Below are 52956 nucleotides of genomic sequence, written 5' to 3' on the forward strand. Positions count from 1 at the left end.
TAAAACGGCAACACCGTACAGCCGCGACAGCAGCTAGAAGCGCCAAAACACGTCCAGCCCATCAACCATCAAAATCGGCCAGCCGCGACAGCAGCTAGAGGCATCAAAACCCCGCCCTAAAGAGACACCCCCGCGTCAGCGGGCTAGTGTCCCGTTCCGCCGATTCGCTCACAAAATCTACTGAGCTTGGCAGGGAGCGAATCAGCGGAGGCAGCATGTTGGCATCTCCCGTTCGTCGATACCAACATCCTACAAAAATATAGATCCGTTAACAACGGAATGGGACACTAGGCGGGCCGGGCAGGGGTCTCGGAAGCGTTCTCCGTGCGCAAGGCCGCCTTGTGGATCTTGCCGGCCGGCGTCAGCGGCAGCGCGTCGCGCAGCACCACCTGGCGCGGCACCTTGTAATCGGCCAGGCGCGTCCCGCAGTACGCGCGGATCTCCTGCTCGGTGACCTGGCACCCGGGCTTGGGCACGATATAGTAGCGGCCGATCTCGCCCAGCACGGGGTCGGGCACGCCGATGCCGGCCACCATCATCACCGCCGGGTGGCGCGCAATCACCCCTTCGATCTCGGCCGGATAGACGTTGAAGCCGCCTTGGATATACATATCCTTCTTGCGCCCCTTCAGGTGGATATAGCCGCGTTCGTCCACATAGCCCAGGTCGCCCGAGTGCAGCCAGCCCTGGGCATCGAAGCCATCCGCCTTCGCCGCGCCACCCACATAGCCCGGGCAAACCCCCGCGCCACGAAAGCACAGCTCGCCGATCTCGCCCGCGGCTGCGCCCTCGCCGGCAAACGAAACCACGCGCACCTCGGCGGTATCGAACACGCGGCCGATCGATTGCATCAGGTCCTGCCGCTGCGCGTCCCAGGGCGTCATGACAATCGCGCCGGAGGATTCCGAGAGGCCATACAGGTTCATTACCGTTGCCTGCGGCATGCGGGCCTGCAGTTGCTCCAGCAAGGCAGCGTCCACGGTGGCGCCGCCCACGATCACGAGCCGCACGGAGGAGAAATCCACCTTGGCCGAGTCCGGATGCATCAGCAGCAGCGTGGCCATGGTCGGCACGCCCGAGAAGATGGTGGGCGGGTGCTGGCGCATCCTGGCGAGCACCAGGTCCGCCTTGAAGACCGGTACGAGCTCGCAGGTGCCGCCGCCCACCAGGAAGTTCAGCACCCCGCAGGTGATGCCGCCCACGTGGTTGAAGGGCAGGGCCAGCTGGATATGGTCGGCCTCGGTCGTGCGCACATGGCGCGCTTGCGCCAGGGCCGCCGCCAGCATGCTGCGATGGGACAGTCCTGCGCCCTTCGGCCGCCCGGTGGTGCCCGAGGTGTAGATCACCATGGCCAGGTCCTGCGGCACGACCTGCGCCTCGGCGGCGTCCAGCACGGCAGGGGCCGGCTCGGTTGCCAGCAGCGTGGAAAGCCGCAAGGATCCGGCGTCCGCGTGGGTCGCTGCATCGATCAGCACCACATGCTGCAAGCGCGGCATGCGCGGAGCCAGCCGGGCCAGCATGGCGGGAAAATCAAAGCCCTCGCACTCCGGCACCGTGAAGACCGCCTTGACCGCGCTGTCGTTGACCATATGCTCGATCTCGTTGTCGCGGTAGCGCACGCTCAGGCCCACCACCGCCACCCCGATGCGGGTCGCGGCAAAGAACAGCTGCAGCCACTCGATCTGGTTCAGGCCGATCACGCCGATGCGCTCGCCACGCTTGATGCCCATGCCGAGCAGCCCGCAGGCAAGCCGCGCGGAGGTGGCCTCCACCTCGGCAAAGCCGTGGGCCTGCTGCTCGCAGAGGTAGGCAGTGCGCTGGCCCCATCGCTGGCTAGCCTGGCGAAGGGCGGCACCAATGGTGGCGGGCGGCGGGTTGGCAATCATGCGGACTCTCCTGGCGTTGGATGCCGCAAACTGGATGCGGCAAAGACCCGGGGCAGGTCAGAGCGGCAAGCGTAGCCAAGTAGCGCGGGGCAAGGCTTGCGGAAAGTGGCTGGGAAGCTGCGTATCTGCGTATTTGCGTATCTGCGTCTCTGCGTATAGCTGCAGCGCCGTCTCGGCGGGCATGGGTTACGCATTACATGGGTAATCGCAGAATACCCATTTAATTTGTATTTGCAATTTACCCATATTCTTTGTAAAGTGAGATTACGCATCTCATGGGTAATCCCGGCTCACCAAGATGAAACCCCTATGAAACAGTTGCTCACCACCGCCAGCCAGCTAGGGCAAGTGCTGCAATCCGCACGGCGCGCCGCCAAGCTGTCCCAGACGGACCTCGCCGCGCGGCTGGACGTCAGCCAAAGCCGTATCTCCCACATGGAGCTCAACCCGGGCAGCATCAGCGCCGGCCAGTTGCTGGCGCTGATCAGCGTCCTCGGCCTGGAACTCGTCGTGCAGGATAAACGCGCGGCCGGCGCCGAAGCCTCGCCGGTGGAGTGGTAGCCATGGGCCGCAGATCGCATGCGCGCGCGTTGTCGGTATGGGCCAATGGCGAGCGGGTAGGAACGTGGCGCGTCCCCACGCGGGGCGACATGGAACTGCAGTACGACCCTGCCTGGCTGGCCTCGCCCGCCGGACGCCCGCTTTCCCTCTCGCTTCCCTTCGGCGTCGATACCTCCCCGCTAAAAGGGGACCGGGTGCGTCATTATTTCGACAACCTGCTGCCCGACAGCGACGCCATCCGCAAGCGCCTCGCCACGCGTTTCAAGGCGGCAACCACGGAACCCTTCGACCTGCTGGAAGCCATCGGCCGCGATTGCGTCGGCGCCGTGCAATTGCTTGGCGAGCACGAGCAACCGGCGGGCTATGACCGCATCGACGGCACGCCGCAATCCGATGCCGATATTGAAAGACTGCTGCGGCAGACGGTCAGCCCCGCCGGCATGGGCGCGCAGGACGACGATGACGACTTCCGCATCTCCCTGGCCGGCGCGCAGGAAAAGACGGCGCTGCTGTGGCAGGAGAACCAGTGGATGAAGCCCCACGGCGCCACGCCCACCACCCACATCCTCAAGCTGCCGCTCGGGCTGGTGGGCAACAAGCGCGCCGACCTCAGCACCTCGGTCGAGAACGAATGGCTCTGCCTGGCCATCCTCGCCGCCTACGGCCTGCCCGTGGCGCATAGCGAGATCAAGACGTTCGCCAGCCAGAAGGTGCTGAGCGTGCAGCGCTTCGACCGGCAGATGCATTCTTCCGGCGGCTGGATCCTGCGCCTGCCGCAGGAGGACTTCTGCCAGGCGCTCGGCGTTGCCCCGCACCTGAAGTACGAAGCGGACGGCGGCCCGGGCATGCGCGACATCGCGCAGATCCTGCGGCAATCCACCCATGCCGACGAAGACCTGGAGACCTTCCTCACCACGCAGATCCTGTTCTGGATGCTGGCGGCGCCCGATGGGCATGCCAAGAATTTCAGCATCCGCCTGCTGCCGGGCGGGCGTTACCGGATGACGCCGCTTTATGACGTGATGTCGATCTGGCCGGTGGTCGGCAACGGCGCAAACCAGTGGTCATGGCACAAGGCCAAGCTGGCCATGGCCGTGACCGGCAAGAACCGGCACTACCTGTTCAAGGACGTGCAACGCCGGCATTTCAATGCGATGGCGCCCAAGTGTTTCCATGGGCCCGATGCGGAGGGCATCATCCAGCGGCTCATCGCGCAAACGCCGGCGGTCATTGCCACGGTCAGCGCCGCCTTGCCGGAAGGCTTCCCGCAAAAGGTGGCGGACAGCATCCTGCAAGGGCTGGATGCGTCCGCCAGGCAGCTGGATCGCATGCCGCCTGGATGAAGGCTGGGTTGGCCGGGACCAACCACTTAGCGCAAGACGAAGTGCACGGCGCGGCCTATGGTCGAGGGATGCCGGCTTGCATGCCGCACGCCATCCCCGACCCGAAAGCCCCACTGACAGGACCCACGATGAGCCTCCTGACCCTGCCGCCCCTTGCCCACTATTTCACCGCCGAGCACGAACAGTTCCGCAGCACGCTGCGCGACTTTGTCGCCCGCGAGATCACCCCCTACGTGAACGACTGGGACGAAGCGGGGACCTTTCCCCGTGCACTCTACCGCCGCGCAGCGGAAGTCGGCCTGCTCGGGCTGGGTTACCCGGAACACTTCGGCGGCACGCCCGGCGACATCTTCTATCACCTGATCCAGGCCGAAGAGTTCGCCCGCTGCGGCTCGGGCGGCGTCAACGCATCGCTGCATTCCCACTCCATCGGCGTGCCGCCCATTGTCGCGGCCGGCAGCCAGGCGCTGCAGGAGCGCGTGCTGCCCGCTGTCATCGCCGGCGACAAGATCGCCGCCCTGGCCATTACCGAGCCGGGCGGCGGCTCCGACGTGGCCAGCCTCAAGACCACCGCCGTGCGCGACGGCGACCACTACATCGTCAACGGCGAGAAGACCTTCATCACCTCCGGCATGCGCGCCGACTTCATCACCACCGCGGTGCGCACCGATCCCGCCAACAAGGGCGCGGGCGGCATCTCGCTGCTGCTGATCGAAGGCAACCCGCCCGGCTTGACCCGCACCGAACTCAGGAAAATGGGCTGGCTCGCCTCCGACACCGCCCACCTGCATTTCGACAACTGCCGCATCCCGGCCGCCAACCTGATCGGCGAGGAGAACCGCGGCTTCCAGATCATCATGCGCAACTTCAACGCCGAGCGGCTGGGGATGAGCGCCAGCGCCTATGGCTACGCCGAAGCCTGTCTGCAGGAGGCACTGGACTGGGCGCGCCAGCGCAGCACCTTTGGCCACCCGCTGGTAGAGCGCCAGGTGATCCGCCACAAGCTGGTCGACATGGCCCTGCGCATCGAAGCCGCCCGCAACCTGGTCTATGACCTAGCTTACCGTGTGCAGCACCAGGCCGGCGACCCCGCGCAACTGGTGGCGCGCACCTGCATGGCCAAGATCCAGGCCACCCAGGCCATGCAGTTCTGCGCCGATCAGGCCGTGCAGATCCTGGGCGGCATGGGCTTCATGCGCGGCACGCTGAGCGAGCGTGTGTACCGCGAGGTCAAGGTCATGATGATCGGCGGCGGGTCGGAGGAGATCATGAAAGACCTGGCCGCGCGGCAGTTGGGGTTTTGAGGGGAGGAGGGGTTTGGCCGGAAGATCGGTTAACGTATTCGAATGTCCGAACCGCTCCAGCGGCCCGTGCGAGGCGCGACGGCGTAGCTGGCGTCGCGGCAGGGCATTTGGCTCGGGATGGGCGTCTGCCTTGATGTCAGGCGGATCCGCCCCGCCGCGCCGCTTTATAATCCGACCAGAGAATCCACCGCTGGCGCTGCCGGCGGGCGCGCGTCCTGGAACCGGCCGAATGCCTTCGTACCCCCTCATCCTCTGTCTCACCTTTGCGGTCGTGGGCAGCCTCACGGTTGCCGTTGCAGCCTGGACAAGGCGGGACGATCCAACTGTCAAGGCTTTCCTGGTTCTCGCCTGCGGAAGCGCCTTGTGGAGCGGCGGCCGCCTGCTGGAGTTGAGCTCCGTCGACCTGGAAACGCGGGTGCTGTGGGCCAAGCTGCAGTATTTCGGCATTGTCGCGGTGCCGATCGGCTGGCTCTGCGCCATGATCCAGCTGAGCCGCCCCAAGTTCGTCATCCCCTGGTCCTTGTTGTCGATGCCCATCGTGATCAACCTGGTGACGCTTGGCCTCGTCTTCACCAACGAGCGGCACCACCTGATATGGACATCGATCACGCTGGTGCCAGGCGGCGCGCCGCCTGGCGCCGTCTTTACCCACGGCCCGGCGTACGCCGCGGCGGCGGCCTATTCCTACCTGCTGTTGCTGATCAGCCTGTACTTCCTGCTGACGGCCCGCGTGCCGAGCAGCAGCCTGACGCGCAGCGGCCGGGCGGTGCTGGCAGGCGGGCTGGCGTTGCCGCTGATGGCCAACATTGCGTACCTGCGGGGATGGACCGGGCCGCTGGGCGGCGACCTCACGCCGGCCACCTTGTCGGTGATGACAGTACTGGTGTGGGTATGCGCGCTGCGTGGGCACCTGGATGATGTGGGCCACTACGCCAGGCTCAGGGTCTTCGATGCCTTGCAAGAGGGCTGCGTGATCGTGAATGCCAACGACATCATCGTCGACTTCAATCGCGCCGCGCGGCGCCTGCTGGTGGATGTGGAGCGGGGCAGCCCGTTTCCGCCGGCCTGGCGGGACGCGATTGCTGCGAGCCGCTCCGGCGCGCCCGGCAGCGGCGGCTCGCACCTGATTTCGGAGGAGCGCGTCGACTACGAGCTCACCGTGGATTCGGTGCGCAACCTGAACCGGCAGCCGGTCGGGATCATTGTGTTCCTGCGCGACGTCACGCGCTTCCGCTCCCGCGAACAAGCGTTGACGGTAGAAAACTCCAGCCTGGCGGTGCGGCTGGGCGAGACCGAGGAAAAGCTCTCGCGCATCGAGGCGGACTTGTACCGCGATGCGCTCACGGGCGCCCTCAACCGGCGCTTCTTCCAGCGCGAGGCCGCCGCCGCGGTAGCCGACGCGTTTGAGCGGGGCATTCCCGTCGGCCTGCTGATCATCGACGTCGACTACTTCAAGCAGTACAACGATCTCCACGGGCATGTGCACGGCGACGAATGCCTGCGCCGCGTGGCCGCCGCCATCGGCGAAGCCATGCGCAACGGCCCGGGCGACTTCTGCGCCCGCGTTGGCGGCGAGGAGTTCGCCATCGTGCTGCCCGCGATCACGCCAGCCGAGACGCGGGAAATCGGCTTGCGCCTGCTCAATGCCGTGCGCTCGCTGGCGCTGCCGCACGGCGGTTGGCCAGAGCACCCGTGCGTCACCATCAGCGTCGGTGCGGCTTGTGAAATCCCGGCGTCGCCGTCGCTGGAGCAATTGCTCGAAAAGGCCGACGCGGCCATGTACGAAGCCAAGCGCAACGGCCGTGATCGTTTCATGATGAGCGACCCGGTAGCGTCGCCCGCGTATCTCGGCTGACTGTCGTTCATTGGCCTCGCGAACACGCGCGGTCGCCTGCAAGCAGAGCCACCGAGGCCCGCCCTCAATTCCACTGTGTGGAAATGCGGGGCTGTATTTGACCGTTTTTGCGCTTAATCTGGGTTCATCGATAAGCGACGGGCAGGGCTTAAAACAGGCGCCTGTCCCGTCAATAAACCCAGACGGAGACGCAAGTGCTTAACGCATTCCCCCTCTTCAACAAGGCGCTGGCCGCATTGGCCGTTTCCCTTGCCGCCATGGGCACGCTGGTGCCATCCGCCAACGCCGCAGCCTTCCCGGAAAAGCCCATTCGCCTGGTCGTGCCCTTCGCCCCGGGCGGTGGCACCGACCTGATCGCCAGGACCATGGGCGTGACGATGTCGCAGGATCTCGGCCAGCCCGTGATCATCGACAACAAGCCGGGCGGCGGCACCATCATCGGTTCCGACACCGTGGCCAAGAGCGCGCCGGATGGCTACACCATGGTGATGGCCACGTTTGCGCACGCGGTCAACCCAAGCCTCCACGCCAAGCTGCCGTACGCCACCGACAAGGCATTTGCGCCGGTGATGCTGGTAGGCCAGTCGCCCAACGTGCTGGTGGTTCGCCCGGACAGCCCATACAAGACGGTGCAGGACCTGATCGCTGCCGCCAAGGCCAGGCCGGGGAAGATCTCGTTTGCATCGCAAGGCCCCGGTACCTCCGCGCACCTCGCCGGTGAGCTGTTCAAGTCACTGGCCAAGATCGACCTCAACCACATTCCTTACCGAGGTGCCGGCCCAGCCATCACCGACCTGCTGGGCGGCCAGGTGGATGTGATGTTCGCCACGGCCTCGGCAGTCGGCTCGCTGCTGGAGAACGGCAAGCTGCGCGCGATCGCGGTGACCACGGCCAAGCGCTCGGCAAGCCCGGGCCTGGCCAAGGTGCCCACCATCGCGGAAAGCGGCGTGCCCGGCTACGTGGCCGAAAGCTGGTACGGGCTCTTCGTGCCGGCCGGCACGCCCGCCCCGGTGATTGCCCGCCTGAACGCCGCCGCCAGGAAAGCGGTGCAGACCGATGCGTTCCGCAAGCGCGCCGAAACGGAGGGCCTGGAAGTCGGCGCGGGGACGCCCGAGGACTTCGGCCGCTATGTGCGCGCCGAGGAGGTTCGCTGGAGCCGGGTGGTCAAGGAAGCCAGGATCACCGCCGAGTAGCCGAATAGCCGAATAGTCGAGCGACCCTTGATTCCGCATCGGCACACAAAACACAAAACACGAGATAGAGAGACCCACCATGAGCACCACTTCATTGATCACGCTCGACATCGACGCCGGGATCGCCACCCTGACGCTGAACCGCCCTGAGAAGCGCAACGCCATCACCGACGACATGCGCACCGAGCTGATCGCCGCCCTGGAGCACGTCACCGAGGACAAGGCCATCCGGGCGCTGGTGCTCACCGGCAACGGCAAGGGCTTCTGCGCGGGCGGCGACGTGGCCGGCATGCAGCGGCGCATGGATGCGCCAGCGGGCGAGGTTGCTTTCAACGGCTGGTCACGCCAGCAACGGGTGCACCATACCGTGGCGCTGCTGCACAACATGCCCAAGCCGACCATTGCCGCGGTCAATGGCGCCGCCGCCGGACTGGGCGCGGATATGGCCATGAGCTGCGATTTTGTGATGGCATCGGACAGCGCCAGTTTTGCCTGGTCGTATATCCACCGTGGCCTGATACCGGACGGCGGCGGCATGTATTTCCTGCCGCGCCGCACCGGGCTGTCCAAGGCCAAGGAGCTGATTTTCAGCGGGCGCAGGGTCGATGCCGCCGAGGCCCTCCAGTTGGGCATCGCGGATCGCGTGAGCGAACCGGATACGCTGTTGGCCAATGCCCGCGCCTGGGCGGCAGAGTTGGGCCAGGGCTCCGCAACTGCCCTGGCGCTGGGCAAATCCATCCTGAACCAGAGCTTCGAGATGCCCGCCGAGCAGGTCTTCGCGCAGGGCAGCCAGGCGCAGGGCATCTGCTACACCAGCAGCGAGCACCGGGCATCCGTGCTGGCATTCCTCGCCAGGACGGATGGAAAGGAAAAGGCCTGACACCATGGACGCAGATAACGCACTCTCCGCCATCGCCCGCCTGGTCAAGCCGCGCAGCGTCGCCATCATCGGCGCTTCCGCCGATGCGGCCAAGACCGCCGGGCGCCCGGTTGCCTACCTGAAAAAGCACGGTTTCGCCGGCGCCATCTACCCCGTCAATCCAAAGGTGGGCGAGATCGATGGCATCCGCTGCTTTGCGGATATCGACTCGTTGCCGGAGGTGCCGGATGTAGGCATCGTCCTGCTCGGTGCGCAGCGCGCCCACCTGGCCGTGCGAGAGCTGGCCGCGCTCGGCACCGGCGCCGCCATCGTGCTGGCCAGCGGCTTCTCGGAGACCGGCGCCGAAGGCGCGCGCCGCCAGTCCGAGCTGATCGAGGCAGCCGGCTCCATGCGCCTGCTGGGCCCCAACACCATCGGCCTGGTCAACCTCACCGACAATATCCCGCTCTCAGCCAGCGGGGCGCTGGAAATGGATCATTTCCCCGCCGGCAATATCGGCGTGGTCTCGCAGAGCGGCGGCATTCTTGGCGCGTTGCTGTCCCGCGCCGCCGCGCGCGGCATCGGGCTCTCCAAGCTGGTTTCCACCAGCAACGAAGTGGACCTCGACCTGGCCGATTTCATCGACTACCTGGCGGAAGATGATGCCACCCGCGTGATCGCGCTGTATGTGGAAAGCGTGCGCCATCCCGACCGATTCCGCGCCGCCGCGCTGAAAGCGGCCAGGGCAGGCAAGCCGGTGGTGGCGTTCAAGATTGGCCGCTCCGAGGCCGGGGCACGCGCCGCGGTATCGCACACGGGCGCGCTGGCCGGCGCGGACCGGATGTATGACGCCCTGTTCAGGCAGGTCGGCGTGATCCGCGCGGAAACCTTCGCGGACCTGCTCGACATGCCCGCAGCACTCGCCACCGGCAGGGTGCTGCGCGGCAACCGGGTTGCCATCCTGACCTCGACCGGCGGCGCCGGCACGCTGGTTTCGGACAGCCTCGGGTTGTCGGGTTTCGAGACACCCCCGCCGGACGAAGCCACCGCGCAACGGCTGCGGGCGCTGCAGAAGGGCGATCATGCGGCGCTGGACCGCAACCCCATCGACGTCACCCTGGCGGGCCTGCAGCCGGACCTGCTGCGCGGCGCGATCCAGGCGCTGCTGGATAGCCCGGGCTATGACGCCGTTGCCGTGATCGTCGGGTCGTCCGGCCTGGCCATGCCGGACCTGATGGCAGGCGCGATCCAGGATTGCCTGCCCACCAGCGACAAGCCGGTGGTGGCCTTCGTCAGCCCGCACGCGCCGCAGGTTGCCAGCCTGCTGACCGCGCGCGGCGTGCCCGCATTCACCGCGCCCGAGAGCTGTACTGCCGCGCTAAGCGCAATGCAGCGTGCCGAGCAATGGCGCGAGGCGCCTGAAGTCCCGGCCCAGCCGGCTGCCAGCATCGCCGCGGCGCTGCCGCGCGGCTCGCTGGATGAGGCCGCGGCAAAGCAGCTCTTCGCGCGCTTTGGCATCCCGTCGGTGCGCGAGCGCATCGTGTTCAATGAGCAAGAAGCCAGCGATGCCGCCATGGACCTTGGCGAGCGCGTGGTGCTGAAAATCCTCAGCGCCGAGATCACGCACAAGAGCGATGTGGGCGGCGTCGCCGTCAATTTGCTGCCGCAAGACGTATCGGCCCGCCTCGCGGCGATGTCTGTCGACGTGCAAGCGCATACAGGCGTGGTACCGCAGCGCTTCCTCGTCCAGGAGATGGTCACCGGCGGCGTGGAGATGATTCTTGGCATGCACCGCGACACCCTTGGCACAGCGATCCTGCTGGGCATGGGCGGCGTGACGGCGGAGCTGTTCAAGGACACCACCATGCGCATGCTGGCGCCGGCCGGCGGGCTGTCGCATGCGCAAGCACTTGGCATGATCCAGGAACTGAAAACCTGGCCGCTGCTGGATGGCTTTCGCGGGCGGCCCAAAGCCGACGTTGCGGCGCTGGCCGATGCCATTGTGGCGTTTTCCAGCATGACGGCCGCGCTGGGCGAGCGGTTGGTGGAGGCGGAGATCAACCCGGTCTTCGTGCTGCCGGCGTCGCAAGGCGTGCGGGCGGCGGATGGCGTGGTTGTGCTGGCGGGCTGACTGCATGGGAGCGGGGCAGGGGATGCGCGCCGGCAGAACTATGCCAAACTCCTCTCCGATGCTTTAATTCCGGCTATCGGAAATAAGCCCCACCCAGGAGCATGACCTTGGATCCCGAACAAGCGTTGTCGCGGGCGCGTGGCAGGGCAAGCAGCACGTCGGCCAACCGCTCGCTGGAGCGCGGCATGGAGATACTCCGGGCGTTTCGTCCGGGCTCGGAAGTGCTGGGCAACGGTGAGCTGGCCGAGCGCACCGGCCTGCCGCGCTCGACCGTCAGCCGGCTCACGCAAAGCTTGGTGGAGGCTGGCTTCCTCCAGTACGACGCCACGCTGCGCGCGTACCGGCTCGGCGCGCCGGTCCTGAGCCTGGCGCACGCCATGCGCACCGGGTCTGCCGTGCTGCAGGCGGCAGCCCCGCTGATGCGCGATCTGGCGCAAAGCCAGCACATCAACGTCGGGCTAGCCATGGCCGACCGCGACGAGATGGTCTACCTGGAATCCATCCGCTATAGCCGCAAGGTTTCGCTGCGCAGCGTAGTGACCGGGCAGCGCGTGCCCATGGAACTCACCTCCCTGGGACGCGCCTACCTGGCCGCTGCCCCCGAGCAGGAAACCAAGGCCTTGCTGGAAGGATTCGGCAAGCGCCTGCGCGCTAACTGGCCCGCGCTTGCGCAAGACATCGAGCAAGCCATCGGGCAGGTGCGCAAGCAAGGGTGGTGCATGGCGAGCTGGCAGCCGGAAGTGGTTGCGCTCTCCACGCCGCTGGTGTTCAAGAGCTACGCCATCCATGTGCTGAACGTCAGCACCGCAACGCAGGCAACACCGGCCAGCGCCGCGCGCATCCTCAAGCCCCATCTGATGAAACTGGCCGCGCAGATCCGCAGCGCAGTGGGCGAAGCGGCCGTCTGACGGGCGGCTCACGCCTTCGGCTTCAGCCTATGCTCGTCGAAGCTCAGGCGCAGGCGCCCGGCGTCGATGCGCAAGCGCAGGCCATGATATTTCGCGAGGTAATGGATGCCGACCATCGCAGCGGCAAAGCCCGCGGCGGCGCCAATACCAAGCGCCCAGCGTGGTCCGAACGTATCGGCAACCCAGCCGACGATCGGCGCGCCAAGCGGCGTGCCACCCAAGGCCAGGGCGAGGAGAATGGCCACCACCCGGCCGCGCATGGCAGGTTCGGTCGATAGCTGCACCAGGCTGTTTGTCGATGTCGTCACGGTCTGTGCCGCCACGCCGACCATGATCAGCGCGATGCCAAACAACCCGTAGCTCGGCATGATCGCAGCCAGCGCGCAGCCCACCCCGAAAACCGTTGCGCCAGCGAGCAGAAGCGAGAAACGCGGCTTCGCCCGCCTTGCCGCCAGCAGGGCGCCGGTGACGGACCCGATCGCCATGATCGAGGTCAGGAAACCGAACTGATCCGCACCGGCATGAAAGACGGTAACGGACATCGTCGAGATGAAAATCGGGAAGTTCAGCCCAAACGTGCCGATCAGGAACAGCATGAGCAGGGCGGCTTTCAGGTCGGGGCGCCGCCAGACATAGCGAAAGCCCTCGGCAAAGCTGCCTCGGGTCCGCACCGCCCGGGTCTTCCGATGCAGCTCGCCAAGGCGCAGCCGGCTCAACGCCCCAAGCACGGCGACAAAGGACGCCGCATTGATCAGGAATACCCATCCGGTGCCCACCACGCTGATCAGCACCCCGGCCACCGCAGGGCCGATCATCCGCGCCGCGTTGAACGACGTGGAATTCAGCGCGACGGCGTTCGACAGATCCGCGTCCCCGACCAGTTCGGCGACAAAAGTCTGGCGCGCTGGCGAATCGAACGCCGTGACGCAGCCGAGCAGGAACGCAAACAGATACACGTGCCACAACTGGACGTGCCCCGAGAGGGTCAAGAGCCCTAGCCCGAGCGCCAGCGTGCCCATGGCCGCCTGCGTGGCAAGCAGGAGCTTGCGCCGGTCGAAATGATCCGCCGCAAAACCGGTCAAGGGCAACAAGAGCATCTGCGGCCCGAACTGCAGCGCCATGACCACGCCCACGGACGTCGCGTTCTTGTGCGTCAGATGCGTGAGCACCAGCCAGTCCTGCGCGGTGCGCTGCATCCAGGTTCCCACATTGGATACGATGGCCCCGCCGGCCCAGAGCCGGTAGTTGAAGCTGTTGAGCGATCGGAAGGTACCTTTCACCGGCCGCCGCCCGTTTCGAGCAGATCGATGATTTCGCGGGTCGTCCCTGTCTCACCCAGCCTCGGGAAGATCCGCGCGATGCTATTCGCATGCGCATCCAGGCTCATGTCGGTCATGGCATCGACGGCGAGGGTCACGTTGAACCCAAGCTCATGCGCCTGGCGCGCGGTCGACTCCACCCCGATGCTGGTCGCAACACCGGCAATCACCACCTGCGTGACACCCAGCTTCCTCAGATGCGCCTCCAGGCCGGTCTTGGTGAATGCTCCCCAGGTCCGCTTTGTCACCGTGTGGTCAGCCGGTTGCTGGTTCAACTCGGGGACCAGATCGGCCCATCCGGCGGGAAGATCGCCAAGCCTGCGTCCCTGTTCGGTACGCCCGGGGGCACCGCCGGCAACGTTGACCAGCACAACTGGCAGGCCGTGGCCGCGGAACGCGGCAGAGAGCGCCGCAGAGTGCTTAACGACTTCGTCGACCGGGTGCGCGACGGGAAGCGAGACGATGCCCTGTTGCAGATCGATGACAACGAGAGCGGTTTTCGGATCAAGACCGGTGACTGGCATGATGTCTTTGCTCGGTGGATAGGGACTGCGACAAGCCCGGAGTGGGGCGCTGGGAGGGATTTTGAAAGGGCCCCGTCACGAGTCGACCAGCCGCTTAAGCAGCGCGATCCCGGCCGCCAGCTCCTCTTGCTCCGTCGCCGCGAGTTTTGTCCGGATGGCACGGAACAGCCAGTCTTCCCGCGCTGCCCGGGTAGCCAGGATCATCTGCCTGGCGTCAGCCGTGAGCGACAAGATGGTCTGCCGCCCGTCGGCCGGATCCGGCGCGCCGCTCACGAGCCGGGCCGCTTCCAGGACGGCAACCGTGGCGCCCATGGACTGCGACCGCACCCCCTCGGCCCGCGCCAAGGTCGTCACCGTGGCCGGACCGTCGCGCTCCAGGCGGCCAAGAACCGACATCTGGGACCAGGTGAGATCGCCCGGATGCACCTCTTCACGCAGGCGGCGCTTCAGTTGGCCGAGCACGATACGAAGCTCTGTTGCCAGCCCGGATGCGCGGGCTGTCTCCGGATCATCTTGTTTGCGATTGGAATTCATCTCGCCAATGTAGTCGATACGAAGGAAAACTACAAAGCCTTCCTTCCTATCTTGCTCAGGCGGAGTGCAGTTGGCGGTGGGCGCTCATAGAGATCCGCAACAGCAGGCATCAACAAAGCGCACTGACCGCACGACTGGCGAGCGTCACGAGGCGGGTCTAAATTCGTCTGCCCCTGCCATGACGGTTTTCCATTGCTGACCGGGCTCGGTCTCGTCTGGAACTGCCAGCACCATTTGCCAGAGCGTCAGGATCCGCACCTGCTGGTTGTCGAGGATGCCATGCCCGACCCAGGCCGTGATGGACTCTCCCCAATTCACCGTGAAGCAGATCAGGTCGCCGGCCACGGTTCCCGATAGCAACATCTCCGGCGTTGGTGCACCGATCTCGCTCACCGAGCTGGTGTAAGTGCCGGTGACCGTAGCATCGGCATTGACCTCGATCTGCATGCTGGATCCCAGCTCGTTGACCCAACGGCCATTGAAATCAACGCGCGTGCTGGGCGTCACGGTCTTGGTCGCGAAAAAAGTCTGTTCGGCATTTTTCATGGAGGCACCTCTCGAATCCAGGGTCCATCCCGTCAGTCAGTTTCGCTGCGATGCCTGGCCGATCGACCCTCTGACGCGAAGCAGTGCAGCGTTGGTGTCACATCAAATCCCGCCAGGACCGCCGCAACGCGTTGCCGCCCAGTGTGGCCAGCGTGGATGATGACGCCTAACGGTACACCAGCACGGGAATCTTGCTGTGGGTCAGCACCTTCTGCGTTTCGCTGCCGATCAGCACTCCCTGCACGCCGCGCCTTCCATGGGATGCCATCACGATCAGGTCACAGCCCCTGTCTTCGGCAGTCTTGATGATGGCTTCATACGGGTGATCATCGACCAGAAAGGCCGTGTCGCATGTCACACCGGCGGCGGCTGCCTCTAGCGCGATCCCTTCCAGATACTTCGTCGCCGAATCCGAAATCTCCTCGGCGAACAACTCCCTGGTGTCCGTCAGCATTTCGGTGTGATAAGCGAGAACGTGGTACTTCGGACCGACTCGCAGCGCCGTGACCCGGGCTTTCATTTCCTGCGCCAACGCGAGTGCCTTGTGGAAGGCGGCGTCCGACAAGGGGGAACCGTCGACCGCCAGCAGAAGATGCGTAAACATGCTGCTCTCCTTGTCTGCTCAGTGCGAGGACCCTGGAGCCGGTTACCGTTTCGCGCCAGTCGGCGTGAGATGGCAAGGCGACAATCGGAAGCGCAAGGCCCACCGCTTGCTTCCAGACGCCCATCGCCTGAATTGAGTATAGGTGCCGAAGGCCTCACGTCAATTGACGAAGAGTCAAATCCTCCCTCACGCAATGAGACGGCTGGCGTGGAGGTTCCACATGCTTGCAGGGCGCCTTATTCTGCGCCACAGTTGTCCTACCGGATCAAGCTGGAGCCTATGATGAGAAACCGGCTCGCCACAGAAAACTCGCCTTACCTACGGCAACACGCGGAAAATCCAGTCGACTGGTATCCCTGGAGCGAAGCGGCCTTTTGCCGCGCGCGCGACGACGATAAACCGGTTCTGCTTTCGGTCGGCTACGCCGCGTGCCATTGGTGCCACGTCATGGCGCACGAATCGTTCGAGAATCCCCGCATTGCCGGCCTGATGAACGAGCATTTCATCAGCATCAAAGTGGATCGGCAGGAGCGTCCCGACATCGACGACATCTACCAGAAAGTGCCCCTGATGATGGGGCAGGGTGGCGGCTGGCCGCTCACGGTGTTCCTGACGCCGCAAGGAGAACCGTTCTTCGGTGGCACCTACTTCCCGCCGGATGACCGCTACGGCCGCCCCGGGTTCGTGCGCGTGCTGCTGAGCCTGAGCGAAGCGTGGACGCATCGCCGCGCAGAGCTGCGCGACATGATCGAACAGTTTCGGCTCGGGTTCCGGCAGCTCGACCTGGCGGACCTGGGCCGGGAAGCCGCCGAAGTCGAGGACGTGCCCGCGCAGACAGCCCGCGCCCTGGCACGAGACACCGACCCGATCCATGGCGGCTTGGGCGGCGCGCCCAAATTTCCCAACGCGAGCGGCTACGACCTCGTGCTGCGCATCTGTCAACGAACCGGTGAACCCGCGCTGCTTGAAGCGCTGCAGCGCACGCTCGACTGCATGGCGGCCGGCGGCATCCATGACCAGCTTGGCGGTGGCTTTGCCCGCTATAGCGTCGACGAACGTTGGGCCGTGCCCCACTTCGAAAAGATGCTCTACGACAACGGCCAGCTCGTCACGCTCTATGCGGACGCCTATCGCCTGACCGGCAAGCCGGCCTGGCGCCATGTCTTCGAGGAAGCCATCGCGTACATTCTGCGGGATATGACGCACCCCGACGGTAGCTTTTATGCTGGCGAAGATGCCGACAGCGAAGGCGAGGAAGGCCGGTTTTATGTCTGGACACCGGCCGAGGTGAGGGCTGTCCTGGGTGAATCCGAGGGTGCCCTGGCATGCCGGGCCTACGGCGTGACCGACGGCGGGAACTTCGCGCACGGTACATCGGTGCTCAACCGCGCGCTCACGCTGGACGCATTGAACGAGGCGCGCCTCGAAGACTGGCGCGGGCGGCTGTTTGCAGCGCGCGCGCGACGCGCTCGCCCGGGCCGTGACGACAACATTATCACCGGCTGGAACGGCCTCATGATCCAGGGACTCTGTGCCGCTTACCAGGCAACGGGCATCCCCGCGCACCTCGCCGCGGCGAGGCGTGCCGCCAGCGCTATCCAGGACCAACTCACCATGCCTGACGGCGGCGTGTACCGGGCCTGGAAGGACGGGGCAGCCAAGGTGCCCGGGTTCCTCGAAGACTATGCCTTCCTGGCCAACGCTCTGATCGACCTCTACGAGTCCTGCTTCGACAAGCGCTACCTGGATCGCGCAATCGAACTCGTGGCGCTCATCCTCGACAAATTCCGCGACGACGGCCTGTATTTCACGCCCCGCGATGGCGAGCCATTGGTGCATAGGCCCCGCGCGCCGTACGACAGCGCCTGGCCGTCGGGTATCTCAACCAGCGTGTTCGCCTTCCTGCGCTTGCATGCGCTCACCGGCCGCGATCTCTACCGCGACGTCGCCGAGCACGAGTTCCAGAGATACCGGGCCGCCACCACCGCCGCCCCGGCCGGCTTCGCGCACCTCCTGGCCGCCCGGGATTTCGCGCAGCGAGGCCCATTCGAGATCATTCTTGCTGGCGATAAGGCTGCTGCCGCCCGGCTCGTGGAAAGCGTTCACCGCGCATACCTCCCGGCACGTGTGCTGGCATTTGCCGAGGACGTCCCGATCGGACACGGGCGGCATCCGGTCAGGGGCCGGCCGGCAGCCTACGTGTGCCGGCATCGCACCTGCGCGACACCGGTGACCAGTGGCAAGGCGCTCCTTGAACGCTGCGCGGCCTGGGGCGGGACACCCGTGGCTTCAACACGGCTTGCAGGCGCCAGCTTCCGGAAATAGGATCACTGCAGGGCAAGCAAAGAGGCCATTGTGAAGCCAAGGACGCTTTTCGTGCGCATCTTGATTCCAGCGATCGCGTGGGCGGCGGTGTCTGCAGGCGTGCGCGCCGCCGACGATTTTGCGCCGCTGCGGACCAGGATGGTCAAGGAAGTCGCAGCACTGACGGTTGATACCAGCATCGAAACTGGCAGGCATGCCTTTGATGCCCGTGTGATGGCGGCGATGGAGAAGGTGCCGCGCCACAAGTTTGTTCCGCCCGAGCAGGAGCACAACGCATACGAGAACCGGCCGCTGCCCATTGGCTATGGCCAGACCATCTCGCAGCCTTACATCGTTGCCCTGATGACCGACCTGATGATGGTCAAGCCCACGGATGTCGTGCTCGAAGTCGGCACCGGATCCGGTTACCAGGCAGCGATCCTCGCAGAGTTGGCGCGAGCGGTATATACGATTGAAATCATTGAACCGTTGGGGGCCCAGGCGCAGGAGCGCTTGAAACGTCTCGCATACACCCGGGTGGAAACCAAGGTGGGCGATGGCTACTACGGGTGGGAGGCCCACGCCCCCTATGACGCCATCATCGTCACCGCGGCGGCAAGCCATGTTCCTCCCCCACTCATCCGGCAACTGAGACCTGGCGGCAGGATGGTGATCCCGGTGGGCGCGCAGTTCCTGACCCAGTACTTGCTACTGATCGAAAAAGCGGGGGACGGAACGATTTCCACCAAACAGATCTTGCCCGTCAGGTTCGTGCCGTTGACCGAAGGACGCTGATGCAAGGATGACGGGTGAACCGTGAAGGGGGAAGCGGGCATCCAGCGCATCTGCCTTGGCATTCGTCAAACGCGTCACACCATCATGCCAGCTCCGCCGCTCTTCGCCCTTTCCCTGCTCTCCGCCGCCGCGCTCGGCTACGAAATCCTGCTGATGCGCCTTCTCTCCATCATTCAATGGCACCACTTCGCCTACATGATGATCAGTGTCGCCCTGCTGGGCTACGGCGCGGCCGGTGCAATCGTGGTCCTGGCGCAGCGCGCGATGGCACCCAGGTTCGCGGCGGTGTTCGTTACCGGCGCCATGCTGTTTGGCGTTGCCGCGATCGCCTGTTTCGCGCTGGCCCAGCGCGTCGCATTCAATCCCTTGGAAATTCTGTGGAATCCGCGGCAGACGTTGCGCTTGTTCTTGATTTATCTGCTCCTGTTCGTCCCTTTCTTTTGCGCCGCGACTTGTGTCTGTCTCACCTTCACCCGGTTCCATCATCAGGTCCACCGCATTTACAGTTTTGACGTCGTGGGCGCCGGGGTAGGCAGCGTCGCCATCATCCTTGCGCTCTTTGTCCTGACTCCAGTGGATGCGCTCCGGCTTGTCGGTGGCGCGGGTCTGGCGGCAGCCGCACTGGCAAGCATCGAGTGCAGTTGGCATCGACACTGGATGCCGGTGCTGCTGCTGGGAGCGGCGGCCAGTGTGCCGGCCGGCCTGCCAAACGATTGGATCGCGCTGCGGCCCTCCGAGTACAAGGAATTGAGTCAGACGCTACGCATCAAGGACGCACGGGTGGTCGCTGAAAGCTCGAGCCCGTTGGGTCTCGTCACCGTGGTGGAAAGCCCTTCGATTCCTTTCCGGCACGCCCCCGGGCTGAGCCTCAACGCGACGTTGGAACCACCGCCACAGCTGGGCGTGTTTACCGATGGCGAGGGGCTCTCCGCGCTCAACCGCTATGACGGACAGCACGAGCCGCTCGGCTATCTGGATTACCTTACCTCCGCGCTTCCCTACCACCTGCTGGAACGCCCTCGCGTCCTGGTGCTTGGCAGCGGCGCCGGGGCCGATGTGTTGCAGGCGATTTACCACCAGGCGAGCGCCATCGACGCGGTAGAGTTGAATCCACAGGTGATCGGCCTGGTGCAGGGCCGGTTTGCCGATTTTTCCGGCAAGCCCTACAGCGCGCCCAACGTCCGCGTCTTTGTCGGCGAGGCGCGCGGCTTCATCGCTGGCCGCGGCGAGCGCTACGACCTGATCCAGGTAGCGCTGCTGGATTCGTTCGGCGCCTCGTCGGCCGGCCTTTACGCGCTTTCCGAGAGCTATCTGTACACGGTGGAAGCGTTCCAGGACTACCTCCGCCATCTCAAGCCGGGTGGCCTGCTGGCGATCACGCGCTGGGTCACGCTGCCGCCGCGCGATATCCCCAAATTGTTTGCGACCGCAATGATGGCGATGGAACGCACCGGCGTGCCGCAGCCGTCCCGCCGGCTCGCGCTGATCCGCGGCTGGAAGACCGCGACGCTGGTGGTCAAGAACGGGGAGATCAGCGCTGCGGACATCGCCGCGTTGCGCGAATTCTGCCGTGCCCGTTCGTTCGACCTCGAGTACTACGCCGGAATGCAGGCTGCGGAGGCAAACCGCTACAACGTGCTCGAGAAGCCGTATTTCTTCGACACCGCGCAAGCCTTGCAGGCCACCGATCGCGACAGGTTCTGGGCGCGCTACAAGTTTGATATTCGGCCCGCCACCGACGATAAGCCATACTTCTTTCACTTCTTCAAATGGCGTTCGCTGCCCGAGCTCCTTGCCTTGAAGGAGCAGGGCGGATTGCCATTGCTGGAGTGGGGCTACCCGGTACTGATCGCGACCCTGCTTCAGGGCGCGCTCGCGACCCTGTTATTGATCATCCTTCCGCTCTGGATGATAAGACGCCGCCGTGGCTTGGCTCCCGACGCGTTACCGTCAACGGCATCCCATGTTGGAGGTGGCACTGAAGCAGGGGCCCTGTCAGGCCGGCGAGTCGCCCTCTACTTCCTCGCGGTTGGCGCCGCCTTCATGTTCGTCGAGATCGCGTTTATTCAGAAGTTCATCCTGTTCTTGAGCCACCCGCTCTATGCGGTGGCAGTGGTGTTATGCGCGTTCCTGTCGTTTGCCGGACTGGGAAGCCGATATGCACAGCGCCTGCAAGCGGGCGGCCCGCCTTCACGCAGCCCAGCGCCCGGGGCGCGCTGGAGGAAAGGCCGCTGGTACCCGGTAGGGTGGATTGTTTTCGCGATCTGTCTTATCTCTCTGCTCTACCTGGCCATCCTCTCACCCCTGTTCCGGCTGCTGATATCCCTCCCGGACCCGGCCAAGATCGCAATCTCCGCACTGCTGGTCGCGCCGCTCGCCTTCGTGATGGGAATGCCATTTCCGCTGGGACTCGGGCGCGTTGCCTCCCGCATGGAATCGCTCGTACCTTGGGCGTGGGGCATCAACGCCTGTGCTTCGGTGGTGGCTGCGGTGCTGGCCACCCTGTTGGCAATCCATCTTGGCTTTACCGCCGTGGTGCTTATCGCGCTTTTGCTATATCTCGCGGCGGCATTCAATTGTCCATAGACTCTGGGCATCCCGGTCGGAATGCGATTCGCCTCGCGGATGGCCGTGCCCCACCGCTTCGCCTTGTTCGATGGTGGCAAGTTGACGTGAGGACTTCCGCACCTATACTCCATTCAGACAACGGGCGTGGAGGCGATCGATGGGACCTTGGCGCTTCCGATTGTCCCTGTCACTTCGCGGCAGTTGCAGATGAAGCGCGAAACGCCTGGTGGCTCGCACCTGCAGCAATCGCGCGCGGCCCTGACGCTGGCTGCGCTGGGTATCGTCTACGGTGACATCGGCACCAGCCCCCTTTATGCCGTCAAGGAAACCTTCAATCCCGCCCATGGGATCCCGCTCGCACCCGAAAACATACTTGGCGGCATCTCGGCGATCCTTTGGTCGTTGATGGTGGTCGTTTCGCTCAAGTACGTGATACTCATCATGCGAGCGAACAATCGGGGAGAGGGCGGCATCATGGCGCTGCTCGCGCTGGCTTCATCGTCCGTGAAAAGGTTGGGGCGCCCGCTTACGCCGATCCTGCTGGTGGGCCTGTTCGGCGCGGCGCTCTTCTATGGTGATGCGGTGCTGACGCCTGCCATCTCGGTACTCTCGGCGATCGAGGGGCTCGAGGTGGGCACTACCGCTCTCAAGCCTTACGTCCTGCCCGTATCCGTAGGGGTGTTGATCGCACTGTTCCTGTTCCAGCGCCACGGCACCGCGACCATAGGCGCGCTGTTCGGGCCGGTCATGGTGCTGTGGTTCCTCGCGCTGGCCGCGGCGGGTATTTACGGCATCGTCCGGCATCCTGCTATCCTGGGCGCGCTCAACCCCCTGCACGCGTTCGGTTTCGTGACGAAGCATGGATTCGCCTCGTTTGCCGTGCTGGGTGCCGTGCTGCTCGCGTTCACGGGCGCCGAAGCGCTTTATGCCGACATGGGACATTTCGGCAGTGGTCCGATTCGGCTGGCATGGTTCGGGCTCGTGTTCCCGGCACTGGCGCTCAACTACCTGGGGCAGGGTGCATTGCTTGTAGTCAATGCCAAGGCCATCGAAAACCCCTTCTACCTGCTGTATCCAGCCTGGGCGCTATATCTGATGGTTGCCCTCGCGGCCGCGGCGACGGTGATTGCCTCGCAGGCCACGATATCGGGCGCCTACTCGCTTACCAAGCAGGGTATCCAGCTGGGTTTCCTGCCGCGCATGAACGTGGTCCAGACCTCGGCAAAGGCGATCGGCCAGATCTACCTGCCGGGCGTCAACGGGGTGCTGCTCCTGACGGTCCTGGCTGCCGTGCTTGGTTTCGGCTCCTCCTCGAGACTCGCTTCCGCATATGGCGTCGCGGTGACCGGGACCATGCTGACGACAACCCTCCTCACATTTTTTGTGATCCGCCACGGCTGGGGCTACAACCTGCTGCTAAGTGTGTTCGCAACCGGATTCTTCCTCGCGGTGGACGCGGCGTTTCTTTCCTCGAGCCTGTTGAAGGTCGCCGAGGGCGGATGGTTCCCGCTAATGGTTGGCGCCGGGATGTTTATCGTGATGCAGACATGGCTTCGCGGCAGGCAAGTCCTGCTTGAGCAGCTTCGGCGTTCCGATGTCCAGCTCAAACTGTTCCTCGATTCGCTATTTCGCGAGCCGCCACCGCGAGTGCGCGGCACGGCGGTATTCCTAACCGCGACGCCCGAGGTGGTGCCGCACGCGTTGATGCATAACCTCGACCACAACAGGGTGCTGCACGCGCGCGTCCTGTTCCTCTCCGTGACGATGAAGGAGGTGCCATGGGTGCCGATCAGCGAGCGCATCACCGTCGAGTCGCTCGGACACGACTGCTATCGGGTAGCGCTGCGCTTTGGCTTCATGAACCGGCCTGACGTCCCCCAAGCCCTCACCGGGTTGCCCTGGATATCGAGCCTCGGGTTCGACATGATGGAGACCTCGTTCTTTCTGAGCCGTGAGACCATCATTGCGGTGGCCGACATCCCCAGTGGGATGGCATTTTGGCGCAAACGCCTGTTTGCAACGATGAGCAGGAACGCCGGCAGCCCGGCCGAGTACTTCACCATTCCGCCGAATCGCGTGATTGAGATTGGTACACAGATCCGAATCTAGGAACGCTGTCCGAAGGCACTGCGTCAATCCCGGCCAGCCTCGCGCAGCCCGGGCCTGCTGGCCCGCTCCGGCTTGCGACCCTCAGAATCACTGCGTGGAAAGCAGGTCAGACCGGGGAGTCATCCAACAGCTGATGGCTCTATGGCCCCCTCGCAATTGGACGCCAGTGCATTGGCAAGCGACTTCACTCGAGCTGAATCTCGCCGTCGAACTGGACCTTGACCTGCAAGGCGGCCAGTTCCAGCGTGACCATGACCGGGAAGCGTTCGGTTCCGGTGATGGTGCCGGCGGCGATCGCCCTGGACACCGCCTGCTCGATTTCCCGCTGCGAGCTCACGCCGACGACTTTGAGGAACTTGCGGATGCTGAGGTTGAAGGCTTCTTCGTTCATCGCGCTCTCCTCGCGGCTACCACAAGGAAAGACTAGGCGCTGGGCTGCGTTTTTGCTGCCAAAAGAATCAATTTGCGCCTTGTAAGGCATTTGCGCGGCACCTTAGACTTCCACCTCCACCACCCGAGCCTTCAACCGCGGCGCGGCGAAATCAAGAAAAGCGCGCAACTTCAGCGGCAGGATTCCCTGTCCGGTGTGAACAAGGCTGATCGGCCACGGCGCCGGCTCAAACGGTGCGAGCACGATCTTGAGTGCACCGGCACGCAACGCGCTCGCCATCTGATAGGACACCACGCGAGTGATCCCAACACCGGCCACCGCCGCATCGATTGCGGCTTCGGCAGTGCTGACGGCAAGCCGCGAACGAACGCGCACCGCGATCTCCGACTTGCCCGACATGAAGCTCCAAACCTGCCTGGATGTCATCTGTTCGAACGTAATGCATGCATGCGCGGCGAGCTCAAGGGGGCTCGTCGGCGTGCCGTGTTCAGCGAAGTAGGCCGGGCTTGCGCACACCACCCGACGCACTGTGCCAATCCGTGTGGCGATGAAACTGCTGTCGGGCAGTTCGGCAATCCGCAATGCGACGTCGACGTGCTCTTCAAGAAGAGGCACCACGTGGTCGGTCAGCACCATCCGCACATCGATGTCCGGATAAGTTTTGAGGAAATCCGCGACCACGGGCAAGACGTGCAGGCGTCCGAAGACGATGGGTGCAGTGATGACAAGCTCGCCTTTGGGCGCCGCGTATTCCCCCGACGCCGCACGCTCCGCTTCTCCCACTTCCTCGAGAATGCGCCGGCATGCGGCGACATACGATTGCCCAGCTTCGGTGAGAGAAAGCTGTCGGGTGGAGCGATGCAGGAGTCGGGTTTTCAGGTGCGACTCCAGGTCTCCAACCTTGCGACTCACCGTTGCGAGCGGGATCTTGAGTTGACGCGCCGCAGCAGAAAAACTTCCTGCTTCGACCACAGCCACCAGGATCGACATGGATTCGAAACGATCAGCCACGTTCTCATTTTTTGGGAGGATGATTCCCAATAATGCCGGATTATCTTTACGAGTGGAAGGGGATAAGATCCGCAGCGTCTCCCCGGCAACCGAGGGCGGCGAACGATTTGAGGCTTCTCGACTGGCTGCTTTGGGCCGCCACGCCTCGGGTCCCCAAAAATCTGGAGAATGTGCTGTGTCAACGATTTCGAGTCCCAATCCGCAGTCTTCGCGAAAAACCGCTTCCATCAGAAATCTGCCCGTCAACCTGTTTGCATCGGTAATGGGTATTGCTGGACTTTCTATCGCATGGCGCCAGGCCAGCCAGGAATTTGGGGTAAGTCCGCTGATGTCCGAAGCAGCCGGTATCCTCGCCTTGATCGTATTCCTCGTGCTGAGCGCGGGATATCTCGTCAAGATGGTCAAACATCCTGACGCGGTCGTCGGCGAGTACCGACATCCCGTCGCCGGCAATTTTTTCGGCACGATCACGATCGCTATCCTGCTGCTCTCCTCGGTCGTTGCCCAACTGAGCCAGACACTCGCCGAAGTCATGTGGACAGTAGGCGCGATTTCAACGATCGCGCTCTGTTTCGCGATTGCGAGCCGGCTGCTGCAGGGAAAGATTGACGCTGCGCATGCAGTTCCCGCCTGGTTCATCCCGGGTGTGGCCACGTTGGATATCGCCGTTGCCGGCGGGACCATGCCAATGCCGTGGGCCCATGAAGTCAACCTGTTCGCAATGGCCGTTGGAACGATGATTGCCCTCTTGTTCTTTACGATGATCATGTCGCGAATGATTCACCACGAGCCTCTGCCCGCCGGCATGGTCCCTTCGCTGTTGATCCTGATGGCACCGTTCGAAGTTGGCTTTCTCGCCTACACCAACATGACGCAGCACGTCGACACCTTCTCCGGGTTGCTGTTCTACTTCGGTCTTTTCATATTCCTCACACTGGCGCCCAAGGTTTTCCGTAGGGGGATTCCGTTCGCTACCGGTTGGTGGTCGATCAGCTTTCCGATGGCAGCGCTGGCGAGTGCCTCGCTGAAATACTCGATGTTCGCCCAGGCCTGGCCCGTGAAGGTGATTGCAATCATCCTGCTCGCCATGCTAAGCATCGCGATTGTGGTTCTCTTTGTCAGAACGCTGCACATTCTCCTTAACGGTAAGCTGCTCGCCGGTTGAAACGGCACACAGATGGCTACCTGTGCGCCTGCGTCCGTTGCGCTGGCGTTTTGGGCGCGGAGATGGTTTGGCTCGCAGTTGACGAAATTCCCATGCAGGTCTGTGGTACTTCGTCCTCCACATAATGAAGCGGGCGTTGCCACGCTCGACATTTCGCGTCGCGGCTGGGTATGGGAATGGCGACCGATATGACCGAAGTTCAGGACCCGTGCATGTTTTCTGACCCGACTGGCGGCGCGCCGTCTCCACGACTCCCGGACGTAATATCAGAAGGTTTGGCAGTCGTTTTTTGTGGAATAAATCCCGGCATGAGAGCGGTGGCAACGAACCACCATTTCGAAGGAAATGGCAACCGTTTCTGGCGAGTCTTACAGTTGGCCGGTTTCACGCCAGAGCTAATGCGTCCTGAAAACGACCGGGACCTGCTCGACTATCGATGTGGATTGACAACAGCTGTTGGCCGACCTACGGCGCGGGCCGATCAGCTTTCGCCGCATGAATTCCTTGAGTCGGCTTCGCCATTACTGAAGAAAATCGAACTTCATCGCCCCACATATATCGCCTTCCTGGGAAAGACGGCATACGCAGCCATTTCGGGTCAGCGGCACGTCTTATGGGGACGTCAGAACGCCGTGTTCGGTGGGGCAAAAGTATGGATCCTTCCAAATCCGAGCGGTTTGAACCGCTCGTTCAGCCTCGATGACCTCGTTGGGGCTTATAGAGAGTTGTACCTTGCGATAGATTGACGCTCGCATCTTCTGGAGAGCGGGTGCGCGTGTTGTCCAGGACGAGTTGGGCGGGGTGCGTTGACATCGATGTGACCTGCGCGGTGAACGTAGATCCCGATCTGTAGAGGCCTGCCAGAAGTCAACGCAGCGCTGCTGCACATCCACATCGCACCGGATGCCTCGTCGGCGCCTGCTACAAGCCAACGCCCGAGTGGGTCGAGGCCTATTTCTCCCTGCTTACACACCTTGGAAGGAAATAGCGCTTGAGGAGCGCTTCAAGGCCGCCATCAGCGTAGTGCCGTACTGCGGTCGGCATTTTCTGCCACCGCCCGCGCCGTGCTCATTCGCGCGCGCGCGGTCTGGTGAATCATCTCGCGAAAGCCGCCGAGCAAAGGATCCTCGATGGCCATGCGGTTAAAGGCGAGCATCACCGGGTTCGCCGGAAGTGGCCGCCGTAGCTTGACGATGCGCAGCAGTCCGAATGCCACATGGCTGCGGGCGACGGATTCCGGTGCGATCGAGACCAGGCTGGTGCCTGCGACCAGGGCCAGGTTGGATTCGAAGGAGCGTGTCTCGATCACCGGCCGGATCCTGGGCAGGCCATGCTCGTTCCAGAACGTTTCGAAGGTCACGCGCGAGCTGGTCTCGGCGTCGGGTAGCGCCCAACCCTGGCCCAGCAGGCGGGACAGGTGAATGGGGCCTGCCGGGATGGTAGGGTGACCGGCCGCGCAGACGATCACCGTGCGCTCCTCATACAGACGCTCCACTACAAGGTCGTCGCCGTCGTCGCGCGTGGTGCTGCGCAGGATGGCGAAATCCAGGCTCCCGGTGGCGATCTGGTCGAACAGCATCTTTGAACTGCCTTCGGCCACGCGGAACTGGTAGGGCGTGTCGGCGGCCTGTGCCGACGTATCGGTCGGCACTGCCGGATAGAGCCGGGCGAGCAGGCCGGGCATCAAGGTGTGCATGGCACGCGGAATGCACCCGAGTTGGATCGGCCGGCGCTGCGGATCGGCGATGGCGTCGTTCAGCCGCTCGATCGCGCGCAGGACGAATCGCGCCTGGGACAGCACCGCCTTGCCTTGCGCGGTGGGCATGCTGCCGTGACTGGAGCGTTCGAACAGGCGGGCGCCCAGCAGGTTCTCCGCCTCGGCAAGCAGACGTGACAGAACGGGCTGCGGCACGCCGAGCTCGCGTGCTGCGCGATGCACGGAGTGGTTATCGCCCACGGCGACGAGGGCTTCGATATGGCGCCGCTGCAGCGGCTTGTTCGGCAGAGATGGCATGGCACGGGGAGGGGATACGAAATCAGCATAACTGGATGCGTAATCTATATCATTTACGCTATCGGGGGCGAGGTCTATATTGGGGCCATTCCAATTCACCATGGATAGACAGCCACCATGACACGCATCTCCGTGACGCCGCTCCAATCCAGTCTCGGCGCTGAAGTTAGCGGTATCGATCTGCGCCAGCCGGTCGATGACGAAGTCCTGGCTGCGCTTCGCGAAGCCTGGGCCCGGCACCTCGTGCTGCGTTTTCGCGGTCAGGCACTGTCGGATCCGGAACTGCTGGCTTTCAGCCGGCTGTTCGGAGAACTCGATCCGCCGGGGCCGAACCCGTACGGCAAGCCCTTCCTGAGCGAATTTCCGGAGATCAATGTGATCTCCAATGTCAAGGTCGATGGCGTGCCGATCGGCAACCTGGGCGACGGCGAGGCGGTGTGGCATTGCGATATGACCTATGTCGAGCGACCGCCTCGCGCCGCGTTGCTGCACGCGCTTGAAATTCCGCCCGGCGGTGGCGATACCTTCTGGTCGGATATGTACCTCGCCTATGAAACCCTGCCAGACCATACCAAGGCGTTGATTTCGGGACGCCGCGCCATTCACGACGCCACCTACAACAGCGCCGGCATGATGCGCAAGGGCATGAAGGAAGTGACCGACCCGCGCGAAGCGCCGGGCGCGCATCATCCCCTGGTCATCGCGCATCCCGATACCCGCCGCCCCGCGCTGTTCCTCGGCCGCCGCCGCAACAGCTATGTGCTGGGCATGGACCTTGCCGAAAGCAATGCGCTGCTGGACACGCTATGGGAGCATGCCACCCGGCCCGAGTTCACCTTCCGCCAGGAGTGGCAATTGCACGATCTGATCCTCTGGGACAACCGATGCACGCTGCACCGCCGCGACGCATTTGATCCGAATGCCTCCCGCATCATGCACCGCACCCAGATCAAGGGTCCCGCCATCGAAGCCTTCGACCCGGCCTCGGCTGGCATGGCGCTGGAGTCGTGAACATGGATGGCTTGCACCTTCCCATTCGCCGCGTCGAGGTATTTGGCGTGGCCGTGCCCCTGGTCGGCCCCGGCTTTCGCAATGCTTATGTCACCAAGACCGTGCAGAAGAGCGCGCTAGTACGCCTTACCGCGGAAGACGGTTCGATCGGGCTGGGCAATATCGATCCCTCTCCCGGCTATTCAGTGGAAACCATCGAACAGTCGCTGCTGGCCATCCGCGACGAACTCGCGCCGCTGGTGCAGAACTGCGACGCCGGCAATCCGCATCAGGTGATGCAGCGCATGGACCAGGGTCGCTCAGGTTACCTGGACGCCAAGGCGGCGATTGAGATGGCCTGCGTCGACATGTTGGCGCGCCGGCTCAATATCCCGGTGCACCAGTATCTGGGCGGCGCCGTGGTCGATACAGTGCGCTTCAATGCGTGGATTGGCATTGTTCCGCCCGACGAGGCGGCCGCGGAGGCCCGCAAATGGTTTGACCGCGGCTTCCGCTCGGCCAAGATCAAGGTCGGCGGGGGCATCGAGGCCGACCGCGATCGCCTTGCGGCGGTGCGCGACGCGGTCGGGCCGACCATGACCTTGCGCGCCGATGCGAATGCCGGGTACAGCGTCGAGGAGGCGATCGCGCTGGGCCGCTTCCTGGAACCGATTGGCCTGCAACTGCTGGAACAGCCGGTGGCTGAGGACGACCTTGCCGGCATGGCAAAGGTGCGGCAGGCCATCGGCATCCCGGTGATGGCCGACGAATCGATCACCGATCATGCCAGCCTGATCGCGGTGATCCGCGCCAACTGCGCCGATATCGTCAAGCTCAAGGTGATGAAGCAGGGCGGCTTCCTGACCTGCAGGCGCATGCTGGAAACCGCCAGTGGGGCTGGCATGAAGGTTGTTATCGGACACGGGTTCGGGCTGGGCGTGAACACGGCGGCGGAAATCATGCTGGCATGCACCAGCACCGATGTGCTGGAAGGGCTGGAATGCGTCGGGCCGCTGAAGACTGCAGACGACATCGTGACCCACAAGCTCGATATGAGCAGCGGCGCGGCCGCCGTTCCCGCCGGCTGCGGGCTTGGGGTTGAACTTGACGAGGAGAAGGTGGAGCGCTACCGGTTTGCGTTCTAGCGCTTCTAGCGCATGTGCCATTGCAGCACGGCAGAAATATAACCACGGCAAAAGTGGTACCAGGAGACAAGCATGTCCTTACGGAAGCTCTCTGTTCTTTGCACGGGCTTGTCGCTGCTCGCCGCGATCGCGGCGGCGCCGGCCCGCGCGGCCGACTGGCCCGTCAAGCCGGTCACCATCCTGGCGCCATTCGCCGCGGGCGGCACCGTCGACCTGGTGGCGCGCGTGATGGCGGTGAAACTGGGCCGCGAGCTTGGCCAGCCCTTTGTCGTTGATAACCGGGGCGGCGCCGGTGGCACCATCGCCACGGCCATGCTGGCGCGTGCCGCCCCCGATGGCTACACGCTGATGATCCACCACATGGGCCTGGTCTTCAGCGATTCACTCTATAGCCATCTTCCTTACGACACCAAGCGCGACATCTTGCCGGTCGCCTATATTGGCGCCACGCCAAACGTCCTGGTGGTGACTAAGACCTTGCCGGTCAAGACCATGGACGATTTCCTGGCGCTGGCCAAGGCCAAGCCGGGCTCGATCAACTATGGCTCCGGCGGCATCGGCAGCGCCGGCCACTTGCCCATGGCAGTGCTCGGCATGATGACCGGGACCCATCTCCAGCACGTGCCGTACAAGGGTTCCGGCCCGGCGCTGACGGAGCTCGTGTCCGGCCAGATCCAGTCCATGCTGTTGACGATTCCCGCTGTGATGCCCTTTATCAGTTCCGACATGGTCCGTCCGATCGCCACTTCAGGCAAGAAGCGTTCGCCGGCATTGCCCAACCTGCCGACCATGGAGGAAGCGGGCATCAAGGGTTTCGCATACGCGCCCTGGTATGGCTTTTTCGCGCCCGCCGGCACGCCGCCGGCAGTGGTGCAGAAGCTGCATGATGCTGTCGGCAAGGTCCTGCACGATCCTGAAGTCGTGGCGAGACTCAGCGGCGAGGGGATTGAAGTGGAAGCGATGCCGCGCGAGCGGTTTGCCAGCATCGTCGAGGCCGACATGGCGCGCTGGGGCAAGACCATCAAGCAACTTGGCATCAAGACGCAGTAGGGCGTATCCGCGATGTGTGCAAATCAGCCGGAAGGCGGCGCCGGCCGCCGCGAGCCCCGCTCCCCCGCCGACCTGTTCGTGACCTTCACCCTGCTGGGTCTGCAAGGATTCGGCGGCGTCCTGGCTGTGGTGCAACAGGAACTGGTGGAGCGCAAGCGCTGGCTGACGCGCGAGGAGTTCGTCGAGGACTGGGCGGTGGCGCAGATCATGCCGGGTCCCAACGTGGTCAACATGGCGCTGATGATCGGCGGCCGTTCGTTCGGCCTGGCCGGTGCGATGGCTGCGCTGGCGGGCATCCTTGCACTGCCGCTGGTGGTGGTGGTTTTGCTAGAACTGCTACACGCGCGCTTTGCCGATCATCCCGGCGTGGCGGGCGCGCTGCGCGGCACCGGGGCAGTGGCCGCAGGGCTGTTCGCGGCCACCGGGCTCAAACTGCTGAGCGCGCTGCGTGCCAATCCGCTGGGCCGCCCGCTTGCCATCGCACTGGGCGCCGGTTGCTTCGGCGCGGTTGCGCTGCTGCGCTGGCCGCTCGTCTACGTGCTGCTGGGCCTGGGCACCTTCGCCTGCCTGCTCAGCTACCGGAAGCTCAAACCGTGAGCGGGGCACCGATGCTGACGCTGGGGTGGGGCGACTGGCTGAGCCTGTTCTCCCATTACCTGTCGCTGTCCTTGCTGTCGATCGGCGGCGCCATCACCACCGCGCCCGATATGCACCGCTACCTGGTGGATCAGCAGCACTGGCTCAACGACGGTCAATTCAATGCATCGGTGACGATCGCCCAGGCAGCGCCGGGTCCCAATGTGCTGTTTATCGCGTTGCTTGGATGGAACATCGGCATGAACGCGGGCGGCATCCCCACGGCGCTGCTAGGTGTGGTGCTAACCATGTCCGGCATCCTGCTGCCCAGTTCCACGCTGGCCTACGTCGCTGCCCGGTGGGGCCACCGCAACCGCGGCTTGCGCGGCGTGCAGGCGTTCCGGCAGGGTATGGCACCGATCGTGATCGCGCTGCTGATCGCGACGGCCTGGACGCTGTCCAGCGTTCACGACAACGCGGCGCGGGACTGGCGGCTATGGCTGTTGACGGTGTTCACCGCCCTGATCATCTGGCGTTTCCGGATGCACCTGCTGTGGCTGCTTGCCGCGGGTGCCGTGCTGGGGTGGTTCGGACTGGTTTGAACGCCGGAACCATGACGTGCGGAATGCCCATCGCATCGGGCTTCGGGCTACAAGTTTCCGGCAAAGTCCTTGTCCGAGTTGCTCAGCTATGCCCGTAGCTATCCCAGGAAGATCAAATACGGCTCTTCGGGCGTTGGCGGCTCGTCGATTCCCTGCCGCGCTTCGTGTCGGAACAGATCTCCACTCTTTGGGGACAGCCGATGATTGTAGACAACCGCCGGGGGCGGCCGGCAACATCGGCATGTCCATGTCTACCGGCCGGGCCCGGCATCCGGGTCGAGACGGGCTATGGCCAAGCCAATACGGTCGGCCCATATTACGATCCGCTGATCGCCAAGATCATCGTCCATGCTGCAGATCGCCCCGGCGCGATCGCACTGGCGCAAGAGGCCTTGCAAGCCACGCAGATTGCCGGTGTGAAAACCAATCTTCCCTTTCTGGCAAAGACGTTGGCTCACCAGCCATGGCACGACGGGCGTCTGCACACCGGGCTGGTTGCGGACATTACTATTTGGCCTTTACAGACAGCCGGCATAATCATCATTATGTTAAATGACCTTCCGGAGCGCACTCCCACACCCCGCGCGGCTTTGCGGGACAATTCCCCCTTTGCTCCCCAGCATGTCCCGCCGCCCTGAATACGCCAACCTGGCCGAACTCGAGTACTACACGCGCGGCCTGCCGCTCGATGCCCTGGCGCGCAAGCTGCGCTGCACCCCCGACACCGCCCGCGCCTGGCTCACCGGCGCCCGCCCCGCGCCCTGGTGGACCGTGCCGGTGGTGCGCCTGAACCACCTCGAGAGCGTCGAGCTCGCGCGCCAGATGGGCTACGCCAAGGCACTGCCGCGCCTCGGCCTGGTGCGCGGCCAGGTGATCGAGCTGCACCGGCCCAAGCCAAGCCCCGCACCCGTTACGGAAAACGTAACGGAAATGCCCGCACCGGGCGAACTGCGCGCCTGAGCTCACCACCAGCGCACCACCGCCACCAGCGGCGTCACGCAGAGGCACAGTATCCCCGCGCCAATGCAGAACCGCAGCCAGGGGCTGGCCGGCGCTTCGCACTCGATACCTTGACGGATATCCACTTTTACCTTAACTTTCGATGTCAAGTTCTTCTCTCGGGCCTACCCGTGATTGGAAACAGAGAGCCGCACGGGATACCAGCCCCTGCGGCTTTCGCTTTTCTGGCGGCCTGCGCGCCTTACTTGCGCTTCTTGAAACGGCCGTTGGCCTGGCGCGGCGGGGTGCGTCGCTTCTTTGCCATGGTGCTCTCCTATTGATGGTGTTCTAGGTGCCGGTCTAGCCGGTCGTGCGCAGCCTTGGCCGAATCGGCCGCCGCCTTGATGCTGGCGGCCATGCGGCCCAGGTCCGCGCGGATGCCGCCATAGATGCCGCCCGCCGTGGCCACGGCCCCCAGCAGCGCCTTGAGCATGTCGGGCGTCATCCAGTCCATGCTTAGGCCTTGCGCTCGGGCAGGAACACGGCCAGCGCGGCCAGCACGCCCGCAATGGCCTGCGCCGTGACATTGACCTTATCCGGGTTGGCGCCCAGCGCCATGGCGATGCCACCCAGGCCCGCCCAGGTGGACGGCTCGCGCAATCGATTCAGAAACGACATGTTTTCTCCTAGTGCCTGCGATAAAGGATGGCGGCGCCGCCGCCGGTGTCCGATGCAACGTAGTCGGTGCTCGGGTAATACGTGTCCACGCTTGGCGGGACGATTGGGTAATCGGTAATGGTCGGTGCGTCAGCACTGGTGCCGCTCACCATGTACGACAGGAAGTCCCCCGCGGGGCAGGCAAAGGAGGCATCCCAGGAACGCCCCTCGGCCTTGGCCTGTTCGCACGCCGTCATGTTGGTGCGCGGCAGGCCGATCGCATCGCCAATGCCCAGCACGGTGCCGGTGGCGACGTCACCCGCCAGCCCCACCGCACCCGCCGCTACAGCCGCAGCCGCATCCGTGGTGCTGCCTTTTTTTTTGAGCCAGAAGCCCGCCGCCGCGATCAGCGCGACGCCCAGCACCAGCCCAGCGTAGTGGCCCTTTTCCATGTTCAGCCTCAGTAGTACGACAGCGGCATATCCACCGTCGTGCCGAAGGTGTACGCGCCATTGAGCGAACCCATTTCACCGTTGGTAATGCCCGGCGCCATGGCCTGCTCCATCGGGCCGTTGCCATAGTCGAAATTGGCGACTTGCAGCGCGGAATCGCCCGGTGCAAACACGCCCTGCACCATGCCGCGCGCCGCTGCGCTGCCGCCGTACAGGGTGTTGCCCAGGTCGGCCGCGTTGGTGATCAGGCTCGCCCAGGCCGGCAGCTTGCTCTGCACGCCGGTCAGCGGGCGCAGCGCGGTGTTGGCCGGCGCGGACGCCGCACGCGCGGCGGTCGGCCGCATGAATTGATAGGCCGCGAAGGCGAGGCCCACCAGCGCGATGCCGGTCAGAATGTCATCGTTCTTCATGCGAGTACTCCCCCTGCGTTTTGGTAGGCCGACAGCAGCGAGGACAGCGCGTTTTCACGCTGCCCGTAGCCGGCACCGGGCAGGCTCGCCCATTCCCGGCGGCACTTGTTGATAGCGCCGGCAATGTCGCCCGCGTAGATGCTCGACAGCGCGCCGCGCCGGCGGATTAGCTCGGTGGCGCCCGCGTCCTGCGAGGCCGGCGAGAAGTCCGGCAGGCGCAGCGCGTTGCGCACGCTGTCCCAGGTGGCGGCAATCATCTGGTAGCGCCCGGCCGCCGTGCTGTAGTTGCCAATGGAGGCAATCCACACCTTTTGGCGCGGATGGTCGATGTAGCTGCCAAAGGTAGAGCCGCCCACGAGGATGTTGTAACCATCATCGCCGCGCCCCTTGGTGCCCTCGCTCACCGCGATCATGTCCAGGAAGGCCCGCAAATTCGGGTTGCTCATGTCCGGGGTATCCGTGTTGAAAATCGAAAGGAGATCGAAGCCGCCGCCGCTGTCGGTGGCAATGCCATCGGTGCCCGCGCTCGAGTCCGTCACCGTGGCCGAGGCATTGCCGCTATACGCCACCGCCAGCATGGCAGCGGCGCCAGCAGCGAGCAGCATGAAAGGCGCGGCGCTTGCCATCAGTTGCCCGCACAGAGGAATGTCACGGCATCGCTTCCGGTGCCAACAAACCTCACGCTTGAACCGCTTTGGTTTTGCACCGACACAGGATTGGCCGCCGTCGCATCGTTGGCCGTGCACACATAGCCGTTCGTGCCGCTGTAGACGGCCGACCCTGAAAGCGTCACGGTCGCGCTACCACCTGACAGGCTCACACTGCCCGACACCATGTGCGGCGCGTTGACCGCGGCGCCCGTGGTGCCGTACATGGGCATCGTGCCCGTAGTCGTCGCACTGATCGCGCCCGTTACCTTGGTCGAGCCGTTGACCTGCAATGTGTTGGTGCCGTCATCGGTGGACGTGTTCACCAGTACATGGGTCGATGCCGTATTGGCAATGCGCACGGCGCCGCCGCCCTTGGCATTCAGGTCCAGATTTGCCGCCGCTGCGCCACTGCCCGCCGTGATAGCGGAAATGTTCGAACCGTTCACTCCAAGCAGCAGCGTATTGTCTGAAAGGCTCATGGCCTGCGACTGGATCACCGCGCCAGAAATCGAGAAGCCCGACAGGTCGATACCGCTGGTGATACTGCGCTTCGTGGCCGGATTGTTGACCCACACATAGCCCAATAGTGTCGATCCGCTATACATCGGGTCCACGCCATTGAAGTCGGTAAAGCACATCCCGCACTTCCATCCGGTATGCGGTCCATATGGGCCGTTGGCCGTGCTGCCGCCGATCATCATCGCCGCATCAACCACCGATCCTCGCACCGTGTTAAAGCCGACGATGTTTAATCCGGTCTGGTACTTGAACGATGCCCCCGCTTGGGAGTAGGTGTCGTTTTCCTGCGCGACGATGCCCAGCAGGTTGGTTGCTGCCGGATCTGCATACGCGATACCGTTCAGCCCGAAGAAGCCGCCGCGCGCGTCAGTCGTCAGGTTGGTTCCACCGTCGCTGTTCGCCGCGTGCGACTGTCCTACCACGCCGACATAGTTCCGGTTGGTGTTGCTCGCGCTGGTCGCGCCGCCCGAGTTATAGGTGATTCCATTGACCGCAATCCGGCCGCCCGTGGTGGTCGAGCCGCCGAAATACATGTCGTTCTGCGACGCGATATTAAAGCCGCTGCCGATCGCCGCACTGTCCGGCGTGGTCGCCGTCGCTAGGTTGGTCGTAACCGGCCCGTGCGCGTTGAAATTCTGCACGTCATACGTTTGCGCGAAGGCGCCGCAAGATAACGCAAGCGTAACCAGCGCGCCAAAAAAAATCTTTTTCATACCGGATATCCCGAAGCGTTGACCCACACCATAGGCGAATTTGTTTTGACCGTGACCGGATAGCCTAGCGTCAGGTCCAGATACTGGAAACCGACCGGCGCCGATGCCGGCCGATTGGCCGTTGTGCCCGATGCGATCACGCGCGCGCGGACTAGCGTACTCATGCCTTCACCGTTTGCAGGTTGACCGCTGCGCCCGTGCCGGCCGGCGTAGATGCATACCACGCGGCGCCCGGCGCCTCCGTCTCGTTCCAGAAGTCGCCTGGATTGAGCACAATGGCCGCCTGCGCGTAGGTCGTCGTGTTATCCGGCGTGATCGCCACGGGCCCCGCCGAACTGGCTGGATTGTAGAACCGTACTGCGCGCCGGCCGGCATCGGCCGCCAGCAGCACTGTACCGGCCGTATTCGCTGCTACTGCCACCGGCGCTACAGTGGCCGGCGTCTGGCTCGCCGCGAGCGTCATCGGCACCGGGTTGGCGCCGGTGTTGTTGATTCCTACATTGGTCGCTGTCAGCGTGGCGCCCGACACATTTACCGTGCCGTCTACCGTGACATGGAACGGGCTGGCGCTGTTCGATACCGGCAGGCTTGGATTTGCCACGTTCACACTGGTGGACGTAACTTGCAGGTCAATATCGCCATCTGTGACGATGAATTGCACGTTGGTGTCGACCGTCGCGGTAATGGTCAGGCCATCAAAGCCCAGCACCGGCCGCGCCTTGAAGCCGGACCCCACGGCCATCACGCGATAGGCGAAGGAACCGGCCTGCATAAAATCCACTTCCAGATTGTTGCCCTGGTCGGCCGTCTGGATTACGAAGGCCGCGCCGCGCACGGACACCAACGTGGGGATGCCAGCCTTGAATAGCTGTTTGATGGTCTGCATTTATGCTGCCTTCTTGAGTAGCGGCGCCAGCGCCACGATGCCGACCACCACCAGCGCGCCAATGACGATCACGCGTTGATTCCCGGTCTTGCTGTCTTGGTAGGCCGCCGCCACGCTATTGCTGGCGCTCTGATAGGCCGCCGCTTCGCCGCTGGACGCGCCCCGGTACGCGTCCGCAATGGCTTGCGTGGCGCGGTCCATGGCGGTTTGCGATCCCTGGATTGTGGCAAGCTGGCCCGATAGCGCCATCTCGGCCGTGTGCTGGCTGCCACTGAGCGCGCCGGTGGCGAGGCTGGTAACCGAATCCAGCGCGTGGCTGCCCAGGCCAAACGCGGCTTGGGTGGCGCCGTGGTCCACCTGCTGGGCATTGACGATGACCGTACTGCCACCGGACGCGGACCCGGCCACGGCCCCGTTGTCGGTGTACAGCTTCTGGTCGATGTTGTTGTTGGTGGTGTTCGCCTGGCTGGACGAATCGCCGCCGAAATTACACGGCGTGGGCGGCAAGCCCAGCGCCATCAGCTTGATCTGTTGCGGACTGCGGATCATTGGAGCACCTTGCGCATGATGACGCCGTTGCCGGCCCGGCCCGCCGGCTGATAGCCCAGCGCGCCCGCCTTGCGCATCAGGCCCGGCCGGCGCGTTTGGAATGCGACGGACGCGAAGCCCTGCGCCTGTTGTTCGATGATGGCGAGGCCGGCATCGGTCAGGTCAAAGCCCGCCCGCCCCGCCGCCGCCAGAATGTAAAGCTCGTCGCCGTGCGCCTGCACGCTCCAGGCGAATACCGGCGCCCCGCCCTGCTCCAGCACGAAGCAATGCCCCGCGCGCGCCATTTGCTCCACGGTTTCCCCCGTGGTGGCCCAGCGCGACACCGGCGCGAGCACCGGTAGCGCTTCGGCAGCGGTGACCGGGCGGACTTTCACTTGCGACGCAGCGCCAGGAAGACGATGCCCGCCACGGCCAGCAGCAACATGGTGTTGCTCTTGGCCGTGGTGCTGGCGCCGGTGCCGGCGCTGCTGGTGATCGCCAGCGCCTGCGCGGCCGGCGAGCCGCCCACGACGAAGGCGCCGGTACTGAAACCGGACGCCATCCCGCCATAGGCGCCCGAAGGGCCGCCGCCGCCTGCCGAGAAGTTCAGAGGCATGGGAAACATCGCTTACCCCCGGACCGCGCGCAGCACGATGAAAATCAGCCCGCCGAACACCAGCAGGTTGGACAAGCGCGCTTGATTGAAGGACACCACCGGCCCCTGGCCGTTGGCGTACACCTGCCCGTTGGCGCCCCGGTAATAGCCCTGCGCCGGTCCGGCCCACTGGTGGTTGATGGAGTCCAGCGCCACGGCCGATCCCAGCACGTCTGAGAGCGCGCGATTCCAGTCCAGGCCCGAGCCGCCCGCGTCGAACTGGCTGGCGGTGGTCGCCACCTGCGACGATGGCGACGGCGTTTGCGCATAGGCAAAGCCGTAATCGCCGCCCGGCGCACTGCCGCCGAGCAAGCCATCGTCAATGCTGGTATTGAGGTCCGAGCCGCCGCTGTAGTCGGTCAGTGCCATAAGGCCCCCTTACTTGCGGTTGACCGGATCAATGATGCGGTTGTAGACGTTCAGGTTGACCGGGCCGCCGGTGGTGGTCAGCTTCAGATACGTGTTCTTGCCGGCGACGGTGTTCAGCAACTTGGCGCGCAGCCCTTGCAGGAAGTAATCCAGCACGGTCATGCCGTTCTGCTCGACCTTGCCGTAACGGGCATGGATCAGAGACAGATCGGCCGGGGTGACCTCGGTAATGATCACGCCATTGTTGCGGACCTCGATACCCGAAATCGAACCGGCGGCCGAAACGTATTTCCACGTTACGGTGCCGTCCGTGATGGCCGCGCCGGTGCCGGTCGGGCCGCCCGAGGAGGCCGAGGTGCCGGCGGTGGTCACCTGATACAGGTTGCCGCCATTCACGGCGTAGGCGTTCAGCGCGTAGGCCGTCGAACCCGCCCACGCTGCACCGTAGTTGGACTGCATCAGGAAAATCTGCTTGACCAGCGCGCCATTCGGGCCGGTCGGCAGCGGCAGGTATTGATCGCCCGTGCTCGGGAAGGCGTAGGACGCCTTCTGTTGCTTGATGATGTACGGGTTGCCGGAAGGCTCCGACACCTGCGCCCGCGCCACCATCGTGGAGCCGCCCGGCGCCGACGCATTGAGCGTGAATTCCAGCGTCATCATCTGGAACAGATTGGACGGCAGGCAGGTCAGCAGCATTTCGGCCGCAGCGCTGGTCGGTCCCTTGGGGGTGCCCGAGCTTTTCGCGTTCGGCTGGGTGAAGTCCAGCACAATCTGATTGGTGGCGTTGGGCAGGCCCTCATAGAGATTGTGCGCCAACTGGTCGGCGCCGGTGGTTTCGTACACCACCTTGCCGTCCACCTTGAGTTGGATGCGGTCCATGTGCGTGATGAGCAGGCCGCCGCCCAGGGCGATATAGAACGCCTCGTAGGTCGGGCCCAGCGCCGGCTTCATGATGGCGATTTGGCCGGGTACGATGTTCTGGAAGTCAATGACGCGTTCAACACGCATGGTTTTGTCCTTGGTGGTTGCGGGGTGGTGCTGTCGGGTCGGCTTAGACGCCGCCGGGCAGGTATTGGCCCACGACCGGGACTTGCATCACGTTGCGTTGCACGAATGCGGTAATAGCGAAAACGGCCAGCACCGCGAGGGCGCCGTGAATGTGCTTCTTGTCCATGTCTCAGTTCTCCGATTGAGAGACGCGCCAGACGCTGTTTGCATCCACGAGCGCTTTGGCCTTGGGCACTTTCGAGATGATCCAGGCCGCCACCAGCACGCCCACGGTGGTCGCAATGACCTCCTGCGAGAGACGGTGTTTGGACGGTAGGTAATCGCGAAATGCCACGCTGGCCCCTTGGGTTGTCAGGAGCCTTCACGATGGGCAAAAAAAAACGGACTGTCAAAGTCCGAAAAACGCAGCGTTTTGCAGCATTTCGCTGCGTTTTTTTGAGGGCGTCGCCGAAAATATTTTTAAGTTTTCGGCACTTTCACCACACCCCGCTCGATGCGGCTGTCGTCCGCGAAGCGGTGCAGGTAGTGAAACTTGGGCAGCGCGAGGATTTCATCGGCCTTGATGAACATCACGTTCGCCATGATCTTGGCGTCATTCTGGTAGCCCACGCAGTAGGAGCGGACCTCCGAGCAGTTGCCGAAAAAGTCCTTGTCGACTTGCGCCGGGCGCTGGGCGGTACCGATCAGGGTCAGGCCCTGGTGCCGGCCCGCCGTGCTGAGGTTCTTCCAGGCCGGCGGCGCCCAGCTCGGCGTAGTGACGCGGGAGAGCTCCTCGACCACGATCCACCAGCCCTGCAATTCCCAGGCGATGCGGCAGAAGCGATCGAACGCGGCCTTGATATCGCCGCTCGGCACCAGCACCAGGCGCCGGCGGCCGGCCTTGAGCGCGGCCACGAGCTCGGCAATGGTGCGCACGAGCTGGCCTTTGATGACCTCGGCGTATTTGTCGGTGGCCTCGAGCGGCGACCACACCAGCACCGGGCCGCGGTGCTTGCGCAGCAGGCTCTTGACGAAGATGCCCTTGCCGCTGCCCGAGCGCCCCACCACGCCGATGATGCGCGCGCTGTTGGCGGTGGTGGCCGTCATGCTGCCAGCGGCTCCGCCAGGGCGATATCGCCGGCCTGGTGCTCGGGCGGTACCGGCTGCGCCAGGCCGGCGGGCGGCGCGCCCTTCTCCTGCGCCTTGGCCTTGACGGCCTTGACCGTGTTGAGCGTGCCCAGCGCGAGCGGGAAGGCGGCCACGGCCAGCCCGAGCAGCGGGTGCGAGAACAGCGAACCCGCCCCGCCCCAGCCGTACATTTCGTCACAGCGTGACAGCGCGTCGCCCAGGTTATCCATGCGCTCGCCGGTCCAGACCGGCTTGGCTTCGGGCAGCGCGGAGCAGACGATATCGCCGGCCGCGCGCACCGCCTGGCGCCAGCCCTCGGCGTTGTCCTGCTGTTCCTGCTGCTGCACGGCCTGCGCGGCCGCCTGCTCGGCGCCCTGCTGCTCGGCCAGTTCGGCCGTTTCCTCGGCCGCGATGTTGTCCAGGGTTGCGGTATCCATCAAAGCCCCATGAAGATGCTGTTGCGTTTCGGCTTTTCGCTGCGTTTTTCCGGTGCCGGCGCGGGTGCCGGCGGCTCGGGAATTTGCAGCGAATCGCTGGGTTTTTCCGGTGTTTCGTCGTCGTCGCTATGCGGCGACACGGTTTCCAGGAATTTGCGGCTTTTCGCCTCTTTGGTGTGCTGCACGCGCACGCCGCACGCGTGACAGCGGTAATAGGCCATGCCGCCGACATTGGTCAGCACGTCCACGCCGCGCCCGCAGTTGTGGCACTCGCCCCGCCCGATGAGTTTCGCCATGGCCTACCGTCCTTACTGCGCGGTGGCGGTGGCCGGCGCCGTGGCGGCGGTGTCGCTGGCCGGCGTGGGCGACAGCGGCAGGCCTGCCGGCTCTGTCGGCTTGGCGGCGCCGTCCAGTGCGGCCAGCAGCGCGGACATGTCCGAGTTCTGCGCCAGCACTACGTTTTCCAGCTTGGCGATGCGGTCGGTCAGGTCCGAGTTCTGCGCCAGCACTACGTTTTCCAGCTTGGCGATGCGGTCGGTCAGGTCCGCAATGTGGGTGTTGACCTCGGTGGCAAAGGCGGCGCTTTCCATATGCGTCGGCAGGTTGCCTTGGATGCGGGCCACGAAGTTATCAACGATGGTTTGCAGGTTTTCAAGCATTGGATTTCTCCCGAATTTCCCGAGTGATCAAGGTAAGCAGCCCGCCCAGCTCGGTCAGGGAGGCTGCCAGTTTGGCGCCGGCCCCGAAGGGCAGCGCCTTGACATCGCGGACCGCTTTCTCGGTCCAGGCTTGGACGAGCTGCTCGAGCTCGTCCGGGGTCTGTGTGTTCATGCTGTGGTCCTCACAGGTTTTTTGTTACGCGTAACGGATTTAGCGGGCGGACGGCTCCCCGGGAAACGGCCATTCGCTCTCCGGGATATTTTTCGTCACTACTCGAGGCGTAACGGAATTTGGCTTTGCCTCGAGCTCGCGCTGCATCTCGTTGCACGCCTGGATCGATCCAGAGAGCCCACGCTGCAGCCGCTTAATCAGCGCCTGGTCTTCTTTGGCGGCCTTGCGCAGCTCGATGAGCTCATCGTTGAGCTCATCGATGGTCTCGTGCGCTTCGGCCAGCTCGGCCTTGGCGCTCTCCAGCTCGGCCCGCAACTCTTCGAGCTCGTCGGCGTCGGCGTGGCGGTGCACCAGGTCGGGAACGCCCGGCCGGGCATACGTCGAAATTCCATCGGCTTTGAGGCGCGCGCGATAGGCCGCCTGGCGCTCGGCGTTCGTCATCGCGCCAGCCTTGCGCGGCCGGCCCGGCCGGCGCTTCACCTCGAGCTCGAGCAGCTCGGCGGTCACGTTGTCGGCGGCATCACGCATGACGTACCCCTTTCTGCGCGCTCGAGCGCACCAGGTCGGCCAGGCGCCCCGGCGGTTTGCCCGCGCGGCCCGCCGCAACCTCGGCAGAAAACGCCGCTTCGCGCGTCGCCGCGGCTTCGGCCGCCGCCCTGGCGGCTTCGCGCTGCGCGCGGATCCGGTCCGCGTGATCGGGGATCCAGTCGCCCGCTTTCGCCTTGTCCACGAGACTAGCGAGGAACTTGTACGGTGCGCGTATGCCTCCGGCCTGCATACAGCCCCGCCATTCGTCTAAAACGGCTTGGGATAGGCCAGGGTCTAGGCCGTCCAAATTTTTCGCTATAGCGGCTCTCCTGGCCTGCGCGATGTCGACCGGCCAATGCAACCGATCGGCCCAAGCGATCGAACCCCCATCCCTTGCAAGCCGGCGCGAAGCGCCCTCCCCCACCGCACCTGTGTCCTCGTGGCGTTGCTCTGAGAGCCGGTGCGTCCTTGCGTCGCGATGGTCTTGGGGGTCTAGCTCTCCCTCCCGCGCCGTAGGCGTGGGGGGCTGTTGATACTCCCCCCGGCGGCGAAGCCGTTGGGGGGTAGGGGGGGAAGGGTTTAAGGTTTTACCGGTATCCGGATGTGTGTCGGCTTTCGCGTTTTCAGGTCTGTCGGCTTGTCTGTCGGCTTCTTCCCTGAAACCCGCTCCGGTATTGCCTTGTGAGGTGTCGGCTTGTCTGTCGGATTGACCTGTCGGCTTACTGTCGGCTTTTTTTCGGACGTTTTTATCCGTGTCGGCGAGCGGACAGAAAAAAACGAGCTGCTTCTCCCGTGAGCCGATGCGCACCAGGCCGTGTTTAACGAGCTGTAGCGCCATGCGACGGATTGCCTCTATGCTGGGGATGGTGGCCTTCACGCCGGGCCGTGGCTCGATGTAGAGCCACTCCTTGAGGGCCTGCCAGGAGATGCGGGGAGCGAGGCCAACGGCCCCGGTGCGGAAGTCCATGCGCGGACGGATCGCCATGACGTACATGCAGATCGCGGCGTAGTCCATGCCGGACAAGGCCGTGAGCTCGGCCTCGTTGAGCTTGAGCGCGGGCATGGATCAAACGCCCTCCGGCAGTTTTTGCGCGGCCTGCCGTGCCTCGGTGAACCAGCTGCACGTGATGGGGCACTCGAGCCCATCGGAGAAGTCAGAATGGCCCGCTTCAGGCCGCTGCGCATGGTTCCGGCAGGTGCGGCGCACGATGCAGGTTTGCGAGGTGCACAACTGATACGTGCCCATGGTCAGCGCCCCAGCTTGGCTTTATGCGCGGCGAAGGCAATGGCCCAGGCCTCGAGCGCCGCCGCCAGCTCCTCGCCTTGCTCGGGCGTCATTTTGCGGTCAGGGTCTAAGGCGCCGCCGATGTAGCCAGCAAGGTAATGAACGCTGCTATAGGGGTATTTCTCGGTCGCGGAGCGGACGTCTTCGATCAGCATCTCGACGCGCGTGGGCATGGTGGTCATTGCGCGGCCTCCACGATTCGCTGGTCAACGAACTCCATGGCCGCCACGAACAGCTTGGCCTGCCGCTCGGCTTCGGACTTGCTGATGCCGAATTCCGGCGCAAAGTTGAAATGTGTCAATACGCCATCCCCCCTAACGATCACGTGCCCGTGGCCGATCAGGTCTTCGCGCTCACACTCAAACGTGGAAATTTGTAACGTCATGTCACACCCCTTTGTCTCCCCACCCTGTTTGGGAGAACCCCCCATCGGAGGTAGAGGCGCCGCCAGCCAGCGGATCAGGCCGGCCCTGGCGGGTGGGTTCCAGGCGGCGGCGCGTCTGGGGTGGACTATAGTTTCCCGGCGGGAAACGGTCAACTACTGCGACACGTTTCGTTACGAGATACGTTGCCTGTAGCGTGACCGTTGACTATGCTTTGGATCGGGTGAAGTACTTCTAAAGGGGTGTAAGTGATGAAAACTACGCTTGAATTTCTTGATGCAGTGAGCCGCAAGCTCGGCGGCGCGTCCGACTACGCCATTGCCAAGCAGCTTGGCATTACACGGTCCTCGGTGAGCAAGTATCGCAACGGCCATGCCGGCTTTGATGACGAAACGGCCCTGAAAGTGGCTCGTTTGCTTGATATTGACCCTGCCGCTGTTGCGACCGCTGCGCATGCGGAGCGCACGAAGAATCCCGAAGTACGGCAAATGTGGGCGTCCCTGGCGGACCGCTTCGCCCTAAATTTTGATCCGCTCCGCAAGCACACCCGGATGGGCCAGAACCTAGTACTGGCCTAGCCTGCGGAGCCATTTTCCGGAAGGTCTGAGGATTATGTTAAATGATGATTATGCCCATCAACAGATTCCCCGGGGCCACCCGGCTTTTCTGCCCTGGCTTGCCGCCATGGGGTGCGCCTGGCCTAGATTCTGGCGTGGCAGACGCCCAGCTGCTGGCCCATCAGGACCAGATCGGCAAAGGTACGCCCCTTCATCTTGCGCATGGCCTGTCCGCGGTGGATCTTCACAGTGACCTCGCTGATGCCCATCTCGGCGGCAATCTGCTTGTTCATCAGCCCGGACACCGCCAGCGCCATCACCTCCGGCTCGCGCGGCGTCAGGGTCTGGAAGCTGGCGCGCAGCATCTGGACCTGGCGCATGCCCTCGCGCCGCCGGCGATCCTTCTCGAGCGCCACCGATACGGCGTCGAGCAAGTCCTGGTCGCGCAACGGCTTGGCCATGAAGTCTTCCGCACCGGCTTTCATCGCTGCCACGGTCATTGCAATATCCCCATGGCCGGTCATGAAGATGATCGGCACATGGATACCCAATTGACCGAGGCGCGCCTGCAGGTCAAGTCCGCTCGGGCCACGCAGCCTGACATCGAGGACCAGGCAACAAGGCACATCCGGCATCTGGTACGCGAGCAGCTCCGCGGCCGAGCCGAACAGTGCGACGTTCATGTCGACCGAGCGGAACAGATTCCCCAGTGCATCGCGTAGCACGGCATCGTCGTCGACGACCATCACCAACCCTTCGTCCCGAGCACTCAGCTCGGCGCATTCCAGGCTTTGGGATGTCACGATCCACTTCTCCATTCCGCTCAAAAAAAGTACCTGCGGCGCCTGCAGCACCAGCAGTCGCGTCATCCCATCGATTGCTGTGCGGGGGAACCAGGCCACATAACCGTTCACATAACCGTTGGCAGCCTACGCCACGGCTGTGGTCGCATTGTGAATTTGTGTTGGCTCTTGCCTTGGGCAAGGCTCGCCGGCATGACCGCCTCATACCAAAGGACAATAGACGCCCCTTGCCCCTCCCCCTAGCCTTGCGCTCACTCCGGCAACCAGGAATCGTCCCATGGCGTGCGCACCCTCTCCCGCATGGCGTGCGGCCGCGCTGCTTGCCGCAGCCATCGCTATAGCACCCGTATTCTCCTTCGATGCCTTGGCCGCCGCCCCGCAGGTGCGTACACAGGCGCCGGGCTTCTATCGCATGATGCTGGGAGATTTCGAGGTGACCGCCCTGCTCGACGGCACCCATCCGTTTCCGGTGCAGCAAGTGTTGGCCAGACAGACCGGCCAAGCCGGCGGCACGGCGCAGGTAGCCTGGCCGAGGCCAGCCCGGGCGAAGCCGACGCGCTGTTGGCGGCGGCGCACCTGAAGGCCCCGGTGGAAGGCGCCATCATTGCCTTCCTGATCAACACCGGCGCCAGGCTGGTCCTGATCGATAGCGGAGCCGGCGCCCTCTACGGCGCCGACGGCGGTCATCTGCTGGGGAACCTGCGTGCCGCCGGCTACCGGCCCGAACAGGTCGACGCGGTGCATCTGACCCACCTGCACGCCGACCATGTCGGCGGCGTCATCCTGAACGGCCGCATGGCCTTTCCCAACGCCACCGTCCATGTCAGCAAACGCGACGCCGACTACTGGATTCCGGCCAACTACACAAGGAACTTCCCGGACCCGGGCCGATGAGCCGCGCGCCCGGCCGCGGCCGACCAAGCCCGCATACGCCCCGACGATAGTGAACTAATACGTACAGACAATGGCGATGCGCAGCCGGCAGGTTTAGCCTTCGCTCGGGAGCTGCCGCACCGTGTCTGCACGCTCTTGCCAACCCAATTTCAGGAGAGAATCATGGCCAATTCCAAGCTCGAAGTGCTGACTCCGCAAAACAGCCAGATGATCTTCATCGATCACCAGCCGCAAATGGCATTCGGCGTGCAGTCGATGGACCGCCAGGCAATGAAGAACAATGCGGTTGGGCTGGCCAAGGCTGCCAAGATCTTCAACATCCCCACCACCATCACCACGGTGGAGAGCGAGTCGTTCTCCGGCTACACCTACCCCGAGCTGCTCGACGTGTTCCCGGGCCAGAAGACACTGGAACGCACCTCGATGAACTCGTGGGACGACCAGAAGGTGCGCGACGCGCTGAAAGCCAACGGCCGCAAGAAGGTTGTCGTCGCCGGCCTGTGGACCGAAGTCTGCAACACCACCTTCGCGCTGTGCGCGATGCTCGAAGGCGACTACGAGATCTACATGGTTGGCGATGCCTCCGGCGGCACCAGCAAGGAAGCGCATGACTACGCCATGCAGCGCATGGTGCAGGCCGGCGTAGTGCCGGTGACCTGGCAGCAGGTGCTGCTCGAATGGCAGCGCGACTGGGCGCATCGCGACACCTATGACGCCGTGATGAAGCTGGTCAAGGAACACTCCGGCGCCTACGGCATGGGCGTGGACTACGCCTATACCATGGTGCACAAGGCCGCGCAGCGCACCGCCACGCCGCACGAATCCATCGCCCCGGTGCCGGCCCGCTGAGAGCCGCAGGGCCACGCCGCATCCCACCATACGCCTGGAGCACGCAGCATGAACACCATCACGACCAAGGATGGCACCCAAATCTATTACAAGGACTGGGGCAGCGGCCGCCCGGTCGTGTTCTCGCACGGATGGCCGCTCAATGCGGACGCCTGGGACGCGCAGATGCTGTTCCTGGTACAGCACGGCTTCCGCGTGATCGCCCACGACCGCCGTGGCCATGGCCGCTCCAGCCAGTCCGCCAAGGGCAACGACATAGACACCTATGCCGACGACCTGGCCGCTCTGATCGAGGCGCTGGACCTCAAGGGCGCGGCGCTGGTCGGCCACTCCACCGGCGGCGGCGAAGTGGCCCACTACATCGGCCGCCACGGCACCAAGCGCGTCTCCAAGGCGGTGCTGATCGGCGCGGTGCCGCCTATCATGCTGAAGACCGAGGCCCACCCCGGCGGCCTGCCGATGGATGTGTTCGACGGCATCCGCAAGGGTGTGGCGCAGAACCGTTCGCAGTTCTACAAGGACCTGGCGGTGCCGTTCTTCGGCTTTAACCGCCCCGAGGCCAAGGTCTCGCAAGGCACCATCGATGCGTTCTGGGCACAAGGCATGACTGGCGGCGCCTACGGCCAATACCTCTGCATCAAGGAGTTCTCGGAAGTCGACTACACCGAAGACCTGAAGAAGATCGACGTGCCGACCCTGTTCCTGCACGGCGCCGACGACCAGATCGTGCCGATCGACAACTCGGCCAAGCTGGGCGCCAAGCTCGTCAAGAACGCCACGCTGAAGATCTATCCGGGCGCCTCGCATGGCATGTGCGTGGTCAACGCCGACCAGGTCAACGCCGATCTGCTGGCTTTCCTGGCCGCCTGACAGGATGCCGTCCCGCGACCCCATGGCAGGCCGGGGCGGCCTGCCCTCCTCCCCGTCTTCCCTCTCACCGACCCGCCGACAGTTCATCGCCGGCGCCGCTGCGCTGGGCGCGGCGGCTGCCAGCCGGAGTTTCGCCATGACCCAATCCAGCACACCCGAACTCATCCTCGTCAACGGCAAGTTCGCCACCCTTGACCGCGCCAATCCGCAGGCCGAAGCCGTGGCCATCAGCGACGGCAAGTTCATCGCCGTCGGCACCCGGCACGAGATCATGCAACTGGCCGGCACCACCACCAAGGTGGTCGACCTGCAAGGCAGGCGCGCCATCCCCGGGCTGATCGACAGCCACATGCACATCATCCGCGGCGGCCTGAACTACAACATGGAGCTGCGTTGGGACGGCGTGCGCTCGCTGGCCGACGCCATGCGCATGCTCAAGGCCCAGGTGGCGCGCACGCCCGCGCCGCAGTGGGTACGCGTGGTCGGCGGCTTCACCGAGCACCAGTTCGCCGAAAAGCGCCTGCCGACCATCGAGGAGCTGAATGCGGCGGCTCCGGACACGCCCGTGTTCATCCTGCACCTGTACGACCGGGCCATCCTCAACGGCGCCGCGCTGCGTGCAGTCGGCTATACCAAGGACACACCGAATCCGCCCGGCGGCGAGATCGTGCACGACAAGGCCGGTAATCCCACGGGCCTGCTGCTCGCCAAGCCGAACGCCACCATCCTGTACGCCACGCTGGCCAAGGGGGCGAAGCTGCCGCCCGAGTACCAGAAGAACTCCACGCGGCATTTCATGCGCGAGGTCAACCGCCTGGGCGTGACCGGCGTGATCGACGCCGGCGGCGGCTACCAGAACTACCCGGAGGACTACCACATCATCGAGGAGCTGCACAAGGACGGGCAGCTCACGGTGCGCCTGGCCTACAACCTGTTCACGCAGAAGCCCAAGGACGAGCTCAGCGATTTCAGCGGCTGGTCCAAGCAGATCAAGCCTGGCCAGGGCGACGACCTGTACCGCCACAACGGCGCCGGCGAGATGCTGGTCTACAGCGCCGCCGACTTCGAGGACTTCCGCGTCGAGCGGCCCGACATGCCGCCGTCGATGGAAGGCGACCTCGAACCGGTGATCCGCCTGCTGGCGGAAAACCGCTGGCCCTGGCGCCTGCACGCCACCTACAACGAGACCATCTCGCGCGCGCTGGACGTCTACGAGAAGGTGGCCAAGGACGTGCCCTTCGACGGCCTGCACTGGTTCTTCGACCACGCCGAGACCATCACCGACCGCAACATCGACCGCATCGCGGCGCTGGGTGGCGGCATCGCCGTGCAGCACCGCATGGCCTACCAGGGCGAGTATTTCGTCGAGCGCTACGGCGCACGCGCGGCCGAGGCCACGCCGCCGATCAAGCGCATGCTGGAGCGCGGCGTCAAGGTCGGCGCCGGCACCGATGCCACGCGCGTAGCCTCGTACAACCCGTGGGTGTCGCTGTACTGGCTGACTACTGGCAAGACAGTGGGCGGGCTGTCGATGTATCCGCAGGCCAACCTGCTCGACCGCGACACCGCGCTGCGGCTGTGGACCGAAGCCAACACCTGGTTTTCCTCCGAAGAAGGCAAGAAAGGCCAGATCAAGGCCGGCCAGCTGGCCGACCTGGCGGTGCTCTCCGCCGACTACTTCAGCGTGCCCGGGGACGAGATCCAGGACATCACTTCGATGATGACGGTGCTGGGCGGCAAGGTGGTGTACGGCGACGGCGAATTCGACAAGCTCGCGCCGGCGCTGCCGCCCGCCATGCCGGACTGGTCGCCGGTGCGTCATGCCGGGGGCTACCAGCCGCGGCCGCAGGCGAAAGCGCTCGCACTCAACACCGCGTGCGGCTGCGCCAGCGCCTGCGGCGTGCACGGCCACGGCCATGCGAACGCGTGGACCGCCGGTGTGCCTGCATCGGACGAAAGTACCTTCTGGGGCGCGCTCGGCTGCTCGTGCTGGGCCTTCTGAACCAGGCAGACGCGACATGAACCGCCCCGCTTCCACCGTTCACCCGGCGGCCGGTGCCGTGCGGCTGCCGTCCTGGCTGCGCTGGCTTGCGCTGCTGGCGCTGTGCGCCGCCTACCTGCAAGGTGGCCTGGTCAAGGCCATGGACTTCGCGAGCGCCATCGCCGAGATGCAGCACTTCGGCCTCGCGCCGGCGGCGCCGCTGGCCGCCGCGGTGATCGTGCTCGAGCTGGGTGCGTCGCTGATGATCCTGTGCGGCTGGTACCGCTGGCTCGGCGCGCTCGCACTGGCCGCCTTCACGTTGATGGCCACCTTCCTGGCCAACCGCTTCTGGGCAGCGCCGCCGGCCGAGCAGTTCATGCTGGCCAATGCCTTCTTCGAGCATATCGGCCTGGTCGGCGGCTTCGTGCTGGTGGCGTGGGAAGACCTCTCCCGGCGCGCGGCCGCGCGCCCAGCATGAAGCACGGCGGCCCGCCAATCCAAAAACACATCCTCAACACTGGAACGCAATGAAGCTCTATATCGTTTCGCTTGGCGCCGGCATCCTGGTCGGCATCATCTACGCCCTGATGCAGGTCCGCTCGCCCGCCCCGCCCGTGGTCGCGCTGATCGGGCTGCTCGGCATGCTGATCGGCGAGCAGGTGGTGCCGCCGATCAAGCGCATGCTGGCGGGCGAGCCCGTCACCGCTGCCTGGTTCCACGCGGAGTGCGTACCCAAGATCACTGGTGCGCCTGGGCCGGCAACCTTGACCGCAGCCCGCAATGAAGTAGCACCAGCGTCGCACAATGCCGCCGATTCGCACTGAGTCCGGCGAGCACCTGGAGCCAGCACGGCAGCCTGACAACCAAGGAGCATCCATCGTGTGACACCTACCCCGGTCATCGCCATCGTCGACGACGATGCTGCTGTCCGACAAGCCCTGGGAAGCCTGCTGCGCTCCATCGACATGGATGTCGAACTCCATGCAAGCGGGAACGACCTGCTGCAGTCCCGCACCATCGATGCCATATCCTGCCTGGTCACCGATGTGCAGATGCCCACGATGAACGGCTTCGCGCTATGCGAGGCCCTGCGCACGCGCGGGCTGTCGATCCCCGTCATCTTCATGACGGCTTTCCAGAAAGAATGCTACCTGCAGCGCGCCGCAAGCGCAGCTGCGCGCAAAGGGCGCCGACAGGTCGGCCTCTCGGCCCTGTTCGCCGTGGCCGCCGTGCTGGTAGTCCTGCTGGTGCTCGAGATTGCCGGGCAGTTGCAGCGGCGTCCGCAGGCCGCCCTGCCCCGACCCGGCTCAGGGCGCGGCTGATGCTGATGCCCAGCGAGTTCAGTGCAAGCGCCGGTGGCAGGTCGGCCTTCTCCACCAGTTCCGGCACGATGGCCTGGAACGGCGGCGAGCTCATCGCCGCGCCGGTGCTCAGCAAGAACGCGGCAAGCAGCAGCACATGGGCGTTGACCAGGCCGGCCAGCGCCAGCACGTCCAGCGTTATCGCCACCGCCAGCATCCAGAGCTGCGCGAAGATCAGGTAGCGGCGCCGGTCGACGATATCGGCCAGCACCCCGGAAGGCAGGACGAACAGGAACATTGGCAGGCTGCCCGCGGCTTGCACCAGGGCCACCATCAGCGGGTCGGGGTCCATCGGACAATTGCGATACGCGGCGATGGCGGGCTTTGCGACGATCGGGCGAAGCCGAGCGCCACGCGGCATCCCGCAAAATAATTTTGTAACCGACATCAACATCGCCCCACGCAGCCACGCCTACCCTTGCAAGACCCCAGTTTCCGGGGGCGTCAAACAACAAATGACCTAGGGGAAAAGCGTGAATCCAGTTCTGCGGGGCGACCGCCGCCGGGGCTTTGCCAGCCGCCTGACTCAACTCGCACTGGCCGCCGGCACGATGCTGGCCAGCAGCGTGTGGGCGCAAGGTGCGGCGATCGACGTCAACCTGCCCGCCCAGCCGCTCGACCAGGCCTTGCGCGCGCTGTCGCGCCAGTCCGGCGTGCAGATCGTGTTCGCCACCGATCAGGCCGAAAAGCGCACCGCGCCCGCCGTCAGCGGCAAGCTTATGGCGGGCGAAGCCCTGAAGCGGCTGCTTGCCGGCTCCGGGCTGCAGGCCAGGGGCACCGGCGCACAGGCTTTCGTCATCACGATGCCGGCCGCCGCGCCGGCGCCCGCTGCCGCGGCGCCGGATGTGAAGCTGGCGCCCGTGGAGATCAGGGGCAGCCGGCCATCGCTGTTCGCCAGCAACGGCATCAGCATGGGCGCACTGGGGGAAAGGCAACCGGAAGAGGTACCGTTCTCGGTGCAGTCGTATAACAGCGAGCTGATGAACTCGCAGGACGC

General features: G+C 64.5%; 64 protein-coding genes and 2 pseudogenes (1 of these 66 only partly in view). 30 read left to right on the plus strand and 36 right to left on the minus strand.

Features of this window, described 5'->3' with window-relative positions; genetic code table 11:
• Nucleotides 1-287: 287 nt before the first annotated feature.
• Nucleotides 288-1886, minus strand: coding sequence for an AMP-binding protein (locus ACGLHR_RS03705; RefSeq protein WP_400091984.1), 1599 nt, complete (start codon nucleotides 1884-1886; stop codon nucleotides 288-290).
• Nucleotides 1887-2195: 309 nt separating this feature from the next.
• On the opposite strand from ACGLHR_RS03705, the gene ACGLHR_RS03710 reads away from it, so the two are divergent.
• The 8 genes from ACGLHR_RS03710 (at nucleotide 2196) to ACGLHR_RS03745 (ending at nucleotide 12040) form a co-directional block, all read left to right on the plus strand.
• On the plus strand, nucleotides 2196-2447 hold the full coding sequence (locus tag ACGLHR_RS03710; protein WP_318235992.1) for a helix-turn-helix transcriptional regulator: 252 nt from the start codon (nucleotides 2196-2198) through the stop codon (nucleotides 2445-2447).
• A 2-nt stretch (nucleotides 2448-2449) separates the two neighbouring features.
• Nucleotides 2450-3790, plus strand: coding sequence for a type II toxin-antitoxin system HipA family toxin (locus ACGLHR_RS03715; protein WP_400091987.1), 1341 nt, complete (start codon nucleotides 2450-2452; stop codon nucleotides 3788-3790).
• 128 nt (nucleotides 3791-3918) lie between these two features.
• The gene (locus ACGLHR_RS03720) at nucleotides 3919-5094 is read left to right on the plus strand and encodes an acyl-CoA dehydrogenase family protein (protein ID WP_400091989.1); all 1176 of its coding nucleotides are present in this window, start codon (nucleotides 3919-3921) and stop codon (nucleotides 5092-5094) included.
• 229 nt (nucleotides 5095-5323) lie between these two features.
• A complete protein-coding gene (locus ACGLHR_RS03725; protein ID WP_400091992.1) occupies nucleotides 5324-6949 on the plus strand; it encodes a histidine kinase N-terminal 7TM domain-containing protein in 1626 nt (541 codons plus the stop codon).
• Nucleotides 6950-7206: 257 nt separating this feature from the next.
• On the plus strand, nucleotides 7207-8142 hold the full coding sequence (locus ACGLHR_RS03730) for a tripartite tricarboxylate transporter substrate binding protein (RefSeq protein WP_400092187.1): 936 nt from the start codon (nucleotides 7207-7209) through the stop codon (nucleotides 8140-8142).
• Between the two features lie 79 nt (nucleotides 8143-8221).
• Complete coding sequence (locus tag ACGLHR_RS03735) at nucleotides 8222-9022, plus strand: enoyl-CoA hydratase/isomerase family protein (RefSeq protein ID WP_400091994.1); 801 nt, start codon at nucleotides 8222-8224, stop codon at nucleotides 9020-9022.
• A 4-nt stretch (nucleotides 9023-9026) separates the two neighbouring features.
• Nucleotides 9027-11132 (plus strand): acetate--CoA ligase family protein, encoded by a 2106-nt coding sequence (locus tag ACGLHR_RS03740; RefSeq protein WP_400091995.1) that lies wholly within the window; start codon nucleotides 9027-9029, stop codon nucleotides 11130-11132.
• Between the two features lie 107 nt (nucleotides 11133-11239).
• A complete protein-coding gene (locus ACGLHR_RS03745; RefSeq protein WP_400091997.1) occupies nucleotides 11240-12040 on the plus strand; it encodes an IclR family transcriptional regulator in 801 nt (266 codons plus the stop codon).
• Between the two features lie 8 nt (nucleotides 12041-12048).
• Here ACGLHR_RS03745 and ACGLHR_RS03750 read toward each other — a convergent pair whose 3' ends face one another.
• From ACGLHR_RS03750 to ACGLHR_RS03770, 5 genes are all read right to left on the minus strand, one after another.
• Entirely contained in the window at nucleotides 12049-13320 is a 1272-nt protein-coding gene (locus ACGLHR_RS03750) for an MFS transporter (RefSeq protein ID WP_400091998.1), read from the minus strand.
• On the minus strand, nucleotides 13317-13883 hold the full coding sequence (locus ACGLHR_RS03755) for an isochorismatase family protein (RefSeq protein ID WP_400091999.1): 567 nt from the start codon (nucleotides 13881-13883) through the stop codon (nucleotides 13317-13319). The genes ACGLHR_RS03750 and ACGLHR_RS03755 overlap by 4 nt, the downstream gene beginning before the upstream one ends.
• 75 nt (nucleotides 13884-13958) lie before the next feature.
• Nucleotides 13959-14417: a MarR family winged helix-turn-helix transcriptional regulator gene (locus tag ACGLHR_RS03760; protein WP_400092001.1), complete on the minus strand. Its 459-nt coding sequence runs from the start codon at nucleotides 14415-14417 to the stop codon at nucleotides 13959-13961.
• Between the two features lie 144 nt (nucleotides 14418-14561).
• Nucleotides 14562-14963 carry an avidin/streptavidin family protein gene (locus ACGLHR_RS03765; RefSeq protein WP_318236001.1) on the minus strand — a complete coding sequence of 134 codons (402 nt, stop codon included), beginning with the start codon at nucleotides 14961-14963 and terminating at the stop codon, nucleotides 14562-14564.
• 166 nt (nucleotides 14964-15129) lie between these two features.
• Nucleotides 15130-15567 carry a universal stress protein gene (locus tag ACGLHR_RS03770; RefSeq protein ID WP_400092002.1) on the minus strand — a complete coding sequence of 146 codons (438 nt, stop codon included), beginning with the start codon at nucleotides 15565-15567 and terminating at the stop codon, nucleotides 15130-15132.
• Nucleotides 15568-15849: 282 nt separating this feature from the next.
• Between ACGLHR_RS03770 and ACGLHR_RS03775 the strand changes: the two genes are divergently transcribed.
• The 4 genes from ACGLHR_RS03775 to ACGLHR_RS03790 all read left to right on the plus strand — a co-directional run bounded on the left by ACGLHR_RS03775 (nucleotide 15850) and on the right by ACGLHR_RS03790 (nucleotide 23343).
• Nucleotides 15850-17892: a thioredoxin domain-containing protein gene (locus tag ACGLHR_RS03775; protein WP_400092189.1), complete on the plus strand. Its 2043-nt coding sequence runs from the start codon at nucleotides 15850-15852 to the stop codon at nucleotides 17890-17892.
• Nucleotides 17893-18030: 138 nt separating this feature from the next.
• On the plus strand, nucleotides 18031-18666 hold the full coding sequence (locus ACGLHR_RS03780) for a protein-L-isoaspartate(D-aspartate) O-methyltransferase (RefSeq protein ID WP_400092191.1): 636 nt from the start codon (nucleotides 18031-18033) through the stop codon (nucleotides 18664-18666).
• An 84-nt stretch (nucleotides 18667-18750) separates the two neighbouring features.
• Nucleotides 18751-21252 carry an SAM-dependent methyltransferase gene (locus ACGLHR_RS03785; protein WP_400092192.1) on the plus strand — a complete coding sequence of 834 codons (2502 nt, stop codon included), beginning with the start codon at nucleotides 18751-18753 and terminating at the stop codon, nucleotides 21250-21252.
• A gap of 189 nt (nucleotides 21253-21441) precedes the next feature.
• Nucleotides 21442-23343 (plus strand): potassium transporter Kup, encoded by a 1902-nt coding sequence (locus ACGLHR_RS03790; protein WP_400092004.1) that lies wholly within the window; start codon nucleotides 21442-21444, stop codon nucleotides 23341-23343.
• A 184-nt stretch (nucleotides 23344-23527) separates the two neighbouring features.
• Here ACGLHR_RS03790 and ACGLHR_RS03795 read toward each other — a convergent pair whose 3' ends face one another.
• On the minus strand, nucleotides 23528-23734 hold the full coding sequence (locus ACGLHR_RS03795) for a DUF6494 family protein (RefSeq protein ID WP_400092006.1): 207 nt from the start codon (nucleotides 23732-23734) through the stop codon (nucleotides 23528-23530).
• A gap of 102 nt (nucleotides 23735-23836) precedes the next feature.
• The gene (locus ACGLHR_RS03800; protein WP_400092194.1) at nucleotides 23837-24724 is read right to left on the minus strand and encodes a LysR substrate-binding domain-containing protein; all 888 of its coding nucleotides are present in this window, start codon (nucleotides 24722-24724) and stop codon (nucleotides 23837-23839) included.
• Nucleotides 24725-24920: 196 nt separating this feature from the next.
• On the opposite strand from ACGLHR_RS03800, the gene ACGLHR_RS03805 reads away from it, so the two are divergent.
• Both ACGLHR_RS03805 and mug read left to right on the plus strand, forming a co-directional pair.
• The gene (locus tag ACGLHR_RS03805; protein WP_400092196.1) at nucleotides 24921-25910 is read left to right on the plus strand and encodes an SLAC1 anion channel family protein; all 990 of its coding nucleotides are present in this window, start codon (nucleotides 24921-24923) and stop codon (nucleotides 25908-25910) included.
• A 212-nt stretch (nucleotides 25911-26122) separates the two neighbouring features.
• Nucleotides 26123-26656, plus strand: a complete 534-nt coding sequence (gene mug, locus ACGLHR_RS03810; protein WP_400092198.1) for a G/U mismatch-specific DNA glycosylase — start codon at nucleotides 26123-26125, stop codon at nucleotides 26654-26656.
• A 269-nt stretch (nucleotides 26657-26925) separates the two neighbouring features.
• Here mug and ACGLHR_RS03815 read toward each other — a convergent pair whose 3' ends face one another.
• The gene (locus tag ACGLHR_RS03815; RefSeq protein ID WP_400092007.1) at nucleotides 26926-27924 is read right to left on the minus strand and encodes a LysR family transcriptional regulator; all 999 of its coding nucleotides are present in this window, start codon (nucleotides 27922-27924) and stop codon (nucleotides 26926-26928) included.
• Between the two features lie 117 nt (nucleotides 27925-28041).
• On the opposite strand from ACGLHR_RS03815, the gene ACGLHR_RS03820 reads away from it, so the two are divergent.
• The 7 genes from ACGLHR_RS03820 (at nucleotide 28042) to ACGLHR_RS03850 (ending at nucleotide 33247) form a co-directional block, all read left to right on the plus strand.
• Complete coding sequence (locus tag ACGLHR_RS03820) at nucleotides 28042-28935, plus strand: TauD/TfdA dioxygenase family protein (protein WP_400092008.1); 894 nt, start codon at nucleotides 28042-28044, stop codon at nucleotides 28933-28935.
• A gap of 2 nt (nucleotides 28936-28937) precedes the next feature.
• Nucleotides 28938-30059, plus strand: a complete 1122-nt coding sequence (locus tag ACGLHR_RS03825) for a mandelate racemase/muconate lactonizing enzyme family protein (RefSeq protein ID WP_400092009.1) — start codon at nucleotides 28938-28940, stop codon at nucleotides 30057-30059.
• Between the two features lie 72 nt (nucleotides 30060-30131).
• Complete coding sequence (locus tag ACGLHR_RS03830) at nucleotides 30132-31109, plus strand: Bug family tripartite tricarboxylate transporter substrate binding protein (RefSeq protein WP_400092010.1); 978 nt, start codon at nucleotides 30132-30134, stop codon at nucleotides 31107-31109.
• 12 nt (nucleotides 31110-31121) lie between these two features.
• On the plus strand, nucleotides 31122-31706 hold the full coding sequence (locus ACGLHR_RS03835) for a chromate transporter (protein ID WP_400092011.1): 585 nt from the start codon (nucleotides 31122-31124) through the stop codon (nucleotides 31704-31706).
• The gene (locus ACGLHR_RS03840) at nucleotides 31703-32287 is read left to right on the plus strand and encodes a chromate transporter (RefSeq protein WP_400092013.1); all 585 of its coding nucleotides are present in this window, start codon (nucleotides 31703-31705) and stop codon (nucleotides 32285-32287) included. The genes ACGLHR_RS03835 and ACGLHR_RS03840 overlap by 4 nt, the downstream gene beginning before the upstream one ends.
• Nucleotides 32288-32451: 164 nt before the next feature.
• Complete coding sequence (locus ACGLHR_RS03845; RefSeq protein WP_400092016.1) at nucleotides 32452-32925, plus strand: hypothetical protein; 474 nt, start codon at nucleotides 32452-32454, stop codon at nucleotides 32923-32925.
• On the plus strand, nucleotides 32909-33247 hold the full coding sequence (locus ACGLHR_RS03850; protein WP_400092018.1) for a hypothetical protein: 339 nt from the start codon (nucleotides 32909-32911) through the stop codon (nucleotides 33245-33247). The genes ACGLHR_RS03845 and ACGLHR_RS03850 overlap by 17 nt, the downstream gene beginning before the upstream one ends.
• 2 nt (nucleotides 33248-33249) lie before the next feature.
• On the opposite strand, the gene ACGLHR_RS03855 is transcribed toward ACGLHR_RS03850, so the two are convergent.
• The 25 genes from ACGLHR_RS03855 to ACGLHR_RS03975 form a co-directional block, all read right to left on the minus strand.
• Nucleotides 33250-33396 (minus strand): hypothetical protein, encoded by a 147-nt coding sequence (locus ACGLHR_RS03855; RefSeq protein ID WP_400092020.1) that lies wholly within the window; start codon nucleotides 33394-33396, stop codon nucleotides 33250-33252.
• Nucleotides 33397-33560: 164 nt separating this feature from the next.
• Entirely contained in the window at nucleotides 33561-33740 is a 180-nt protein-coding gene (locus ACGLHR_RS03860; RefSeq protein WP_400092021.1) for a hypothetical protein, read from the minus strand.
• A 2-nt stretch (nucleotides 33741-33742) separates the two neighbouring features.
• Nucleotides 33743-33904, minus strand: a complete 162-nt coding sequence (locus tag ACGLHR_RS03865) for a hypothetical protein (protein WP_400092022.1) — start codon at nucleotides 33902-33904, stop codon at nucleotides 33743-33745.
• A gap of 8 nt (nucleotides 33905-33912) precedes the next feature.
• Nucleotides 33913-34335 carry a hypothetical protein gene (locus tag ACGLHR_RS03870; protein ID WP_400092023.1) on the minus strand — a complete coding sequence of 141 codons (423 nt, stop codon included), beginning with the start codon at nucleotides 34333-34335 and terminating at the stop codon, nucleotides 33913-33915.
• A gap of 8 nt (nucleotides 34336-34343) precedes the next feature.
• Nucleotides 34344-34745, minus strand: coding sequence for a hypothetical protein (locus ACGLHR_RS03875; RefSeq protein ID WP_400092024.1), 402 nt, complete (start codon nucleotides 34743-34745; stop codon nucleotides 34344-34346).
• Complete coding sequence (locus ACGLHR_RS03880) at nucleotides 34742-35350, minus strand: glycoside hydrolase family 104 protein (protein ID WP_400092025.1); 609 nt, start codon at nucleotides 35348-35350, stop codon at nucleotides 34742-34744. Before ACGLHR_RS03880 ends, ACGLHR_RS03875 begins: the two co-directional genes overlap by 4 nt.
• Before the next feature lie 20 nt (nucleotides 35351-35370).
• Nucleotides 35371-36627: a hypothetical protein gene (locus ACGLHR_RS03885; protein ID WP_400092026.1), complete on the minus strand. Its 1257-nt coding sequence runs from the start codon at nucleotides 36625-36627 to the stop codon at nucleotides 35371-35373.
• Entirely contained in the window at nucleotides 36624-36791 is a 168-nt protein-coding gene (locus tag ACGLHR_RS03890) for a hypothetical protein (protein ID WP_400092027.1), read from the minus strand. Before ACGLHR_RS03890 ends, ACGLHR_RS03885 begins: the two co-directional genes overlap by 4 nt.
• A complete protein-coding gene (locus tag ACGLHR_RS03895) occupies nucleotides 36788-37513 on the minus strand; it encodes a hypothetical protein (protein WP_400092029.1) in 726 nt (241 codons plus the stop codon). The genes ACGLHR_RS03890 and ACGLHR_RS03895 overlap by 4 nt, the downstream gene beginning before the upstream one ends.
• Entirely contained in the window at nucleotides 37514-38062 is a 549-nt protein-coding gene (locus ACGLHR_RS03900; RefSeq protein ID WP_400092031.1) for a hypothetical protein, read from the minus strand.
• Entirely contained in the window at nucleotides 38059-38436 is a 378-nt protein-coding gene (locus tag ACGLHR_RS03905) for a hypothetical protein (protein ID WP_400092033.1), read from the minus strand. The genes ACGLHR_RS03900 and ACGLHR_RS03905 overlap by 4 nt, the downstream gene beginning before the upstream one ends.
• Complete coding sequence (locus ACGLHR_RS03910) at nucleotides 38433-38657, minus strand: hypothetical protein (RefSeq protein ID WP_400092035.1); 225 nt, start codon at nucleotides 38655-38657, stop codon at nucleotides 38433-38435. Before ACGLHR_RS03910 ends, ACGLHR_RS03905 begins: the two co-directional genes overlap by 4 nt.
• A 12-nt stretch (nucleotides 38658-38669) precedes the next feature.
• Nucleotides 38670-39065, minus strand: a complete 396-nt coding sequence (locus ACGLHR_RS03915) for a hypothetical protein (protein ID WP_400092037.1) — start codon at nucleotides 39063-39065, stop codon at nucleotides 38670-38672.
• 9 nt (nucleotides 39066-39074) lie between these two features.
• Entirely contained in the window at nucleotides 39075-40073 is a 999-nt protein-coding gene (locus ACGLHR_RS03920; RefSeq protein WP_400092039.1) for a major capsid protein P2, read from the minus strand.
• Between the two features lie 43 nt (nucleotides 40074-40116).
• On the minus strand, nucleotides 40117-40239 hold the full coding sequence (locus tag ACGLHR_RS03925) for a hypothetical protein (RefSeq protein ID WP_400092040.1): 123 nt from the start codon (nucleotides 40237-40239) through the stop codon (nucleotides 40117-40119).
• 3 nt (nucleotides 40240-40242) lie between these two features.
• A complete protein-coding gene (locus ACGLHR_RS03930; RefSeq protein WP_400092041.1) occupies nucleotides 40243-40407 on the minus strand; it encodes a hypothetical protein in 165 nt (54 codons plus the stop codon).
• A gap of 125 nt (nucleotides 40408-40532) precedes the next feature.
• Complete coding sequence (locus ACGLHR_RS03935) at nucleotides 40533-41159, minus strand: hypothetical protein (RefSeq protein ID WP_400092042.1); 627 nt, start codon at nucleotides 41157-41159, stop codon at nucleotides 40533-40535.
• Nucleotides 41156-41617, minus strand: coding sequence for a hypothetical protein (locus ACGLHR_RS03940; protein WP_400092044.1), 462 nt, complete (start codon nucleotides 41615-41617; stop codon nucleotides 41156-41158). Before ACGLHR_RS03940 ends, ACGLHR_RS03935 begins: the two co-directional genes overlap by 4 nt.
• On the minus strand, nucleotides 41617-41913 hold the full coding sequence (locus ACGLHR_RS03945) for a hypothetical protein (RefSeq protein ID WP_400092046.1): 297 nt from the start codon (nucleotides 41911-41913) through the stop codon (nucleotides 41617-41619). The genes ACGLHR_RS03940 and ACGLHR_RS03945 overlap by 1 nt, the downstream gene beginning before the upstream one ends.
• Before the next feature lie 12 nt (nucleotides 41914-41925).
• Nucleotides 41926-42276: a hypothetical protein gene (locus ACGLHR_RS03950; RefSeq protein WP_400092047.1), complete on the minus strand. Its 351-nt coding sequence runs from the start codon at nucleotides 42274-42276 to the stop codon at nucleotides 41926-41928.
• The gene (locus ACGLHR_RS03955) at nucleotides 42269-42448 is read right to left on the minus strand and encodes a hypothetical protein (protein ID WP_400092049.1); all 180 of its coding nucleotides are present in this window, start codon (nucleotides 42446-42448) and stop codon (nucleotides 42269-42271) included. Before ACGLHR_RS03955 ends, ACGLHR_RS03950 begins: the two co-directional genes overlap by 8 nt.
• Before the next feature lie 39 nt (nucleotides 42449-42487).
• A complete protein-coding gene (locus ACGLHR_RS03960) occupies nucleotides 42488-42976 on the minus strand; it encodes a hypothetical protein (RefSeq protein ID WP_400092050.1) in 489 nt (162 codons plus the stop codon).
• A complete protein-coding gene (locus ACGLHR_RS03965) occupies nucleotides 42969-44039 on the minus strand; it encodes a hypothetical protein (RefSeq protein ID WP_400092051.1) in 1071 nt (356 codons plus the stop codon). The genes ACGLHR_RS03960 and ACGLHR_RS03965 overlap by 8 nt, the downstream gene beginning before the upstream one ends.
• Before the next feature lie 185 nt (nucleotides 44040-44224).
• Nucleotides 44225-44443, minus strand: a complete 219-nt coding sequence (locus ACGLHR_RS03970) for a hypothetical protein (protein WP_400092053.1) — start codon at nucleotides 44441-44443, stop codon at nucleotides 44225-44227.
• Complete coding sequence (locus ACGLHR_RS03975) at nucleotides 44440-44646, minus strand: hypothetical protein (protein WP_400092055.1); 207 nt, start codon at nucleotides 44644-44646, stop codon at nucleotides 44440-44442. The genes ACGLHR_RS03970 and ACGLHR_RS03975 overlap by 4 nt, the downstream gene beginning before the upstream one ends.
• Before the next feature lie 249 nt (nucleotides 44647-44895).
• Between ACGLHR_RS03975 and ACGLHR_RS03980 the strand changes: the two genes are divergently transcribed.
• Entirely contained in the window at nucleotides 44896-45222 is a 327-nt protein-coding gene (locus ACGLHR_RS03980) for a DUF3693 domain-containing protein (protein ID WP_400092057.1), read from the plus strand.
• Between the two features lie 122 nt (nucleotides 45223-45344).
• On the opposite strand, the gene ACGLHR_RS03985 is transcribed toward ACGLHR_RS03980, so the two are convergent.
• A complete protein-coding gene (locus ACGLHR_RS03985) occupies nucleotides 45345-45947 on the minus strand; it encodes a response regulator transcription factor (RefSeq protein WP_400092199.1) in 603 nt (200 codons plus the stop codon).
• Between the two features lie 334 nt (nucleotides 45948-46281).
• Here ACGLHR_RS03985 and ACGLHR_RS03990 point away from each other — a divergent pair.
• From ACGLHR_RS03990 to ACGLHR_RS04020, 7 genes and pseudogenes are all read left to right on the plus strand, one after another.
• Nucleotides 46282-46862: pseudogene (locus tag ACGLHR_RS03990) on the plus strand (MBL fold metallo-hydrolase); the annotation flags it as partial.
• A gap of 198 nt (nucleotides 46863-47060) precedes the next feature.
• Nucleotides 47061-47747, plus strand: a complete 687-nt coding sequence (locus ACGLHR_RS03995) for a hydrolase (RefSeq protein ID WP_400092058.1) — start codon at nucleotides 47061-47063, stop codon at nucleotides 47745-47747.
• Nucleotides 47748-47795: 48 nt separating this feature from the next.
• Nucleotides 47796-48617 carry an alpha/beta fold hydrolase gene (locus ACGLHR_RS04000; protein ID WP_400092061.1) on the plus strand — a complete coding sequence of 274 codons (822 nt, stop codon included), beginning with the start codon at nucleotides 47796-47798 and terminating at the stop codon, nucleotides 48615-48617.
• Between the two features lie 136 nt (nucleotides 48618-48753).
• Nucleotides 48754-50619 carry an amidohydrolase gene (locus tag ACGLHR_RS04005; RefSeq protein ID WP_400092063.1) on the plus strand — a complete coding sequence of 622 codons (1866 nt, stop codon included), beginning with the start codon at nucleotides 48754-48756 and terminating at the stop codon, nucleotides 50617-50619.
• A gap of 16 nt (nucleotides 50620-50635) precedes the next feature.
• The gene (locus ACGLHR_RS04010) at nucleotides 50636-51076 is read left to right on the plus strand and encodes a DoxX family protein (protein ID WP_400092065.1); all 441 of its coding nucleotides are present in this window, start codon (nucleotides 50636-50638) and stop codon (nucleotides 51074-51076) included.
• A gap of 49 nt (nucleotides 51077-51125) precedes the next feature.
• On the plus strand, nucleotides 51126-51422 hold the full coding sequence (locus ACGLHR_RS04015) for a XapX domain-containing protein (RefSeq protein ID WP_400092066.1): 297 nt from the start codon (nucleotides 51126-51128) through the stop codon (nucleotides 51420-51422).
• Nucleotides 51423-51479: 57 nt separating this feature from the next.
• The gene (locus ACGLHR_RS04020; RefSeq protein ID WP_400092067.1) at nucleotides 51480-51920 is read left to right on the plus strand and encodes a response regulator; all 441 of its coding nucleotides are present in this window, start codon (nucleotides 51480-51482) and stop codon (nucleotides 51918-51920) included.
• A gap of 40 nt (nucleotides 51921-51960) precedes the next feature.
• Here the strand turns inward: ACGLHR_RS04020 and ACGLHR_RS04025 are convergent.
• Nucleotides 51961-52353, minus strand: a pseudogene (locus ACGLHR_RS04025) (MFS transporter); the annotation flags it as partial.
• A 79-nt stretch (nucleotides 52354-52432) separates the two neighbouring features.
• On the opposite strand from ACGLHR_RS04025, the gene ACGLHR_RS04030 reads away from it, so the two are divergent.
• Nucleotides 52433-52956: the 5' portion of a TonB-dependent siderophore receptor gene (locus ACGLHR_RS04030; protein ID WP_400092068.1), read on the plus strand. 1852 nt of this gene lie beyond the right edge of the window; the window shows 524 of its 2376 coding nt (coding positions 1-524); its start codon is at nucleotides 52433-52435; the stop codon falls past the right edge of the window.

Origin of the sequence: Cupriavidus sp. CuC1 (assembly GCF_044627735.1) — a bacterium.
In the GTDB taxonomy this organism is placed as follows: Bacteria; Pseudomonadota; Gammaproteobacteria; order Burkholderiales; family Burkholderiaceae; genus Cupriavidus; species Cupriavidus ulmosensis.

What these genes read in the sequence shown, in the direction of transcription:
- ACGLHR_RS04015 (WP_400092066.1), top strand. Translation starts at nt 51,126, where the DNA reads ATGAAGCTCTATATCGTTTCGCTTGGCGCCGGCATCCTGGTCGGCATC.
- ACGLHR_RS03760 (WP_400092001.1), bottom strand. Translation starts at nt 14,417, where the DNA reads ATGAATTCCAATCGCAAACAAGATGATCCGGAGACAGCCCGCGCATCC.
- ACGLHR_RS03900 (WP_400092031.1), bottom strand. Translation starts at nt 38,062, where the DNA reads ATGATCCGCAGTCCGCAACAGATCAAGCTGATGGCGCTGGGCTTGCCG.
- ACGLHR_RS03725 (WP_400091992.1), top strand. Translation starts at nt 5,324, where the DNA reads ATGCCTTCGTACCCCCTCATCCTCTGTCTCACCTTTGCGGTCGTGGGC.
- ACGLHR_RS03735 (WP_400091994.1), top strand. Translation starts at nt 8,222, where the DNA reads ATGAGCACCACTTCATTGATCACGCTCGACATCGACGCCGGGATCGCC.
- ACGLHR_RS03720 (WP_400091989.1), top strand. Translation starts at nt 3,919, where the DNA reads ATGAGCCTCCTGACCCTGCCGCCCCTTGCCCACTATTTCACCGCCGAG.
- ACGLHR_RS03785 (WP_400092192.1), top strand. Translation starts at nt 18,751, where the DNA reads ATGCCAGCTCCGCCGCTCTTCGCCCTTTCCCTGCTCTCCGCCGCCGCG.
- ACGLHR_RS03955 (WP_400092049.1), bottom strand. Translation starts at nt 42,448, where the DNA reads ATGAACACACAGACCCCGGACGAGCTCGAGCAGCTCGTCCAAGCCTGG.
- ACGLHR_RS04010 (WP_400092065.1), top strand. Translation starts at nt 50,636, where the DNA reads ATGAACCGCCCCGCTTCCACCGTTCACCCGGCGGCCGGTGCCGTGCGG.
- ACGLHR_RS03795 (WP_400092006.1), bottom strand. Translation starts at nt 23,734, where the DNA reads ATGAACGAAGAAGCCTTCAACCTCAGCATCCGCAAGTTCCTCAAAGTC.
- ACGLHR_RS03880 (WP_400092025.1), bottom strand. Translation starts at nt 35,350, where the DNA reads ATGCTGCTCGCTGCTGGCGCCGCTGCCATGCTGGCGGTGGCGTATAGC.
- ACGLHR_RS03815 (WP_400092007.1), bottom strand. Translation starts at nt 27,924, where the DNA reads ATGCCATCTCTGCCGAACAAGCCGCTGCAGCGGCGCCATATCGAAGCC.
- ACGLHR_RS03985 (WP_400092199.1), bottom strand. Translation starts at nt 45,947, where the DNA reads ATGGTCGTCGACGACGATGCCGTGCTACGCGATGCACTGGGGAATCTG.
- ACGLHR_RS03790 (WP_400092004.1), top strand. Translation starts at nt 21,442, where the DNA reads ATGAAGCGCGAAACGCCTGGTGGCTCGCACCTGCAGCAATCGCGCGCG.
- ACGLHR_RS03895 (WP_400092029.1), bottom strand. Translation starts at nt 37,513, where the DNA reads ATGCAGACCATCAAACAGCTATTCAAGGCTGGCATCCCCACGTTGGTG.
- ACGLHR_RS03980 (WP_400092057.1), top strand. Translation starts at nt 44,896, where the DNA reads ATGAAAACTACGCTTGAATTTCTTGATGCAGTGAGCCGCAAGCTCGGC.
- ACGLHR_RS03860 (WP_400092021.1), bottom strand. Translation starts at nt 33,740, where the DNA reads ATGGACTGGATGACGCCCGACATGCTCAAGGCGCTGCTGGGGGCCGTG.
- ACGLHR_RS03970 (WP_400092053.1), bottom strand. Translation starts at nt 44,443, where the DNA reads ATGACCACCATGCCCACGCGCGTCGAGATGCTGATCGAAGACGTCCGC.
- ACGLHR_RS03965 (WP_400092051.1), bottom strand. Translation starts at nt 44,039, where the DNA reads ATGCCCGCGCTCAAGCTCAACGAGGCCGAGCTCACGGCCTTGTCCGGC.
- ACGLHR_RS04000 (WP_400092061.1), top strand. Translation starts at nt 47,796, where the DNA reads ATGAACACCATCACGACCAAGGATGGCACCCAAATCTATTACAAGGAC.
- ACGLHR_RS03975 (WP_400092055.1), bottom strand. Translation starts at nt 44,646, where the DNA reads ATGACGTTACAAATTTCCACGTTTGAGTGTGAGCGCGAAGACCTGATC.
- ACGLHR_RS03710 (WP_318235992.1), top strand. Translation starts at nt 2,196, where the DNA reads ATGAAACAGTTGCTCACCACCGCCAGCCAGCTAGGGCAAGTGCTGCAA.
- ACGLHR_RS03765 (WP_318236001.1), bottom strand. Translation starts at nt 14,963, where the DNA reads ATGAAAAATGCCGAACAGACTTTTTTCGCGACCAAGACCGTGACGCCC.
- ACGLHR_RS03935 (WP_400092042.1), bottom strand. Translation starts at nt 41,159, where the DNA reads ATGACGGCCACCACCGCCAACAGCGCGCGCATCATCGGCGTGGTGGGG.
- ACGLHR_RS03755 (WP_400091999.1), bottom strand. Translation starts at nt 13,883, where the DNA reads ATGCCAGTCACCGGTCTTGATCCGAAAACCGCTCTCGTTGTCATCGAT.
- ACGLHR_RS03875 (WP_400092024.1), bottom strand. Translation starts at nt 34,745, where the DNA reads ATGAAGAACGATGACATTCTGACCGGCATCGCGCTGGTGGGCCTCGCC.
- ACGLHR_RS03770 (WP_400092002.1), bottom strand. Translation starts at nt 15,567, where the DNA reads ATGTTTACGCATCTTCTGCTGGCGGTCGACGGTTCCCCCTTGTCGGAC.
- ACGLHR_RS03830 (WP_400092010.1), top strand. Translation starts at nt 30,132, where the DNA reads ATGTCCTTACGGAAGCTCTCTGTTCTTTGCACGGGCTTGTCGCTGCTC.
- ACGLHR_RS03780 (WP_400092191.1), top strand. Translation starts at nt 18,031, where the DNA reads ATGGTCAAGGAAGTCGCAGCACTGACGGTTGATACCAGCATCGAAACT.
- ACGLHR_RS03945 (WP_400092046.1), bottom strand. Translation starts at nt 41,913, where the DNA reads ATGGCGAAACTCATCGGGCGGGGCGAGTGCCACAACTGCGGGCGCGGC.
- ACGLHR_RS03910 (WP_400092035.1), bottom strand. Translation starts at nt 38,657, where the DNA reads ATGCCTCTGAACTTCTCGGCAGGCGGCGGCGGCCCTTCGGGCGCCTAT.
- ACGLHR_RS03885 (WP_400092026.1), bottom strand. Translation starts at nt 36,627, where the DNA reads ATGAAAAAGATTTTTTTTGGCGCGCTGGTTACGCTTGCGTTATCTTGC.
- ACGLHR_RS03850 (WP_400092018.1), top strand. Translation starts at nt 32,909, where the DNA reads ATGTCCCGCCGCCCTGAATACGCCAACCTGGCCGAACTCGAGTACTAC.
- ACGLHR_RS03820 (WP_400092008.1), top strand. Translation starts at nt 28,042, where the DNA reads ATGACACGCATCTCCGTGACGCCGCTCCAATCCAGTCTCGGCGCTGAA.
- ACGLHR_RS03800 (WP_400092194.1), bottom strand. Translation starts at nt 24,724, where the DNA reads ATGTCGATCCTGGTGGCTGTGGTCGAAGCAGGAAGTTTTTCTGCTGCG.
- ACGLHR_RS03715 (WP_400091987.1), top strand. Translation starts at nt 2,450, where the DNA reads ATGGGCCGCAGATCGCATGCGCGCGCGTTGTCGGTATGGGCCAATGGC.
- ACGLHR_RS03920 (WP_400092039.1), bottom strand. Translation starts at nt 40,073, where the DNA reads ATGCGTGTTGAACGCGTCATTGACTTCCAGAACATCGTACCCGGCCAA.
- ACGLHR_RS03865 (WP_400092022.1), bottom strand. Translation starts at nt 33,904, where the DNA reads ATGTCGTTTCTGAATCGATTGCGCGAGCCGTCCACCTGGGCGGGCCTG.
- ACGLHR_RS03870 (WP_400092023.1), bottom strand. Translation starts at nt 34,335, where the DNA reads ATGGAAAAGGGCCACTACGCTGGGCTGGTGCTGGGCGTCGCGCTGATC.
- ACGLHR_RS03925 (WP_400092040.1), bottom strand. Translation starts at nt 40,239, where the DNA reads ATGGACAAGAAGCACATTCACGGCGCCCTCGCGGTGCTGGCCGTTTTC.
- ACGLHR_RS03995 (WP_400092058.1), top strand. Translation starts at nt 47,061, where the DNA reads ATGGCCAATTCCAAGCTCGAAGTGCTGACTCCGCAAAACAGCCAGATG.
- ACGLHR_RS03775 (WP_400092189.1), top strand. Translation starts at nt 15,850, where the DNA reads ATGAGAAACCGGCTCGCCACAGAAAACTCGCCTTACCTACGGCAACAC.
- mug (WP_400092198.1), top strand. Translation starts at nt 26,123, where the DNA reads ATGTTTTCTGACCCGACTGGCGGCGCGCCGTCTCCACGACTCCCGGAC.
- ACGLHR_RS03705 (WP_400091984.1), bottom strand. Translation starts at nt 1,886, where the DNA reads ATGATTGCCAACCCGCCGCCCGCCACCATTGGTGCCGCCCTTCGCCAG.
- ACGLHR_RS03835 (WP_400092011.1), top strand. Translation starts at nt 31,122, where the DNA reads ATGTGTGCAAATCAGCCGGAAGGCGGCGCCGGCCGCCGCGAGCCCCGC.
- ACGLHR_RS03730 (WP_400092187.1), top strand. Translation starts at nt 7,207, where the DNA reads ATGGGCACGCTGGTGCCATCCGCCAACGCCGCAGCCTTCCCGGAAAAG.
- ACGLHR_RS03890 (WP_400092027.1), bottom strand. Translation starts at nt 36,791, where the DNA reads ATGAGTACGCTAGTCCGCGCGCGCGTGATCGCATCGGGCACAACGGCC.
- ACGLHR_RS03825 (WP_400092009.1), top strand. Translation starts at nt 28,938, where the DNA reads ATGGATGGCTTGCACCTTCCCATTCGCCGCGTCGAGGTATTTGGCGTG.
- ACGLHR_RS04005 (WP_400092063.1), top strand. Translation starts at nt 48,754, where the DNA reads ATGACCCAATCCAGCACACCCGAACTCATCCTCGTCAACGGCAAGTTC.
- ACGLHR_RS03740 (WP_400091995.1), top strand. Translation starts at nt 9,027, where the DNA reads ATGGACGCAGATAACGCACTCTCCGCCATCGCCCGCCTGGTCAAGCCG.
- ACGLHR_RS03950 (WP_400092047.1), bottom strand. Translation starts at nt 42,276, where the DNA reads ATGCTTGAAAACCTGCAAACCATCGTTGATAACTTCGTGGCCCGCATC.
- ACGLHR_RS03960 (WP_400092050.1), bottom strand. Translation starts at nt 42,976, where the DNA reads ATGCGTGATGCCGCCGACAACGTGACCGCCGAGCTGCTCGAGCTCGAG.
- ACGLHR_RS03940 (WP_400092044.1), bottom strand. Translation starts at nt 41,617, where the DNA reads ATGGATACCGCAACCCTGGACAACATCGCGGCCGAGGAAACGGCCGAA.
- ACGLHR_RS03915 (WP_400092037.1), bottom strand. Translation starts at nt 39,065, where the DNA reads ATGGCACTGACCGACTACAGCGGCGGCTCGGACCTCAATACCAGCATT.